Origin of the sequence: Paraphotobacterium marinum (assembly GCF_002216855.1) — a bacterium.
Classification (GTDB): Bacteria; Pseudomonadota; Gammaproteobacteria; order Enterobacterales; family Vibrionaceae; genus Paraphotobacterium; species Paraphotobacterium marinum.
The window spans coordinates 1-57,671 of record NZ_CP022355.1 but is presented as its reverse complement, the minus strand read 5'-3'; the positions used below and the strand labels follow the sequence as shown (position 1 = coordinate 57,671).

Here is a 57,671-nt window from a genome sequence, read left to right as displayed (position 1 = left end):
GGTCACGAGTTCGAACCTCGTGTGTCGCTCCATTAACTTATTAATTGGTGTTTTCCAAAATGTGCCTTGGTGGTGGAATTGGTAGACACAAGGGATTTAAAATCCCTCGGCGTTCGCGCTGTGCCGGTTCAAGTCCGGCCCGAGGCACCAATCTTTATAACAAATTAATATAATGGTGTCATCCATATTATGTGCCTTGGTGGTGGAATTGGTAGACACAAGGGATTTAAAATCCCTCGGCGTTCGCGCTGTGCCGGTTCAAGTCCGGCCCGAGGCACCATTAAATATATATTAATTTTATTTCTAGTAGCATAGAAAAATAAAAATCACTTCATTATAAAAAAATCATTGAAAATTCTTGTAGTTACCTATTTAAATATTTAAATTAAAAATCTTTAATAATTTTTAAAAAATTATTGATTTCCACTTCAAAAATGTGTAAATTTCACGCCATAAATAAAAAAGTAATAGACCTTATAATTTTACTTTTTTTCATATCATTTTTTAACATAGAATAAATTAAAGATTCTTAATCTTTATTTTGAAGAAAGGACACCTCACTATGGTTAAATTTCTATTATTTAAAATTAAGCGTTTTATTCTTTCTCAAAAGAGTTTACATACAATTCCATGAACTTTGCTGTTTAGCTAAAGTTATTCTTTTTTTATTTATCAAAATTTTTGTTATTTTTGGCAATTTCTTTTTTGCCTGAGAGAGTTATTTATGAATTATGTAACTGAAAAAACTAAAAAAAATCAAGAAGTCCCAATAGTAGATTCACTGTATGATCTTTATGAAGATGAATATTTAAATCAACAAACTAAGTATGAATCTGAAGTTCGTTCCTACCCGAGAAGGTTGCCTTTAGCCATAAAAAAAGCATCAGGTCTTTTGGTAGAAGATACAAAAGGGCAAGTTTATCTAGATTGCCTTGCTGGAGCAGGAACATTGGCGCTAGGACATAATCACGCTGAAATCAAAGATGAGCTTAAGAGGTATTTAGATTTAGATTTACCCTCACAAACATTGGATTTGACAACTGGTGTAAAGAACGTATTTATGCAAGAAGTTCTGGATACCCTACCTACTGGATTTAAAAACTGCGCAAAAGTGCAGTTTTGTGGCCCGTCTGGTGCAGACGCTGTTGAAGCGGCGATCAAGTTAGCCAAAAGAGTAACTAATAGGAATAATATTATTGCATTTAGTGGTGCTTATCATGGTATGACTAACGGATCAATGTCTTTAATGGGGAATAATCAAACTAAAGCAAGAAGCTCTGGATTAATGGCAGATGTTCATTTTATGCCTTTCCCATATTCATTAAGGTGTCCTTTTGGTTTGGGAGGTGATGATGGAGCAAAAATGTCACTTCGTTATTTAGAAAGAACATTAAATGATGATGAAAGTGGTATATTAAAGCCTGCGGCTATTATTGTTGAGCCCGTTCAAGGTGAAGGAGGCGTATTGCCGGCGCCTTTATTCTGGTTAAAAGAATTAAGACGAATCACTGAAGAACATGGCATATTGCTAATTTTTGATGAAATTCAATGTGGAATAGGTAAAACGGGAAGTTGGTTTGCATTCGAAAACTCAAATATTTTTCCTGATATTTTGTGCTTATCAAAAGCAGTAGGAGGAGGTTTACCTTTATCTTTATTAATTTTAAATGAGAAATATGATGATTGGAGACCGGGAGAGCACACTGGCACATTTAGAGGCAACCAACTGGCAATGGTTGCTGGTTTAAAAACATTTGAAATAATAAGAAGAGATAATTTAGTTGAACATGCTAAGGTAGCAGGTAATTACTTTAAAAATGGGTTAAATCAACTTGCCTCAAAGTTCTCATGTATTGCTGAGGTAAGAGGGAGAGGTTTAATGTTGGGAATTGAAATTGTATCAAAGAAAGGGTCTTTGAATAAATTTAGTGAACCAATGGCTGATGAAGAATTAACTCGTAAAATTCAAAGAGGTTGCCTGCAAAGAGGCCTAATTATTGAAAAAGGTGGTCGAAATGGCTCCGTTTTAAGATTTTTACCGCCTCTAAATATTACATATAAACAAATTGATTTTGTTTTAGATGTTTTAGAAAACGTGCTTTTAAATGAAGTTGGGATTAATACTTCAAACAGACTTCCAAAGCATGAAAGTTTGGATAAATTTTTCATCCATACCGGAAAAGGTGGTGCGGATCTTTTTCAAGAATCAGTTTCAATCGCAACAGAAAATTTGATTAAAGTATTCAATGATGTAAGAGGGCCTTATTCAGGGATGATGCCTTCTGTTCTAAAATCAGTCATTGATTCTTTTGATATATCAAAGGAAGGAAGGACCATCAATGATGTCATGAGATCCTCTGCCTCTTTTGTTGCAAAAAATTCGATTATTGTCCAACATCCAAACTGTATTGCTCATTTGCATACACCACCTCTAATCACTGGTGTTGTGTCTGAACTATTCATAGCAGCCCTTAACCAATCTATGGACTCTTGGGATCAAGCAAGTGCCGCAACTTTTGTTGAGCAAAAAGTAATTCAATTAGTAAACGAACATGTAGGATATAACTCTTTAGCTGACGGTATCTTTACTTCAGGGGGTACTCAAAGTAATTTAATGGGTATCTTATTAGCCAGAGATAAATTTATTGATAAGTTAAGTGGTCATAATGTTAAGCAGCATGGACTACCTAACTATCATCAAAGATTAAAAATTATTTGTTCTGAAACAGCTCATTTTACTGTTCAAAAATCTGCTGCTTTATTAGGTCTTGGATTTGATTCTGTTGAGACTATTTCCGTAGATGTCAATGGGAAAATGGATATTTATGAGCTTAATAATAAAATCCTTCATTTAAAAAATAATGACTTTTTACCATTTATGATTGTAGGGACTGCTGGAACTACAGATGAAGGTGCAATTGATCCTTTACTTGAGCAGTCTAAAATAGCAGAAAAACATGATTTATGGTTTCATGTCGATGCAGCTTATGGTGGCAGCTTAATATTCAGCTCTAGGAGAAAGATGCTTGAAGGAATCTACAAAGCCGACTCTATTACATTAGACTTTCATAAATTGTTTTATCAACCTATCAGTTGCGGAGCGTTTTTAATAAGAAATAGAGAGAATTTCAATTATTTACTTCATCATGCTGACTATTTAAATCGTGAAAATGATAAGTTGCCAAATTTAGTAGATAAGTCAATCGCTACAACCAGAAGATTCGATGCGTTAAAAGTACTTTTATCACTTCAGCATGTTGGTTTAAATAACTTTGGTAGGATGTATGATAACGTCTTTGATTTAACTAATCAGTTAGCTAACTTTTTGGAGGGTGAAAAACATATTCAGGTTTTGAGGAGCCCACAACTTTCAACAATATTATTTCGATTCATTGACTCTGAAATAAAAGATTTAAATAAATTAAATTGTACAATAAGAGAAATGGCTTTAGAAGACGGAGTGGCTATATTAGGTGAAACAAAAGTTGATGGAAATGTGAGTTTAAAAGTTACTATATTAAATCCATGTATTAAGTTACAAGACCTTACTGAAATGTTTAAACAATTAAACATTTTATTTAATAAAATTAAAAGGGAGTTATAAAAAATGACTATTCTTCAAATTGGTGCTGGAGGCGTTGGATGGGTTATTGCTCATAAAGCAGCACAAAATAATGATATTTTAGGGGATATACATATCGCATCGCGTAATATAAATAAATGCGAAAGTATTATTCAATCTATACATAAAAAAGATAATCTTCATGATCAAACTAAAAAAATTATTGCTCATGAAGTAAATGCAGATTCATTAGAAGCGCTGATTACACTAATCGAAAGTGTTAAGCCTAAATTGGTCATTAATGCAGGTCCTCCATGGATTAACGTTAATATTATGGAGGCTTGTTACCAAACAAAAACCTCATATCTAGATACTTCTGTTGCAACAGATCTTTGTAGCCCAGGTCAACAAGTCCCAGAAGCATATGATCCTCAATGGAATTTCAGGAATAAGTTTAAAGAAGCTGGTATAACTGGTATTTTGGGTGCTGGCTTTGATCCTGGTGTTGTCAGTGTCTTTGCTGCTTATGCATCTAAATCACTTTTTGATGAAATAGATTCGATTGACGTTATGGATGTAAATGCAGGTGATCATGGTAAGAAATTTGCCACAAACTTTGATCCAGAAACAAACATGCTTGAAATTCAGGGTGATTCATTTTATTGGGAAAATGAATCTTGGCATCAAGTTCCATGTCATACCAGGATGATGGAGTTCGATTTCCCAATGATCGGCAAGCACAAAGTATACTCAATGGCTCATGATGAAGTAAGATCACTGAAAGAATTTATTCCTGCAAAAAGAATTGAATTTTGGATGGGCTTTGGAGATAAGTATCTAAATTACTTTAATGTTATGAGAGACATTGGGTTATTAAGCTCCGAAGCTATCACGATGCCTAATGGCCAAGAAATTGAACCCTTGAAATTTTTGAAAGCATTGTTACCTGAACCAACTTCATTAGCTCCAAATTATAAAGGGCAAACATGTATAGGTACATGGGTTAGAGGAAAAAAAGATAATAAGTCCAAAAGTATATTTATTTTCAACAATGCTGATCACGAAGTGGCTTATGAAGATGTTGAGCATCAGGCAATAGCATATACGACTGGTGTTCCTGCTATTACGAGTGCTTTGTTGTACTTTAAAGGTCTTTGGGCAGAAAAAGGATTGTTTAATATGGAACAATTGCCTCCTGAGCACTTTCTTGAATTAATGCCTAACATTGGGCTTTCATGGGATGTCCAGGATTTAGGGGATCTGAAACCAGAAATTAAGGATTTATCTAAATAAATATTATCCATGTTGACTAATGTTTATTCAACATGGATTTTTAAACATAGGATTTTTAGAATATGTTAAATCAAATTGATAAGATCAAAACCCCATTTTTTTTGATAGACGAAAAAAAATTAATCGCAAATTTAGAAAAAGCTAAGTTGTTAAAAAGTCTTTCTGGAGTAAAGTTAGTTCTTGCACTGAAGTGTTTTTCTACTTGGGGAGTTTTTAAGATTATTGAACCCTATCTTGATGGAACAACAAGTAGTGGCCCAAATGAGGTTCGACTTGGATATGAGAAATTTGGTAAAGAAACACATTCATATAGTGTTGGTTATAGTGAAGAGGATATTCTTGAAGTTAGAAAGTATGCCGATAAAATAATTTTTAATTCAGAATCACAATTTTTAAAATTTTACAAACACGTTGAAAATAAATCCATTGGTATTAGGCTCAATCCTGGAATAAGTTACGCCAATCAGGATCTTGCAAATCCAGCAAGACCTTTTTCTAGATTAGGTGTTCCTTTTGAAAAAATGACTCAAAGCTTATATGATAATGTTGATGGGTGTATGTTCCATATCAATTGTGAAAATAAAAATGCTGATAATTTTATAAAATCACTCGATTATATTAGTGAAAAGTATGCTTATTATTTTGATAAATTTAAATGGGTTAGTTTTGGGGGTGGTGTTTTTTTTACATGGGAAAATTACGATATCAAAAAACTTGCACTGGCTCTGAAAGACTTTTCTAAACGATTTAATATTGCAGTTTATCTAGAGCCAGGTGAAGCTATTGTAACAAAAACGACCGATTTAGTTGTTACTGTTTTAGATATTGTAGAAAATCAAAAAAATACTGTTATCGTAGATAGTGCTACTGAAGCTCATCGTTTGGATACCTTGATATATAATGAACCAGCACAAATTAGAGAATCATCTTCAAATGGTGCATATAATTACGTAGTGGGTAGTTGTTCTTGTCTAGCTGGAGATCAATTCTGTGAAGCTAACTTTGATAAACCTCTTGAAATAGGGCAAAGATTACATATTGAAGATAGTGCAGGTTATACTATGGTTAAATTAAATTGGTTTAACGGATTAAAGATGCCGAGTATCGTTTGCAAAAGATTAGATAATACGATTGATTTGCTGAAAAGTTATGACTATACAGATTTTGAAAGATTTTTATCAGACGAAACTATAAGATAAAGGGAAAACGTTCCCTTTAATCAATAAGTCCTAAATCTTTAGCTTCTTCTAAAGTTAGGCCGCTATCTTTAAGATCCTTCAATAATTCAATTCTTCTTCGCGCACAAGCTTTTTTTTCAGACTCTTCTTTGACTGCTTTAGAATCTTTTGAATTTTCGATATTTTGCAAATCATCTTTGTCGATAGAGTTAATAGACACTTTACCTCCTGAAACGCATGCCAAATCAACCTTCACTTATTAATTATTATCTTAGAAGTTTCTTAATGCAATAAAAATTATGTTAATTTTAAAAAAAATATATATTTGATTAAAATACAGCCTTTTAATCACTAGATGTCTTTACAAGGGATAAGAAAAATTATATTATCTTGAACAACAAAATGGAGAGATGGCTGAGTGGTTGAAAGCACCGGTCTTGAAAACCGGCATACGTTTGTAGCGTATCTAGGGTTCAAATCCCTATCTCTCCGCCATTTTTCATATCAATGATTATCCCACATTTGACATACTCAATTTCCAATATTCAGATTAATTTTATGTTATATCCATGCTATATTGATTTTAGTTTTTAATCTAATTGGAAAATATTTTATGAGTTCAATAATATCTGATTTACAAAATAGATACACTGTAAAACAATACGATGCTTCAAAAAAAATCTCAAAAGATGATATGAAAGTTATAGAAGAAGCCTTGAGGTTATCTGTCAGTTCCATTAATTCTCAGCCCTGGAAATTTATTATTATTGAATCTGATGAAGCAAAACAAAGATTTTCAGATACATTTGCAAATAAATTCCAATTCAATCAGAAACATGCCAAAGATGCATCTGCTATCATTTTGTTTTGTCACAATCCATATTACACTAAAAATGATTATCAAAAAGTAATAGATGCAGATTTCGCTGTGGGTAGAATTAATCCTGATATATCCCCAGAACGCAATAGAGATGAAAAATTAGGAGCATATGTGTTTGCTGAATTAAATACTGACAACTTTGGATTCAATGGGAATTGGACCAAAGCTCAAACATATATCGCTTTTGGGAATATTATTCATACACTAGCTAGAATGAATATTGGTAGTACTTCAATGGAAGGAATTGATATAGATTTGGTGAAACAAAGCTTTTCTGATGAATTAGGAGGCTTCGAGTGTCATGTAGCATTAGCCATTGGGTATTCTAAAAAAGAAGAGGATTATAATGCCAAATTACCTAAATCTCGCTTACCAGAAAAAGAAGTGATTATAAATTTATAAATGCTAGCCCTTCAATACTAAGTTGGATTTGTAATTCAAATAGTGTCGTAGTGTTGAGTTAGTGGTGGATTAGTTAAAGAGTTTTTCTAAAAAAAAAATTAAAATGCACATACTATTTTGGTATGTGCATTTTTTTTTAAAATGATTATGCCGAACAAAATTAGATATTAATCACCATTCATATACCTTTGTTCTTCAATATCTTGAGCCTCGAATTCATTTTGAATATGTTCATATGATTGGTCTGAATTAAAAAATATTGTATTTGGTTTAGAGTAATTGGGGACATTATCATAAAAAAATACCGCATAATATTTTGGGATATTGGGATTACCAAAATTATCATAGGTAAAGCTATCCTGCCCAGCATATATTTTAACACCGTCCATAGGGTTTGAAGGCGGGTTAAAATTATTTCTTACTACGTAAGAGCCGACAAAATCAGGATGTTGAGAGCGTTCCCAGCTTAATTTGACTACATTATTTTCGATGTTAGCAGATAAAGATTTTGGCTCATCAATAGGATTAAGTCTTTTTGATATATACTTAATATGCAAACTAGCGCTAGACCAGTTTCCTGTAATGTTTTTTTCAAAGTTGGGTGTGTTTGGGCGGATGATGAAATTAATGAATGGCTCTTTTCTAGAAATTAATTGTTCTAAGGTGTGCTTGGATGAACTATCAAACTGAAATATTTGAGGTTCTTTTTTATACATATCCTTAATATTAATTTCATAACCTAATATTTCGCTGTGCAAAGTCACATCTTTAATTGTTGAGTAATTCAAATGATTATCTTTTGTCATTTCAATAGCGTAACGAACATTGCTATTGTTATTAGATGCTCCGTTTGACTTTAGCTCTAGATAAGCATCGGTAATTACAAGATTTTCAACTGAATCTAAAGAGCTACAATTAAAACTTAATGTGGAAAATATAGGGAGTCCCTCGGAATCATATCCTGATTTAATTTCATTAGAGATATTTTGCGAGGCATTAAGCGACTGAGTTATAAAAGAATTAATTTCAAAAGATTTGGGTCGAAGAGAATATTGAATCTCTAGACTAGGTCTGTAGTGAATACCGCCCCCAAACTTACCATAACCAATATCAAATTGCATGACTTGTGAGTCATTATTGATTGGGAGTTTTTTAGGCCCCTGCATTCTCAGTAAAAGATGACCTTCTTCAATTTGTTTGCGGAGTAATTTTAATTCATTACCATTGAAGTTCCAACATAACCATATCCCTTGTGTCATTTTATCTGATTCAATCTGATACCCTAAATTAGCAATGACTTCAGCATTTTCTATTTGCTGAAAGTTAGTAATATCATCAATTGAATTACGATCTATTATTGAAAATGACCATGAACCATAATTTTCTATTTTTGCTGCAACTCGATTCATTGGATATAAATACAATTTCGCACTTTTTAATATAGACTCACTTGGCAGTTTCATTAGATCAAAATTGATAACACCAAAACATACTCCTTTGATTTTATTTACTCCAACAAATAGAGAGTTATTGCCAAAGTGTTCGTGATTACTTTTTTGTGTTTTTTGACCAACATACCCAATTTCTTTTTTGTTTGGGAAAAAAGTATGAGCTAATTCATTTTTTTCTAGTAAGGTCTGTATTTTTAGAATAGGGGCGAATGGAGAGGCAATCTTTAGTTCATAATTTAGCTTTCTAAGTGCGTAAAAATATCTTTGATAGCTCTTTACATTTGTGTCTATAAAATAATTGTTGGTTGTAATTGCAATTTTATTTGATTCATTACAGGGCTTTTTAGGATCAGTACTTCTGTATAACTCATATACTTCATTGTCCTTAAGATCATTGTCCCACTTAAGCGTCACATTTTGAAATTTTAATTCATCAATCTTGAGGCAAGAAGGTCTTGAAGGAGCATGTGTTGAATAGTTTTGAGCACAGCTTAGCGCATATAAAACAGCCGGAATGTTTTCATGAATACTTTCAGTCATATTCAATAGGTAGTCAGGTATATTTCTTGTGCCAACTTCAACCACGGTTGACAAGATACCTTTGTGATAATAATATTCACGTCCACTACCATGGATAAGGTTTGTTGGCGGTTTCCCTCTATGAATGCCATATTTTCTGCCAGATACTTTATATATTTCATTAGCCATGTTGGCACATAAAATATTTAAATCAGATCCTTCAATTTCCGCCTCGTGATTAAATTTATGAGCCGGAAAAAAAACATTTCCCTGAGAGTGATAATCAAGTGCAATGGTTATATTGCTATGCTCTTCAACAAAATCACGAATCGCTTGTGTTTCAGGTTCTGAAAAAGGGTATGGCCCCCCATAAACATTGGAAGATGTATTGTTTGATGATTTGAAATTTACAGAAAAGTTTCTATTCAGATCAACGCCATAGCTTCCATCGCTATTTTTTCTACGATTTTTTCTCCAAAATGAAAAATGTTTTTGAGAGTACTCAAATCCATCTGGATTTAAACAGGGCACGATATATAGCGTATTTTTCGTTAAAGTATTATCTAGTTCTGGATTGCTAGATATATTTGTTAATATATGTTCAATTAAAGAAATCCCTAACTCAATCCCAATCCATTCTCTTGCATGGATAGTCCCTGTAAATAAAAGAGCAGGCTTAATATGTGCTACAGATAAATCTTTTGCAAGTATAGCAAGCTTTATGGGCCTTTCTTCATGTGTATATCCAATGGTTTCAAGTTTGATTAACTCTGGATACTTTGACTGGAACTCTTCCAATTTATCTATTGCATCTAAATATGATAAATATCTCTTTTTCATTAAAAATCTCTTTATTTGAAAGTTGTAACAAAATTAAACGACAAGGTCCTTCTCTTTATTTTTGTTAAGATGAAATTCCATATGTTTTTTATACCAGTTTAACATCGATATCTCTGGTAAATTTTGATTGTTATCAAACTCAACACTTGCCATTAACTCTCCAGTTTCAGAATAAAAAGGGACATGTTTTGAGAAACTTATGTCTCGCATCGTCCTTAAAAGTGATGAATTAATTTTACCAATTTCCTCCCAATTACGATGGGGTATGTTTGGCATATTAAATTCATTTGGAGCTAGGATGGCCATTAGATATTGACCAATCCAGTCACGTATGTAGGGAAAGGCCGCAAATGCAGTCGCGCATTCTAAGATTTTTATATTATTTTTATTATCAATTGCAATATCACAAGCCCAGTATTCTGCTTTGGCTGCCTTTGAAGCTTTGATAGCTAAATTTAAAACCTCTTCCGGTACATTAGCATAATCCATTGAGCCACCCTGACTTGTATTTGTAAGCCATTGTCCTTTAGCGGGTCTTCTCCAAAAGGCACACACAGGCTTATGCCCAATTAACATGACACGAATGTCAGCTGTTAAAGGTACATAATCTTGTATATACGCAGGGTGATATTTTTTTTCAGCAAATAGCTTTTGCATTTCTGATTTTGTATCCACTTTATGGACAAAATAACCCCCGTAGTTAGATGGTCCATATGAACGTTTGACAATTTTAGGATAGTGGGTTTTTTCTATAAAATTGTCCCTTTCTTCTTTGTTGTAAAAAATATTTGTATTAGGTGCTGATAATTTATGTGCTTCACAGAAAAGTGTCACATTTTCTTTTGAACGATTACAAAACTGACTTTCAATTGAGGGAATAAATTTTATATGAGGAATTTTTTTCGAAATTTTAACAAATGTTTCATAGGCAGTGGCCGGGATATTGCCTATCAAGACATCAACTTTTTTTCTTTTTACTTCATCTATAAAAGCATCTATCTGATTATCCCAGTGATACGTAACAGTTTCAATTTTTTCAGGCCACCCTTTAAAATTACTCTTATTAAAAAATTGCAAAACATAATCAAAATATAAAAACCCTAATTTAGGTCTAGTATTCATTTTCAGTTTCTCTCCTAATCACATTGTTATAATAATTTTGACGATGTTCATGAACTTTTTCGTCAATAAGTTGTACGATTGCATCAATTTTTTTTGTGTTAAAATTCAGTCCGCTTTTTTCCTGTTGTGGGGTCGCAAATGCTGGAATCCCATTCACTTCTAGAACAACGTATTGTTGCCTTTCTATGTCAAAAAGAATATCAACTCCCGCAATTTCAAGCTGACATGCTTTTGCTGCTTGAAGGGCAATGTTAACGATCTCATCATTTGCTTCTCTTGGGATAACCTTCCCACCAGCTGTTACGTTTGTTTTCCAGCTACCTTTGGCAGCTTTTCTTCCATAACAGGCTATGAATTCATTATTGACGATATCTATACGATAGTCAGTGAAATCATTTTTTATGACTCGCTCGAAATAATGAGTTGGATTTTCCTTAAAAAAATTACTCTGTAAAATATTTTGGAGTTCTTTTCTATTGTTTATTTTAATAAGATCTTTTCCGCCCCATCCATGCAAAGACTTTAAAATAGCTTGATTACCCCAAGCCTGAAATTGATCGTAGATTTTTAGAATATTCTCAGAGCCACATAAAAGATAATCTGAACAGGTAATTGAATGTTGGTTGAGTAAATGACTGGTTCTAAATTTATCTTCCGTTAAGTCAAAGGCTTCGAAATTATTTATCATGGGTATAGATTTGTTGAGCTCTTTGTAAATGTAGGTTTGATGATGGGTTTGATTCCCAGCATTATAACTAAAAAACAAATCCAATTGGTTTAAGTTAATGTCATGACAATATAAACTGCCATTATGGGCAACAGCATTTTTTAGATCAATATTTTTAATGACATTTATATTCCTATCTTGAAGTTGGTAAGATAGTTTGTTTTCTATTTCAGTACCACCACCATTTTGGTACATCCACATTCCTATTTGTGGCTTTTGCATCATTCTCTCCTTGTATTATACCTCGATGCGTAATATATTCATTATGTTGCATATGATATGTAATATCAAGTGTATTTTTGAAATAGTTAACTAACTGTATGTAATGTTTTTTTTTTCATTGTTTTTAAAAATAGAGGTAATAAATGGATTTTTCGGTTCTAAAGCAATTAGTTGAAATTAACTCATGGACAAAAAATAAAGTTGGAGTTGATTTAAATGGTGAAATAATGAAGTCACTTTACCGTGATATCGGTTATCAGATATCAGAATATAAAAGGGAAGATATTGGTAATCATTTATATTTTAAAACTAAATTTAACTCTAAAAACACAAGATTGCTTCTTTTGGGGCATTTAGATACTGTTTTTCCACCAGAGACATTTACTCAGTTTAAAGAAGATGCTGAATGGGTTTATGGTCCAGGTGTTTGCGATATGAAAGGCGGCAATTTTATTGCTTATTGTGCTTTAAAAAATATTTTTCAAAAATATGGTCATGTTTACAATATTGACGTTTTATTAGTGAGTGATGAAGAAACAGGTAGTGATGATAGTAAAAAATTATCACAAGAAATTGCATTAAACTATGATGAATGTATCGACTTTGAAGCAGCTGGACAAAATATGGAAGTTGTTGTTGCTCGAAAAGGAATAGCGACTTTTAAATTAAACTTTGAGGGTAAAGCAGCTCATGCTGGGAATCATTATACAGAAGGGAAAAATGCCAACTTAGCTGCAGCTAAAGCACTTATTGCATTGACAGACTTAACGTGTATCGAAAAAGGCACAACAGTAAATGCAGGCGTTATAAAAGGAGGAATTGGTGCAAATACTATTGCTCCTACTTCAGAAATTTTGGTAGAAGCGAGATTTGAGTCACTTGAAGAAAAAAATCGAGTTTTAAGAGACATAGATTTAGTCGTGAAAGAACAGTGGGTCAGAGGTGTGTCCTGTAAACTTTCAGGGGGCGTTCAGAGAGATGTTATGGTAGAGACGAATGCACAAAAAGCTTTTATCAAAAAAATTGAAAAAAAACTTGGTTATGTATTAAAAAAAGAAAAAAGGGGCGGTGTTAGTGATGCCAATGTATTTGCTGAAAAAGGTGTTGCCACCTTGGATGGTTTCGGTCCTTTTGGTGATGGAGATCATACTGTGCATGAAAGAGCTAATAAAAAAAGTTTCGCACAAAGAATAAATGAATCTTATCAAATCTTCGAACTATATCAAATTTAGTACTTCATGAGTGACATAGGATCATAGTTTTGATTATTTAAAATATCTGAGAGTATTTCATGATAGTGTGCAGATAGTTTGCCATTTTGTAGATTTAACTTTTTGGATATTTTATTTAATTGACAGATAGCTGACCATAAAGTTTCTATTTTTTCTTGTAGGGATTGAGGGTAGAATTTAAATAAACATTTGATACCATCATTTGAATTTTCAAGTTTCAATGAAGTTAAAAGTTTAGCTCTATTTTCTCTTAATTTGCTTAAATCGTTAAGAACTTTAATTTGAGTTTTAGCATTTTCTTGAAGTTCTTGAGATTTGAATTCGACAAAAAACTTTTGTTGACTTAACAAAAGTTTTTGTAACTTTTGATACAGTGCATGTGTAACTTGTAAATTTTTTAGGATATGAGCTAACTGCTTTGTATTAGGGTTTTTCATGATTTTGGCCTGTATTGTAATGATGAAATTGTATAATAGATTGAACAAGATTGTTTTTGTTTAATTTTATTTTCCCATCGGCAAGAGCTGCTTTAATTTCAATAACTTTTGATTCATCAATAATGGGTTGATTACTTAAAATATTTGTCATTTTTTGCAATGTACTTTCATCAATGCTGATATCAACTTTTTGTGTGGGTGTATTCAATTTGCTGGCAGGGCTGTTTTTTTTGTTTTGAGTGCTTTGAATTATAGATTGTTGTATTTTATTAATTTTCATTGCAGGGCCTTATTTTCTCTTCTAAATAAACTAAACGACAGAAATAAAAATTAATTAAAAAATTGTATTAACTTTTGATTTATTTTTTACTGAAGCGCTAATTATTTTACCTGACTCTAAATTTTTTACTTTTATTTGTTCTCCAATGTGTCCATTTTGTAAAGCTTGGCCTTTAGCCGTAACTTTCAATTTTTTTGTTGCCGCTTCAATCAAAATCACATCACCTTTTTTGATTGCCCAGTTCGGGTAGAGTGTTCTTGAAGTAATTTTTTTCCCTTTTGAAATAGAACGACTTAATTTCCTATTTAGTAATTCGTCTTTATTGGTAAAAAAATCATTATCTTTAAGTATAAGTATATTTTTAAAAATTAGATCGTCTGCTTTGATGACATGGTTTTTATTGAGATAATTTTTAGCAGCAATTACATTCATCCAAATTTTTACTTTTATTTTAATATTCATTTTAAATTGAGGGTTTGAATCCTTACAGGATATTACTCGAACCAAAGTGCCCGTATAACTTTCATTTTTCTGCTGTGTATTTTGTAAATCAATGTTATTACAACCTTTAAAAAAATTAAGGGACTTTGGAATGACAGGTATGATTTCAATTTTATGAAATTTAAAATGATTAACTTTTTCTATTGCGATTAACTCTTTATGTATTTTATTTTGTATCTGCTTTTTTAAGCTTATTGAAGGAACACCTTCAATCGCGAATGCTTGGGTCGAGATGAACAAAAATAATAAAGTAGGATGTAAAAACTTCCGTTTTACTGCCATGTAACGGAAATAAATTTTCCTTAACATAACCTGCACTCCTTGTTTCTTAAGGGCTTAGAAGTTGGCACAAATTTTGATTATTAAATTAGTATGTCAACTTTAAGGAATAAATATGGCAATCAGTTTCGATAAAGCTATGGGAATACATCCGGAAGCTTTAAATTTTAGAGTTCAGCGTTCTAAAATAATTGCAAGTAATTTAGCAAATGTCAATACGCCCAATTATTTAGCAAAAGATTTATCCTTTGAAACGATAATGAGCAAAGCACCAGTCGGGCGAGTCGAACAGGCTCAGAAATCTATCATATCTGAAGTCTTGTATAGGATTCCATATCAAAATTCACAGGATGGAAATACAGTTGAATTAAATGTTGAGCAAGCAAAATTTGCTCAAAACTCAATGGATTTTCAGACTAGTTTATCTTTTTTAAATATGAAAATTAATGGCTTATCCAAAGCTATTAAGGGGCGTTAAAAATGGCTTTTAATGATATATATAATATTGCTGGTACAGCGATGAATGCTCAAACGGTCAGATTAAATACAATTGCAAGTAATTTAGCAAATGCAGATGCTGCATCTTCAACACCCAATGGGGCATATCAATCCCTAAAACCAGTTTTCGCAACAATTTACGGAAAAAATCAATACGATGTTCAAAAAAATTCATACCCCTCTGCAGAAGTCAGGGTTGTAGATGTTATTCAGGTCCCTGGCAGCGTGGATAAAAAGTATGAACCAAACAATCCACTTTCGAACGAAGATGGTTTCGTGTTTTATCCAGGGATTGATGTAGTTAGTGAGATGACAGATATGATGTCAGCTAGTCGAAGTTTTGAGACTAATGTTGAAGTCTTAAATAATGTTAAAAGTATGCAACAAGGTTTACTAAGATTAGGGAGAGAAGGTTAATGAATATTGCTAGTGTAAATAATTTATCTATGTCCAACCAATCTAATATGGGTGAATCTAATACAAACAATGAGCTTAATGAAAATAGTGGGGCTTCATTGAAAAATGAATTTTTAACTTTAATGATTGCACAAATTCAAAATCAAGATCCCTTGAATCCCCTTGATGGAGCAGAGTACGTGAGTCAGTTGGCACAATTTTCACAAGTGGAGAGTACTGAACAGGTTGCACAAGAAATGCGAAGCAGTACGCTATTATTAAATAATATGCAAAATCTAGCTACATCAAATTTGGTTGGAAAACAAGTTTTTGTCCCACAGAATAACATCGCTGTGAATGGTGCTGAAATAAATGGTGCTATAAAACTCGATCAACCCACACGAGGGTTGTTTGTGGTTTTTGAAAACATATTAGGTCAAAGCAAAAAAGTTCCGATTGGCGGAAGTTCAACCAATTATAAGAATTTTTCATTAAACCCAGCAGATATCGGTCTATTTGATGGCAATTATAAAATTAGTATCGAAGATACTAATGGAAAAATTTACGAAGACTTATCCATAGCTGGAAAAGTAAATAGTGTTGTCATTCCTCCTAATGGAGGGACACCCCTTTTAAATGTTGATAATATCGGTGAAATTCCATTTTATCAAGTTAATCAATTCAGTAACTAAAAATGAGGTAAACACATGAGTTTTGAAATCGCTTTAACAGGATTAGAGGCTACTAATACTCAATTAGACACAATTAGTAATAATATTGCTAACGTATCTACTACAGGTTTTAAAGAGTCTCGAACTGAATTTGCAGCAATTTATAATGGAATTCAACCAGGAGGGGTTGAAGTGGCATCTATTTCACAAAACTTTGAAAAGAATGGAAATATTGTCGGCACAGGTCGATCACTCGATTTAGCTATCAATGGTAATGGTTTCTTTCAGACTAAAGATACTCAAAATCAAACTATCTATACCCGTTCAGGAATTTTTAACACAGACAGAGATAACTTTATTGTCTCAAATACTGGCCTGAGACTTCAGGGTTTTACTGTTGATGCGACTAACAATGTACAGCAAGGAACAGTTGGGGATTTGCGAGTCAATACTGCGGCAATAGGCGCGACAGCTACTACGACATTTGATTTTAGTGCAAACTTAAATGCAAATGATACTGCCTTAGATCCTTTGAACTTTGACCCCTTGGACAGCAATACTTATAACTCTACATACACCACTCAGGTTTTTGATTCACTTGGAAATGCACGAACTTTAACGCAATATTTTATAAAAGATATAAATGCTGTTGCCACAAATGGTTGGCAAGTAAATTATGCTTTTGATCAAACCCCGTTAGCGACTGTTGAAACTTTAAACTTTGATACAAATGGTGTGCTCATTCCTCCAGCAACAAATACAGTACTTACTAGTGGACCAATTGTGGGAGCAAACCCACTCTCTATAACTGTAAATTATACAGGTATGACCCAATTTGGATCTGATTTTGGTGTTAGCCAGAATACTTCAAATGGCAATACTTCTGGTGATCTATCAGGCTTGAGAGTTGAGGATAATGGACTTGTCTTTGCTAATTATACAAATGGACAATCGATTGCACAGGGGCAAGTGATACTTGCAAATTTTGCAAATCCACAAGGGCTTTTACCTGTTAATAAAACCGGTTGGATACAGACCTTTGCATCAGGAAATCCAATTACAGGTGCTCCAGGGACAGGAATCTTAGGTGAGTTAACTCCAGGTGCTTTGGAGGGATCAAATGTTGATTTGACGGGTGAGTTGGTGAATTTGATAACCGCGCAAAGAAATTATCAGGCTAATGCTAAAACAATATCTACATCTGATCAGCTAACTCAAGCATTGTTTAATGCTGTATAAAGTGGCCGGGTTTTAATATGGATAATTTTATATATACCGCAACGAGTGGAGCTAGCAGAAGTTTGCTAGCCCAAACCGTTCATTCAAATAATTTAGCCAATGCCAATACAACAGGATTTAGGAAAGATTTTGAATATGCTCAATCAATTCAACTAAATGGTAGTGGATTTGATGGACGTCATTTATCAAAAACAAACTCTGCATCAACCAATTTTAATATTGGTGAAATTGTTGAAACAGGCAGGGATTTGGATGTGGCAATAAGCGGAAATGGTTTTTTTTCTGTGCTTCTTCCAGATGGAACAGAGTCCTACACAAGAATGGGAAACCTTAAACTTGATGCTGCAGGTAATTTAACAGCGAATGGGTTCCCTGTTGTAGGTGATGGAGGTTTAATTAATATTCCTGAATTTCAAAAATTAGATATCAGTGAAAAAGGAATTATCTCTATAACACCTGCAGGTGGTGGAGAAATTCTTGAGGTTGCACAGTTAAAACTTGTAAATCCAGATATCCAACAAATTCAGAAAAATGAGTTAGGTCTTTTCTCTGAACAAGATGGATTGGTTTTGGATTTTGCACCAGAGGTTAAATTGGTGCCCCGTCATTTAGAGCAAAGTAATGTTTCAACTATTAATGAGTTAACTCAGGTAATGTCATTAACAAGAAACTTTGAAATGCACATAAAAATGATGAAGACTGCAGAAAGTATTGCTCAGGCCGGCAATAAATTAATTAACTCAAGATAAGGATAACAAGATGCACAATTCTTTATGGGTCAGTAAAACTGGAATGGCTGCACAAGATACGAAAATGACTGCTATTTCAAATAATTTGGCGAATGTAAATACCAATGGATTTAAGAAAGATAGAGTGGTTTTTGAAGATCTTTTTTATAATATCCAAAGACAACCAGGTGCTCCTGCTGATGAACTAAATCTTTTACCATCCGGTGTCCAATTGGGTTCTGGTGTGAAAGTGGTTGGAACGCAAAAAGTATTTACGCCGGGGACAATTAAAAATACAAATCAAGAATTAGACATTGCTATTATGGGTCAGGGATTTTTTCAAATTGAAAACACCGACGGAGAAATTTTTTATACGAGAAATGGACAATTTCAGCGAAATGCAGATGGTGCAGTGGTAAATAGTCAAGGGCTCCCTTTGGCAGATGGTATAGACATTCCAGCTGATGCAACATCTGTCAACATTAGCGTGGATGGTATTGTGACCGCGACTATAGCTGGACAAGCTGCTCCAGAAGAGCTCGGACAAATTCAATTAAGTTATTTCATAAATCCTGCTGGCTTAGAAGCTTTGGGGGGGAATCTATACCGAGAAACGGATGCTAGTGGTGAGCCAATTGAAGTTGTTCCAGGCGAAGAGGGTTCTGGTAGTTTAAAGCAGGGAACGTTGGAAGGGTCGAACGTCCAAATTGTGGAAGAGCTTGTCGATATGATTGCGACACAAAGGGCGTATGAAATGAGTGCAAAGGTTGTTTCCGCTGCTGATGGAATGTTGAAGTTTGTTACGCAATCTATCTAAATTAAGGAGGACGGCGATGTTTCATAAAGTATTTATTTTATTTTCTTTTCTCATCGTGAGTGGTTGTTCTATGAGACCAGAATTTAAACCTGTTGAACCAGGGGATGAAGCATACGCACCGCCTAAAATAGATAGCAGTCAATCTCCAGCTTCAGGCGGTAGTTTATATCGAAAAGAGTATATGCTGTCTCTTTTTCAAGATAGGAGAGCTTATAGAGTCGGAGATATTTTGGAAATTACCCTTGAAGAGGAAACACAGGCTGAAAAAAATGCAGATACACAATTTGATAAAAATGCTGGCGTTAGGTTAAATACGCCTACTTTAGGTAACTTAAATACTGCAGACTGGAATGCACAGCTTGATGTTGAAAGAGACTTTAATGGAGGTGGCCAAAGTTCACAAAATAACTCTCTCACTGGAAGCATAACCGTTTCGGTCTATGAGGTTTTGCCTAACGGTGTTTTAAAAGTTCGGGGTGAGAAGTGGTTGGAGTTAAATCAGGGTGAAGAATATATTCGCTTAAGAGGATTAGTGCGTCCTGACGATATTAACAAAAACAATCAGGTTTCATCACAAAAAATTGCAGATGCAAGAATTACTTATGCTGGAAAAGGAGCAATTGCTGATAGTAATGCTGCCGGTTGGTTAGTTCAATTTTTCAATACTCCATGGATGCCATTTTAATGTTTAAACTAATTATTAAATATCTCACAATTTGCGTTACTTTATTGATTGTGCCGGTACTTCAAGCACAAAAACCCTTGTTAGATTTAGTAGATGTGAAAGGGGTTAGAACCAATCAATTAATTGGTTATGGTTTGGTCGTAGGTCTGGATGGTACGGGAGATAAAAGTCAGGTCGAGTTTACCAGTCAATCCATTATCAATATGTTAAATCAATTTGGTGTTCAGCTACCCGATAGAATAGATCCCAAATTAAAAAATGTTGCTGCAGTAACTGTCACAGCCAAGATAAATGCGATGCAACAACCTGGACAGGAAGTTGATGTTGTTGTTTCTTCATTAGGGGATGCAAAAAGTTTAAGAGGAGGAACGTTACTTTTGACACCGCTAAGAGGTGTGGATGGAGAGGTCTATGCTATTGCTCAAGGTAATGTCGTGATATCCGGTATTCAAGCTGAAGGTCGAAGCGGTACTAGGGTTGTTATAAACACGCCAACTTCAGGACGGATCCCTAATGGTGCAACCATTGAAAAAGAAGTCAGAAGTGATTTCAATGATAGCAATGTAATTACTTTAAATTTGAAAAGGCCAAGTTTTACAACCTCTAAAAATATATCCCGTGCAATTAATAATATTTTTGGCCCAGATGTATCGCGTTCTATTAATAAAAATACAATTGAAGTTAGAGCACCAAGAGATTCACAACAAAGAGTAACCTTTATGTCAATGTTGGAAGAAATACAAGTTGACGAAGGTGCCGTTCCTGCAAAAATTATATTTAACTCTAGAACAGGGACAGTGGTGATTGGAAGAAGTGTAACGGTTTCTGAAGCAGCTGTTAGTCATGGAAGCATTAAAGTTTCAATTACTGAAAATCAACAGGTAAGTCAGCCAAACGCCTTTTCTGATGGGGAAACAACTGTTGTGGATAATTCCGATGTAGATATTCAACAAGGAGATGGAAGAATGTTTTTATGGCGTTCGGGAGTTAATCTCCAAGAAATTGTAAATGCTATAAATAGTACCGGTGCAAGTCCTGATGATTTAATGGCTATTTTACAAGCGTTAAAAGAAGCGGGTGCTATCAATGCTGAAATTATTGTCATTTAATAAAAGGTGGGAGACTAAATGAAAATTGAAAATATGGAGTTATCATTCCATGATATTAAATCTTTAGATTCCATTAAAAATCAATCTAAAGATGAAGCACTAAAAATAGCCTCTCAACAATTTGAGGCATTATTTTTACAAACTGTTTTAAAGCAGATGCGTCAAACCAATGATGTTTTTAAATCTGATTTAGAGGAAAATAGTCAAGCAACAAAATCTTTTGAGGATTTATATGATGGACAGATTTCTGTTGAAGTCAGTCGACAATCAAATTTGGGTATTGCAGACATGATTTACAAACAGTTATCCGAACAAAATAAAAAATAATTGTTAATAAGATTCCAATATTCTTAACGCACTATTCATAAAATTTTTGTTTAATTAAATTTTCGTTAATAATAGTCGTTATAGAATAACATGAATATTTTATTCACGATATTCTTATACAAGGAGCAATGATGGGTATATTGAATACAGCAATTACAGGTTTAAATGCACAAAAAGTTGCTTTAGATGTGACTGCTCAAAATGTTGCAAATGTTGCAACAGAAGGTTATACGCGTCAGCGAGTTAACTTTGAATCCCTATCCCCGAATGCAAGAGGCGTTGATGTTGCTGGAAATGGAGTTAAGGTCACTGATATCCAAAGATTAGCAGATGAATTTTTGATTAAACAAACATGGAAAACAAGTTCAACGCAAAGCTATGACTTTATTGAATTCCAAAATTATTCTAAATTAGAAAAAGTGTTTGGCTCAGATGGCTTAAACTTATCAGAAGGTTTTGATAAATTCTATGCCGCACTCAATGAAGCAACTATTAAACCAGAATCGACTCCTTTAAGGCAGCAAGTCATCACGGAAGCTGAATCATTGGGTTATCAATTCAATATGTTGGTTGATACGGTTATAACTCAAAAAAAAGATTTAGATGAACAAATATCAGCCGCAGTATCTCAGTCCAATACCCTAATACAACAAATTGCTCAACTAAATAAAACAATTTCTGATAACGTATCAGAAAATGTTAATGTATCAGAACTTGAAGATCAAAGAGATCAGTTGGTGTTAGAGCTGTCCGAGCTTTTTAATATAAAATCTACCGTTTTATCAAATGGTTCTTATCAATTGACACTAGCCAATGGTCAGCCTCTTGTTATTGACGACTTACCATCTACGATCACGGTTACAGGAAGTAATCCAACTCAATTATCTTTAACGATTGTGAATCAAAATATACCTATTTTAGATAACACACCTCAGGCATCTGGAGCTCCAGCACAAAATCAAATTGGAGGAAGTGTCGGTGCTATGGCAAACTTCCAATCGCAAGTGTTAGAGCCCTATGAAACAGTTATTAATCAAATAGCAAGAGATTTTGGTACTGAGATTAATACGAGACTTCAAGCAGGTTTTGATTTAAATGGTAATGCAGGTATACCTTTATTTTCTCCTGGTTTGATGGACGCAACAAACATTAGCATTAATCCTAATATTTCTGTAGATAGCTTAGCTTTTTCATCTAACCCTGGAGCAGTCGGTGATAACGGTAATATCAATAATATTATTGCTGTAAGTAATCTTACATTTGCAAATTTACCCCAATTTCAGACGTTGAATAATCAAAGCAATGCGGATACCTTTGCATCATTACTTGGTGAGGTTGCAATCAAGACAAATCAATCCAAAATTTCTTTAGATACATCTGAAATTCAATTTAATCAGGCGATATCGGCTCGTAATAATTTTAGTGCCGTCAACAGAGATGAAGAAGCCGCAAAACTCATTGAGTTTACTAATGCCTATCAAGCTAATATGAAAGTGATTAGTACCGTAAATCAGCTATTTGATGAAATTTTAAAAATCTTTTAAAAGGGTCTTTTTATGCCAGTATTAAGAGCAAGCGATGCGCAATTGAATCAACTTATGACTCAAAGTTTGCAAAAAAATAATTTAGACATAAATTTTGTTTTTGAGCAAATGTCGACAGGAAAAAGAATTCAGTCGTTATCAGATGATCCGATTGATTCAATTAATTTATTGAATTTAGAAAGACAATTGACTGCAATAGATCAATACAAAACTAATGTAGATAATGTTAAAACAAATTTATCCATTCAAGAAGAAGCTTTACAGGGAATTGTAGATGGTTTCAAAAGAGTTCGAGATCTTTTACTTTGGGCGAAAAATGGAAATTTAACGGATGCAGATAGGCTTGGGATACTTACTGAAATAGATGCTTTGAATGAAGGAGCAACATCTCTACTCAATACTCAAGATGAAAATGGAATTTACCTATTCTCAGGAACTTTATCAGATCAAGCGAGTATTGTAGGAGATAATAACATTGGTTTTACTTTGCAAGGTAATACCGATTTAAGGCTCGTTAATGTCGCTAAGGGTATTAATGTTCAATCAAATTATACGGCTCAACAAATGTTTGATTTAGGAGCAGGACAGAACGTTTTTGAATCAATTCGTTTACTAAATCAAGGTGGAGTAATTAATATTGCAGGTATTGATGGCGCTATTAGTGATTTAGATGTAACCCTTGGAAATATTCTTGAAAATATTACAAGAATGGGTGGACAGCAGAATGCTTTGGATTTAATAAAATCCAATCACGTTGACAATGAAACATTAACGACTAAAGTATCCTCTGAAATTGAACAATTAGATTATGCGGAAGCATCTGTGCAACTTACTAATTTACAAAATGCGCTTCAGGCCACACAAGCCTCTTTTGTGACAATTACTGGAATGTCACTTTTTGATAGACTGTGAGATCGCAAGCTATGTTATCCAGTATTCAGGTAGACCAAAATTCAAGTTTATCCAAAACCCGTAATCAAAATGCGACGGTGAAGGAATCTTCCTTTGAACGCCTATCTGATGTTACACCAAGAATATCAAAGCAAGCGATACAAAATGATCGTGACGTTAAGTTATCTAGTTTTGCGGTTATGGATCGTCAAGTTTATGTCACAAATCTTCAACTTGCAGAGAAAAATTTAAAGTTAATTGGGAAAGAGCTATTTGAATTAAAGGCACTTTTGAAACAGTCTTTACAAAAATTGGATAATCAAAAATTAAACGATTTAAATGCATTAATTAAGCAAAAGCAAAACACTATTTCAAAATTGAAAAATCAGTTGGACTTAGACGGGAGTCCGATTTTAAATGCAGATATGAAACTTTCTATGAGGGAGTCATCAAAGTCATTTATAATTCCAGACTTTAATCTTAGTAAACTAGAAAATGTTTCCGAAAAAATTGCTATTGAAATTCAAAATGTGGGCAGTATTTATTTGAATTTGATGAAAGAAAATAATACCGAAAATGTTGTAAAAACTTTAAATCTCTTTCTAGCGCCCTATAACTTTACAAGTACAATAGGAAAAAATGGAGATATAATTTTTAATAGTTTTGGCTCCTATCCAAAACAAGATATAAAATTAGCAGCAATAAAAGGTGAGGGCATTTTATATCCAAATGATAAGCCGGAATTGGTAAGTTTAAAGCCTTTCCCATCTTCCATTGATAATTTTGATTTAGATGTCAGCCAAAGAGCACGCATACAAGATTTTATGTTAGGTTTGGATACTACGATTAGACAAATTCAGGCGAGCTTAATTGATATAAGACAAAAACAAAAAGAAAGCGCTGCCATGATTAATCAGGTTAATCAGAATTTACAAGTAAAGTCGATCAGCCAACAAAAACCATCTTTTGATTTTTCTTATCGCTCGATTTTAGCGCAAGCAAACCTCCATAGAAATACTGTTGTTGCTTTATTAAAAACAACCTAGATAAAAACAAGCTGAATATCTTCAGAACTCACCTTTTCTTGTAAAAGACACCAAAACTCGTTTTCTAACTCTTCTTTAAATCGAGACTGGACGTAGTAATTGATGCAAATTAACAATCCTTTGTCTTTATCATGGTCAAGCTTTGCAAAGACCTTTGGTTTTAAAGAAATTAAATGACTTAGTTCTTTATTTTTTCTTTTGAGATAGTGATTTTGAAAATGCGGACAAGTTTTATAATACTTTTCAGTGAGTTGGTTAATTAAATTAGTTGTGATTTCTAAAGCTAAGCGATTATTTGAAGACCAGTCAACCATATAACTAATTTCAGATAGAGTAATATTTGTTTCAGGATTGAATGTTTTTGTGGGTGCCGTAATGATTAAATTATTGGGTATTTTTATAGTTTTCCCAGTTGCTTGTGCTTTAGAAATGCTCGTAGTTTCGTATATTTTAAAATAGAATGGACGTATGGTAACCACATAACCTTTAAAGTTTTGTATTTGGATAAAGTCTCCTTCAGTAAAAATCCCTCTCCAGTTAATAATTAAAAAACCAACTAAATTCATTATAGTCTCTTTATTACTAACAATTAAACCTGTTGCAACAAGTGCTACCATCGTAAAAACGTCATTGAGACCTTCAATCCAAATCTGTGCCATGGCAATACTAAGGACTATCAATCCAATATAAGTGATTCGGTATTTAAACTGTCTACGTTGTTTTTTGATTTCAAATTTACGTTTAAAAAGAAAATAAATAAAAAGACTGAGAACAAAAATAATCGCAGCTGCGGCTATACTATGGAGTAGGTGAGGTGTAACAGTCGTAACTATTTTAGTTAAGGTCATATTAGTGATTAATGAGATTATTTTTTTTATTTATAATAGAAAAAAATATAAAAAGCAACCAAAGGCCAGAAAGGTAGCAAACAGTATTGGATAAATTATATAAGAATCCGAACGTCTATTTGCTCTTTTAAAGCATAGATGTGATAGAAGAATATTATAAACAACTAAAAGAGCACTCACAATGGTGCCAATGGTTAAATGCAGAGATTCAATTTGTGTTAAAAATGCAATTAAAAGTGCGTAGTCAATCAAAATTAACCACAAAAACATACGCTGTAATTTATCAACTTTTCTTTTTAAATTAGAATCAACATACGACACTAGTTATACCTATTGAGTTTCAAAATTAATTTTTTGTCTTAGAACAGGCTGGTTTTGTTCAGCTTGTTCTTTTGAGTTTTCAAGGGGAATTTTTTCCACGTTTTTTCCAAATAGAGAATTAATGATCGTTTCTGTAGGTGTTGTTAAAACGAAAATTTCAATTCTTCTATTTTCACTACTTAAGGGTTTTTCTTGATTTAAAAGAACTCTATTTGCCATACCTGCTATTTGTAGAACTCTATTTTCAGGCATCCCCCCTCCTATAAGAGTATACCTTGCTACATTAGCTCTTTTACTTGATAACTCCCAATTTGTGTTTTGACTAAATACTCTTTTAAATTGCTTGCCATCAGTGTGTCCGCTGATAATCATGGAATTAGATATTTGTTTAAATATGGGTGCGATGATTAAAAGGAGATCTTCAAAGAAGGGTGTTAACTTTGCACCACCCAGCATAAACATATTTTGTCTAAAGTCGTCCTGAAAGACCATTCTCAGGCCATGTGGGGTGATATCAATTTTAACATTATTGGTTGCATTTTGTTTTTCAATTAATTTTTTTAGCGTATGACTTAAAATTTCAAGTTGCTCCATCGTATCATATTGTCCAGGAATTAATGCATCGTCTTCTATACCGTCCCCATCCCCATCTCTAAAACTTGTAGATTGATTTTGAATATTTTGTGCAGTCAAATCTGCCGAATTAGTTGCTAAATCAATTGGTGATAAACTTTGTGAGGTATCAAATGGATTACCAGCATTATCATCAAAAACATTTGAGCTATTTAGATGCGCAACAATTGCATGACGTTCTGTTTCGTCAACGACCTGTAAAATCCACAAAACCAGAAAGAGGGCCATCAATGCTATCATAAAATCAGCAAAAGCAACTTTCCATGCACCACCATGTGTTTCATTAGTCGATTGACGCGTTCTTTTCTTGATGTAAACAAAATTAGAATCAGACATTTAAGACTCCTGTCGGTCTCTTTCTTAAACCAACTTTCCATCTGAGAAAAAGAGGGTTTAATATCAAGTTGTATTTGTTTCCTACCTGAATCAATCGAAGTCAACGGCGTTTTTCTGGATTGATGTGAAACAAGAACACTCCTGATACATTCATAGGCGGATAAATCTCTTTTAACCATTTGAGCCATGGCATTACTTGCTGGATCTAAAATGCAGTAACAACCAAATATACCTAAAAATGTTCCAACTAATGCAGCAGCAACGTGATAACCTATTAAAGCGATAGAGCCATCAATAGATTGCATAGTGATGATAATTCCCATAACAGCAGCCAAAATACCGAAACCAGGGAGGGCTTCAGCTGTTCTCTGCATTGATTTTGAAGGTAATAGCAAATCTTCCTCAATCGTCATAATTTCCTGCTCTAAAAGAGCATCAAGATCATGAGGTGACAGGTTACCTAGAGAAATTAATCTTAGATTATCCGATATAAAAGTAATTATCTCTTTATCTTTTTTCAAAGTAGGGTACTGGTTTAATAACTCACTTGCATCAGGGTGTTCGACATCACTTTCAATAGCTTTATAACCATCATTTCTAAAAATTTCGAGTAACGTTTTTAAATAAGAAAGTAATTCTTTGTAATATTGTTTTTCATCTTTTTATTTGAGACGATGCGCTTAAATTGAGATTTCATTTTTTTATTACATGTGGTGGGTTACCAATAATAATCGAACCTACAGTAGCACCTGCAATAATCAAAAGTTCAGCGGGTTGCCAAATGGCGATTAGATTTCCACCCGCCCAAATATATCCACCAAAAACACAAATTAATATTAAAATGGCACCTTTAAACTTTTGCATTATGATTCTCCTTACTCCCATTCAGACCATTAAGTTTTTGGAGCGCTTCTTTATGAATTTGACAAACACGAGGCGCAGTTAAGTTGAGTGTCAGGGCGATTTCATTTTGATTGAGTTCATATTCATAAAACAAAGTTAAAATGAGTTGTTCGCGTTTATTTAAAAGATCTAAATTTTTAGTTAGAATTTCTTGTAAACTATTTTCATCTAACCCATCATCTGTTTGACACGATGGATCTTGAAAGTATTTACCACTTTCAACTAGTTGATCTAAACTCATCATTTCAAATGCATAAGAATCTTGGGCACGCTTTACATATTCTTCTTCGCTAATTCCAAGAGCATGACACACTTCACTTGATTTAGGGGGTCTGCCCAGACTCTTTTGTAAAGAACGCTCCATATCATTTAATTCATGTGCTTGTTGTCTTGTTTGTCGAGATCTCCAATCTAATCTTCTAAGTTCATCTAAAATAGCACCACGTATTCGACAACTAATATAAGATTTGAAAGAAACATCGTCTGTATGCTGATGTTTTCTTGAACATTCTAATACAGCCATACAACCAATTTGGTACATATCCTCAAGTGAACAATAGGTATTTGCTTGATGTCTAAATTGATTAGCTATTCGATGAATGATTTTAATATTTTGTTCAATGATAGCTGCTTCATCAATGGTATTTAACTCGTTACTTCCATTTGCATACTCATGAAGAGGATCAATCTCAAGCATATAATCTTCCTTTACTGAATAACATACTTAGTTAATAAAACGTTTTTTATGTTAGAAACAAAAGATTGTTCAGATAATTCTTGAAGTAGGGTACTTTTTAACTCTTTTTGTAGCTTATCTATATCAGATTCTTCCTGTAATTGTTCATATGTTTTTTCACTGAACATTTTTAGAAGTGTATTTCGAATAACTGGCATATAATTATCTATTTCTTTCATTTTTTCAGGATCATTATTTTCTATAGCGATTTCCATCATGACGTAATGGGTTTGGCGCTTTCCTTTGACACTGATTATGACCTTGTCAAGAGAATGATAAGAGGGGGCGTTTGTATTAGATGAAGAAAACCACTGACTTTGTTTTAATTGCAGTGTTCCGTATATAGATAATACAGACACAAAAATACTCAATCCAATCATTATCAATACGATCATAAATAAATTTTTTTTAGACATCGCTGATTTTTCCTATGCTTTTGTTGAAATCCAACTTTCAGAATTTTGCTTTTCTAAAGATGTAAAAGCGTCAGATTGCGCGTCAAAATTTAATAGTTCTGTATCTTTTTTTGAATCAAACAACATTTCTTCAAAATTATTTTCTGATTGAGAAGATTCTTTTTGTCCGATATTTACTTCAACATTCATATTGCTTTGATTTATTAATTCATTTTTCAAACGCTCTGAAATTTGGGACAAAATTTCTTTTGTGGAAAGTTGGGCTGTATTGAGCTGGATATTTAATTTATCCAAATCTAGTCGAACAAGTAAATCAATTTTACCAAGCTCTGGAGGATCTAGACGAACTTTTGCTTCACTAATATTTTGATTCATTTGAAATTGAATTCGCTCTTGTAAAAGTTGCACCATTTTATTTTCTTGGAAGGATGAGATCTCAACCGACTTAGTTAATATAGGACTTGGCTGTATAGAGTTAGCTCTCAGTGACGACTCAGCTGTTATGGTTTGCGTTAGGCTATTAGTTGGCGAACTGTTAGTTAAATCTTTTTTGAGAGAGTAGTTTAGATTTTTGACGGCATCTAAGATTGAAGATGTAGTTATTTTAAATCGAGAGTCATTATTGATGTCAGATGATTGGAGACTCGACATGTTTTTCATTTCTTGTAACGAAATATTTTATTTGGAGAAGTCTGTTTTGCAAGAAGATTAAAATCATTTTTTAGACTTTGGCCCACTTGATTTTCTTCTTTACTATTAGAAGCATTTGTATTAATGAATTGATTTGCTTGGTTGATAGGCATCAAGACATTAAAAGGTTCATTTTGTATGACTTTAATAATTTGCTTGACATCTTGCTGACCAAGAACATCTTTAGAAAGAATATTTAAGATTTCTTGTTTAGCTGGATCTGAAATAAGGTTTGTTTGTTGTAATTGATCTTTAAAGGTATTAAAATTTTCAGCAATAAGAACATTGGAAATTTCACTGTCAATCATACCTTCCTTGAAGACATTAAATTGATTGATTTGACTGAAAATATCTGAAAATCCATTTTTTGTGAATGTTGATGCTTGATTCTCAAATAAGTTTAGACCTTGCTCGTTCTCTAAATTTGATGATAATACACTAGATTCGCTTTGCAGATTATTCATATTTAGCATATTGATTAAATTCATAAATCATCCCTTATTCCTGATTCATTTTGTAAGCCAAAATACCTTCTTTTTGTTCTTGGTGTTTTTGAATTTTTTGATGTAATTCTTCTTTTTTTCGACGCATACAATCTAAAATCTTGTTGTATTCAATCTCAAGATATCGAAGCATCTTCTTTTCTTCTTGAGATAGTTTTTGGGGAGAGATTTTTTCTAATATAGTTTGAAGCTTCGTGTCAACATCAATAAAATGTTGCCATTCTTGCTTTTTATATATCAGTTTTAATTGGTTGATCAGTTTTTGACAATCATTCAGTTGCTTTTTATTCATGAGATACCTTGCCATCCTTCTTTCAAGTTATTCATTAATAGTTCAATTTCATCCAAAACCTCGATAGAATTTTGACTACTCGCCTCGAGCAATTTAGACTGGATATAAGTATAAAGTTGTGCCAGATTTTGAGCTGCTTCACCACCATTTTGAAGGTCAATTGCGCTATCAAGTCCAATAACAATATTCATACATCGGTTGATAGCTTCCCCTTTTTCATAAATACGCTTATTAGCCATATGACCTTTGGCTTTGATGAGATTATCATTGAATCCATCAATTAGCATGACAATAAGTTCAGTAGGGGACGCTGAAGCTGCCTTTGCTTCTAATTGATTATTTTGATAAGAGTTAAAACCATTTTCATTCATCAACATATTACACTCCTAGTTTAAAATCCGCCTCCGGTAAAGAGACTACTGGTTTGATTCATTTGATTGATAATATTGTTCATTTGAGAAAATTGGACAACATAACGATCAAATAAACTGTTATAGGTGTCTTCAAGCCTAAATTGACGATCCTCTATTCTTTCAATCGTTAATCGAAAAAATTCTTTACGACTGGCAAAGGCAGAGTTGTTAAAACTCAATAAACTATTTAGCGTATCATCGAGAGAATCAATAAAACTATTTGGTCCGAGAAATAATTCATCTAAATCGACATTACCGTTATTTAAGGCATCATTAAATTTAGCGCTATTAAGAGATAAGCTTCCTTTTTCATCAAACTCAACCCCTACATTGAAAAGACGTTCGCCATTAAAACTTCCACGGAAAATATTATTGATTTGATTGGTTACATTTCTGACAAGTGAGTCACCAGCAAGAATACCTCTTCTTTCATTTTCATTTCCAGTGGCTGTATATTGACCGATGGTTTGAAGGACTGAGTTGTAACTGTCGACTAAATCTTGAACTTTCTGTGTTGTTGCATCTGGATCGTTTGCAATAGTCACATCAACTGGATCCGATGAAATACTTTCAACAGTGATGTCATATCCCGGAACTAAATTATTAAAAGTGTTCGTGCTACTGGTTAAAAGTTGAGCTCCAGCCCCTGGTGTCCCAATTTGAATCGATGCATCCTGAGCGGATTGAATTTCAGTACTAGGAGCATTGTTTACAGTAAAATTGTTCGCGGAGCCGGTTTCACTCTCAAGAATTAATTGATAGTTTCCATTATTACTTATAATACTGGCTGAAACATTGGTGTTTTTGTTTTGATCATTATTAAAATCAGCAAGCTGATCGAGGATATTGCTGATATCACCAGAAAGAATGAGGTTGTCTGAAGAAGTATCTTGTTGAATATTAATGGATAAAGAAGAGGCTAGCGGCGGAGTCAGTGAGACTAAATTTTGTTGAGAGGATGCTTTAGAGGTCACCACAAAACTTAAATTAGTCGCAAAGTTAGAATTAGTCGAGCCATTACGTTGGACAGTGAGCACAGAATCGTCAGAAGATGAGGCTGTTTGTTCTTGAAAGTTGGACTGAGACTTGAACTGTGAAACGGCATCTTGAAACGTTTTTAAACTTGATTCAATTTCGTTAACAGCATTTCTTTCTGTCAATATATCATTGAGATTTCTTTGGTATAAGGCTCGAAAAGGCTGAGTTTCAGCTGTAGCTAATTGATTGGCTATTGTGGTTGGGTCAATCGTACTCATATTACATCCTTATGATTATCTAATTAATAATAAGCAAAATAAATGCCATGATTAAAAACTCATAAAATCAAATACTTAATGATTAAATGGGCAAATAATTTCCGTTCATTAACATGTCGGAAGCGCATACCAAATATATTAAACGACCATTTAAGCTTTAGAATTAAAAAAACCTCCTAAAAGGAGGTTTTGTAAGCAATTGAACTCTATTATCTCAATAAAGATAATGCTAAACCTGGAAGCTGGTTCACCTGACCTAAGACCTGGGTTCCAGCCTGCATCAGTAGCTGGTTCTTAGTTAAATTCGCGGTTTCAACTGCAAAATCTGCATCAGTAATACGACCTTTGGATGCGGAAATATTTTCACCCATATTTTGTAAATTTTTAATCGTACTATCAAGACGGTTAATAGTCGCACCAAATTCAGCTCGAACCGCCCCTAAATCTCCTACCAGGTTTGCTAGAGGACCATTATTTCCTTGTCCATTGGTTCCCTGCACCAAATCCATGACATCCTGAGCAGTTGCCTGGTCTGAAATAGTAATGTTAGCTAAATCTGTTATTACTTGATCAACGTTATCTACTTCAGTCGCTGCATTAAATCGAAGGGTTTCTTCAGTGGTTGAACCAATTTGAAACACAACGTCCCCTGGCGTTGCTGTTCCAGTACCACCAGGAGGGATTGGTAAAGGTACAGGACCGTTTCCTCCAAAAATACCACCATCATTAGTGGCTACTCCTTGAGAAAACAAATTCACACCACCAAAGTTAGTGGTATCGTAAGTTTGTCTAAGCTGCTCAACAAGTTGACTTACTTCCGCGTCAATTGCAAGAAAATCATCAGGTCCATTAATTCCATTTGCTGCCTGAGTTGCTAAATCATTAATTCGATAAGCAATGTTCGTCATTTCATCAAAAGCACCCTCGGCGGTTTGAAGCAATGAAATACCATCATTTGCATTTCTTTCTGCAACTTTCATCCCTCTAGTTTGAAGCTCTAAACGATTTGAAATTTGTAAACCTGCCGCATCGTCCGCTGCAGAGTTGATTTTATAACCAGTACTTAAACGAAGCATAGCTTGTTCTACCATACTATTTGTATTGGTTAGTGTATTTTGTGCAACTAATGAAGCAAAATTCGATTGCAAAGATAGTGCGGCCATAATGTGTTCTCCTAATCATCATATTATGTTCAAGTGTATTTAACGACACCTTATTTTTGAAAATTAAATTCTTATTTCAATATTTAAATAAAATTGCACTCGATCACAAAAATAAAAGAGATGAATTATTTTAAAAAACACATATTGATTTAACTATAGAGGCGATGGAAAGGATCTAAATGGTTACAAGCAGGATAGTCTTTAATAAATCCAAAGTAGAAGGAGCTTCCTTTTAATTTAAATTCATTCAGCGTTTTAGAGGAATCGATTCGGCCGACCACAAAAGGAAGATTATGTTTTTGAAGTCTTTTTAAAAAAGTATGTTGAAGATTTTCATCAATTTCTTGATTGGGTTGTAAAATAAATTTGACCAAATCGGGTAGTTGGATATAAAGAACGTCTAAAGGACTATATTGATAGTCTAATTCATACCAAATTTCTTCAAAGTGATTTTTTAAACTATTAATATTAAATTGAAAACTAATTTCACTAAAGTTTTCTTTCGTAATTTGCACAGATGGAATAATCTGTGCAAGGTATTTGCCATGAAACATTCTAAGTTGGCTCAAAAGATATTTACAATTTGGCCAAGCCAATGTTTCAAGGCGAATAGGGACTACTCTTTTAATGTTTGGCAAATCAAACTTATACTTTTCATAAACTTGTAAATCTTTTATGGCGATATAAAGACTCAGTAAATCAAAACTGCACAAAAATGATGGGCTTAGATTTAACTTAAATGGACTTTGTACGGCTTGTTGGTCCATCCTAAGGGTCAAATGGTAGTAGCGAACTTCATGAGTGTCCATTTTTCGGATGGCTTGAGAGGCATGGCAACATTTTGAATAATTTATATTATTCAATAAGGTAACTTCATCATTATTTTTACCTTTTTGAGGCAATAATTGATAGATATAACGCTCAACTTGTTCAATTGTCTTTAATTTATCCAAGGTTTCCTACCACATTTATTTGATTGTTATCAGGTATTTCATTATATGAAAGTACAATTAAACCTTTAGCAAAAGATCTGGCATATCGTGAAATTAATGGTCGTAATTGTGGGATAACTAACAAAATTGGTGTCAAACCTTTTTGCTTTAATTCATTTTTTATAAAGGGTAAAAGTTCTTGAAATTGCTTTAAAATATTGGGTTCAACAGGAAAACTATCCAAAGAAATAGGGGTATTATTGGCTTGTGCTTGTTGAAGCGCACCTAAAAGTAAATTTTCAAGCTCTGGCGCCATGGTATAAACATCAATATTTTTTTGTTGCCATTTAAAAGATGTATGAGCGTTCTTTTTAATGCGCATCTTATATCGGATGCAATTAAAAGCGGATCTTTCGTTGTTTCAAAGCTCTCTAACATTGTCGTTGCAATTGTTCGAATATCTTTAATTGGAACTTGCTCTGTTAATAAGTAACGAATTATTTTTAATTCCATATTGATATCGATCGATGCAGAAAGTTTCTCGGCAAGTTTCGGCGCTTGTTGAGCCAATCTTTGATTCAAATGCTCCACGTCATCATGCTCAAATAGTTCGGCAAGATGATTTTTCAGCACTTTACTCAGGTGTGTAGAAATAACGGTCGTATCATCTACGACACTGTAACCAAAATTAATTGCTTTAGATTTATCATCTGGATTAATCCAAGTAGCCGGAAGTTGGTAAGCGGGATCTTTTGTTACCAGCCCATCTATAGTTCCAAATGTTTCGCCACTCGAGATAGCCATTAATTTGTTAGCTTCGATTTGTCCACTTTCAACCGTTTCACCGTGAATGGAGATGGTATATTCTGAAGGTTTAAGGTTGAGATTATCTTTTATACTGACCTCAGGCACCAAAAAACCAACGTATTCAGATAACGTTTTTCGGACACCTTTGATACGTTGAAGAAGAGGTGCTCCAGAATCATGACTTACCAAGGGGACCAGTCGAAAACCCAATTGTAACTCTACACTATGGGTATAAGGAATCTCTTCCCAAGTAAGAAGCTGATTTTTTTGAGCTTGCGCTGCTTCTTCCAATGCATCTAAGTTGGTATTGCTATTTCTAATTTGGGCTCTTTTAATTTGCCAACCCGCAAAGAACAGTGCAGCTGAAAAACTAAAAAAAGCAATGAAAGGCATGCCTGGAACAATGCCAATGACCAGCATAATCCCTGCAACTGTATAAAGAACACTAGGTGATGCCAGTAGTTGTTTTTTCATTGATTCAGACATATCGACGTCTGTGTCATTTACCCGCGTCACAATAATTGCAGCTGATGTAGCTAATAAAAGAGATGGAATTTGTGCAACCAATCCATCTCCAATGGTTAATAATGCATACGTTCTAAATGCATCTCCCATTGAAAGATTATATTCGAAAACACCAATACAAATACCGCCAATGAGGTTGATAAAAAGAATTAATAAACCGGCAATAGCATCACCTCTGACAAACTTGGATGCACCATCCATAGAGCCGTAAAAATCTGCTTCACTCGCTATATCTTTTCGTCGAGCCTTTGCTTCTTTTTGATCAATTAAACCTGCATTTAAATCGGCATCAATGGCCATTTGTTTTCCGGGTAGGGCATCTAAAGTAAATCGAGCGGAAACCTCCGATATACGTTCCCCACCTTTGGTGATCACGATAAAATTAATGATCATTAAAATAGCAAAGACAACCATACCGACAACGTAATTGCCACCAATAACTACGCTACCAAATGCCTCAATGACTTTACCTGCCGCATCAGGTCCACTATGACCATCTAAAAGGACAACTCGGGTTGAGGCAACATTTAATGTTAAGCGCATTAATGTCGCTATAAGCAAAATAGTGGGAAAAATAGAAAAATCTATGGGCCTTTTAGTTGTGGTGGCTATTAACAAGACTAAAATTGATAAAACGATATTGAACGTAAATAATGTATCTAAGAGCCATGGTGGCAAAGGCAATATGACCATGGCTAGAATTGATAAGATTAAAAAAGGGATGCCCAAATATATTTGATGTTTATTTTTTGCTTTTGTAAACCAACTGAACATAGGCCATCCTTAATATCTAAGTTTTTGATCAATATGAAAAACAGGTAAATCTAAGGGTTTGTTTCCTTTACCTTCTCGATATGATTTAAGTTGTAAAATGTATGCGAGTATGTGTGCAACTGCCGTAAATAATTGATTAGGAATTTTTTGCTCTAAATGAGTCGTATGATAAATAGAGCGAGCAAGTTGTGCTGATTGGATCACTTCAACAGCATTTGCTTTGGCAATTTTTTGAATATAAAGGGCAGTTTCATCAATTCCTTTGGCAACTACATACGGAGCATCGGTAACACTGGGATCATATTTTATAGCAACCGCATAATGGGTTGGGTTTGTGATCACAACATTTGCATCTGGGACAGTTTTATTAATTTGACGTCTGGCAAACTGTTGTTGAAGTTGTCTTATTTTTTGTTTAACTTCGGGTTTACCATCATTTTGCTTCATCTCTTCTTTTACTTCATGCTTTGTCATTTTTAATTGTTTATTATGCTCATATTTCTGGTATGGAATATCGAGGATGCCGACAATAATGAGAACAGCTCCCATCATTAAAATACCTGTTAAAAACATTTCTAACACAAAAATGATGCCTTGAATAAGAGGCATCCTTTGTGTAGCAATGAGCTCACTGATATGAGACGCTAAATATAAATATAAAATAGTTGCAATTAGAGACACTTTAATAATGGATTTAATCAACTCTGCGAGCGATTTCGAAGAAAACATTCTTTTGAGGCCCTTAAATGGATTTAACTTTTCTGTTTTAAAATGGACGTTTTTAAAATTAAAAATCCAGCCACCTATTATTAAATTACCAAGTAAAGTCGCAAAGAATATGACAATAAAGATTGGTATTAATAAATCAATTAATAACCCTAAACTTTCCCCGAAAAATTCAAAAGCACGCCAGGGACTGTTCAAATCATCCTTAGTAAACTGAAAATTTAAACCAAAAATAGCTTTTAAACCATCATAAATACGTTGTAATTGTATAAAAAAATAACCGCCAACTATGATGAAAATTAAGGCTGTTACAAACTCTTTTGCTCGGACTGTTTGGCCTTCACGTTTGCTTTTTTGCTGTTTGTGGGGCGTGGCTTTTTCTGTTTTTTCTTGTGCAGGCTGGTCACTCATTTATGGAGCCCCCTGATTATAATAGGTCAGCCAATCTAATGTCTGAACCACAAAATCATTATATTTACTCGGGATATTACTTGCCGATAGTAGCATGCTAAATAAACCAACTAACATCGTCATTGGAAAACCTAGAGCAAAAATATTAAAGCTGGGAGATACGCGGTTCATAATACCAAAAGCAACATTTGTTAAAAGCATACAAATAATGGTTGGAAGAGCCAGTCCCAGAGCAGCGGAAATTGTCCAGCCAAAAATTTTTAAAATTAAAGTAAGGCTATTATCAGTAATTCCAGATCCAATAGGCCAAATTTGGAAACTGTTGACTAAAATTTGAATGACAAGAAGGTGTGCATCCATGGATAAAAATAAAAGAGTACAAAAAATAAGAAAAAGACGACTGATAATGGGCACACTCATCCCATTGACCGGATCATTCATGACCGCCATTGCAAGACCCATTTGAAGTGAAATCATTTGTCCGAGCATGGTTAAAGTGGTAAAAAGAAGATGCAGGATCAACCCAAAGAAAAAGCCCCATAAGATTTGTTCTAAAGTGAGATAAAGTGCTTGTAACGAGAGGGGCTCTATTACAGGCATGGTTGGCACAAAAGGATAAACTAAAAAAGCCAAACAGAGAGTTAAACCGATCCGAATACGTACTGAGATGAGCGCATCACCAAAAAAAGGCATCGATAAAAGAACAGCCCCAATTCTAACAAAGGGCCACCAAAAGGCTCCCCATAAACTTGTTATTTCAGCACTTGTTATAACAATATTCATCCAATCATTCCAGGAATTGTCATGAATAGCTGATTAAAAAAAGACATTAACTTTTCAAAAAACCAATGACCACAAAAAATTATCATTAAAAAAGTTACGATAAGACGGGGCAGAAAACTTAAGGTTTGTTCATTAATTTGTGTTGCTGCTTGAATGATAGCAATAATCAAGCCTACTATAAGACTGGGTACAATAATAACAGAGACGATAATTATAATGAGCCACATGGCTTGGGAGATTAAATCTACTACATTCTCTGGAGTCATAATCGGTCCTATCCAAAGCTTGCAGTCAAGGAGCCAACCGTCATTGACCAACCATCGACTAAAACAAATAAAATAATTTTAAAGGGAAGAGAAATGATAAGAGGTGACAACATCATCATACCCATGGCCATCAAAATTGAAGCAACAATTAAATCAATTATTAGAAATGGAATAAATAACATAAACCCTATTTGAAAAGCAGTTTTGAGCTCACTTATGACAAAAGCAGGTAACAGAACTGAAAAGGATATATCTTCTGCTTTTTGATTTAATGGCTCTTTTGCTATTTTGAGCATTTGCTCTAAGGAAGATTTATGCGTTTGTTTGAGCATAAAATCTCGTATGGGCTTTTCTGCAACACCAAAAGCTTGAACTAATGTAATATTACCTTGATCGTATGGAGTGAAGGCCTCGTTATATATTTTTGTCCATACTGGACGCATGATTAAAATAGTCAGAGCTAGAGCAATTCCAACTAGAATTCGATTCGGCGGACTTTGTTGAAGTCCCAAAGCTTGCCTTAAAATAGCCAGTACCACAATAATTCGAGTAAATGAGGTTGTCATGAGAATAAAGGCAGGAATGAAACTCAGTGCTGTCATCAAAAGTAAGATTTGAAGTTTAACACTATATTCCTGTTGAGTGTCACCATCTGTAACGGTTAAAATATTTAGCCCGGAAGTGCTAGTTTCGGCATACAGCGAGCTAGAAAAGAACCATATTCCTATAGTTATAATGATCTTCCATGATGTGAGCATATTTAACTTTCCAAGTCATCTAAAGAATTGTCGTTGATTTGTGTTATACGAAGTCCATACTTATCATTAATAATGACGACTTCGGCATGCCCTAATAAAGTGCCATTAACCTTTACATCTAACGGTTCCCCATTAATTTTATCTAACTCAATCACACTACCTTCTGCAGCATTCATCAAATCTCCAAGAGGGATTGTTGCACTGGATACTTCTAAAGTAACCGTAACGGGAATGTTTTTAAAAAAATTGATATTTTTTTTGGAGATATTTAAGTTAGGAGATTCAGAGTTTTGTTCGATTTGTAAATCATCAAAATTTAATTCTGCATCGTCAAAATTTAAGGCATCATCATCAAGGTTTAATTTTTCTTCATCATTAGGGTTCATAATCAGCTCCTTTCTTGTTGTATTACGATAATTAATTGTTTATCTTTTTCTACGATTTTTCCTTCAAATAGTTGCGAAGAACCTACATGTATGGGAATTGAACTAAATAAGTCAGTTTCGATGATGTCATTTTCTTTTAATTTTAAAACATCACTAAGCTTCATAGATTTTTGTGTTAAGGTCGCAGAGACCTTAATAGGTATGGTTTCTAAATTTTTATGAAGGCATTGTATGATTTTTTCACGTGGCATTAAAATATCTGTTTCTTTCTCTAAAACACTTATTATTTTAGAATCTAAAAATACAACCATTTGATCCTGTAATTGTTCACATTCAATATTAAAGGTTATTTTGAGTCCTAAACCAGTGTCAGCTTTGGGCTTAGATACCTCCCACATATCTTTGGGAGCTATGTATGAAAGTAAAACTTTAGTAATTTTCTCTTGGAATCTCAAATCACTGTTTGTGATAGGTGCATTGCTAATACGAAAAACATCGGACTGATAAAAATGATCTGAAAAAAACAAGAGTACTTTTTTAGACATGTAACCTGAAGCAAAACCTTGAAGCTGATGTTTAAGGTAAGATGGTGAGTGGGTTAAAAAATTGAGTATATCGGACTGATGTTCAATTGTGATTTCATCCACGGATACGTTAATGGTTTGATTTAAACTTTGTTTTATATCTTTTTTGATACTCGGTCTTTCTGTATTAAATATGGTTATTAATTTGTTTTTTATAATATGTATTGAATGTCCGAGATATTCATTTTGAAGTTTAGGTAGTTTTTTTTCTTTATCATCCAAGATTATTTTGCCCATTTTAGCACATCCAATTTTAAGTAAAGTTAATGTGTTGTTTACATTTTACAAAAATAAAACTTAATTGTTTTGTTATAAAAAAATATTTGTGAGTGATTTCTATATCGTTTATTTTTTTTAATTGAATTTGTGATTCTCTCTGAAAGAATTTACTAAACAATTACAAAACATAATAAAATATAGTTTATTTTCAAAAATGTGCTTAATGGTATTTTTTAAAATGTGTACGGGTAAAAAATGTCAAAATATTGACAGATTTGCATCAAGTTTAAATTTAAAAAAATATATAAATGTCAATAACTTGACACATTAATTTGCTAAAAAAATTAGGTATATATTAAATTATCTACTAGAGTTAAATTTACGCATTTTGTGAATGGTTTTTCATAAAACAGGAGTTGAATTTTAATATGTTCAATTTTAGAAGGAATCTTTTTTTATTAGTTTTTTTTATGATTCCAAAATTAGCGCAGGGCGTGACTTATCAAACACCACTCGACTTGGTTAAGTGGGAATTTAAAGGCTCAAAGTTTTACTGTGAGCTTTATACAAATGTCGAACGATTTGGACAAATCAGCTTTAACTTGGAACCCAACAAACCACTCGCACTTGAAATGAAAACCTATAATCCTTTAAAAAATGCATCCTATATCATACTTTATTTAATGCGGCCATCATGGAATGAAAGTTTAACGCTTGAAGAAATTAAACGTGAGACTCTTCGAAAAAGTAGAATTATATATGAATCGCGAAATGAAATAACAAGGCTAATAGATCAAATGGGCAAAGGAAATTGGATGAGTTTGATTTTTTTTGATACCAAAGCGAAGGAGCTTTTCAGAGTAAATATATCAAATATTCATTTAATTAACTCGTTAAATCAGTTTAATAACTGTCGCAGAAATCTACCTAAACTGGGATATAAAGATGTTCGCGATTTAGTATTAAACTATTCTTCTGGCCAAAAAAAACTCAGCAGTAATCAAAAAAACACCTTAAATAATTTAATTGATTATCTTGAAGCGGATAATCAAATTGAAAAAATATTAATTGATAGTCATACAGACAATATTGGTAATGCTATAGCAAACTTGCAATTGTCTAAAGAGCGTGCTGATGATGTTGCAACCTATTTAATTGATTATGGGGTTAGTAAGGACTTATTAGAAATTAGAGCTCATGGAGATCGTTATCCAATCGCTAAAAATAATACTAAAAAAGGTCTATCTATTAACAGAAGAGTAACCATTCGTGTTTTGAAAGATTGGTCAAAATCAGATGAGAAGTTGAGGTAATATATGGATATAGGTGTTTATATTTCTGAATTATCTAAATCTAGTCAGAATATAATAAAAATTATCTCTGAAAATGGAGTAGATATTTATCCAATAAATGAATTAGGTTTATTAAAATATCCTCCTCAAAAGTCAATTGTCTTTATTGATTTGACCATTAATGCAAATGAACATCTCAAATGGATGTCACTGAATAAAGTAAAAGAAAATTCATATAATGTTATAGTTATTACACCAAGAAATTCGGAGCTTGTTGCTCAAGCGATGCATCAAGGTGCAATTGACTATTTACATCCTCCTTTTTCAATACAGCAAATAAAAAACATCTTAAATAGGACTTTCGAGCATTTATCGCCAGGGAAAATGATGATCGCTTCATCATGGAAAAGCAAACAGGTATTACAGCTAGCTCAGAGAGCAGCAAATACTGATGCTACTATATTGCTAACAGGTGAATCTGGAACCGGTAAGGAAGTGCTTGCAAAATATATCCATCAATACTCATCAAGAAGAGATGAACCTTTTATTTCAGTTAATTGTGCTGCGATTCCTGAAACAATGTTAGAGGCTATTTTGTTTGGACATCTTAAAGGTGCTTTTACTGGAGCTATTCAAAACCAAAAAGGTAAATTTGAAGAAGCACAAAATGGTACATTATTACTAGATGAAATAGCTGAAATGAGTTTAACGTTGCAAGCTAAGTTATTAAGAGTACTTCAAGAAAAAGAGGTAGATAAAATTGGCTCAGGCAAGCCTATTAAATTAAATGTAAGAGTCATTGCATCCACGAACAAAGATCTGAGGCAGGCCGTTAAAGACAATAAATTTAGGGAGGATTTATATTACAGACTAGATGTTCTTCCCATTCAGTGGCTCCCATTAAGAGAGAGAAAAGAAGACATTATTCCATTGGCATATTATTTTATAGAAAAGTATGTTGAAGAAAATGAAGTTTGTGAATTATCAAGAGAATCAGAATCTTTACTCACTGAGTATCATTGGCCTGGGAATATTCGTGAATTAGAAAACACCATCCAAAGAGCAATTATTTTAAGACATAGTGCAGAAATTTATCCAGAAGATTTAAATCTTCCCATTGCCTCTATTTCCATGAATTCGAATCCAGTGGAAACCGATTGCATACAATCACAAGTTGTCAATTCAAAAAAATTAGTAGAGTTTAGATATATCCTAGATGAGCTGAAAAAATCAAAAGGTAATAGAACAATTACTGCAAAGTCACTTGGGATATCCACAAGAGCTTTAAGGTATAAACTTGCAGATATGAAATCCAAAGGTATAGATATTAACTTTAAGAATCAAGTTCTTTCTTAGATGGAGGTTATAATGGAAAAAATTAATCCTGCTTTTTTGAATCATTTATCTCAAATGAACCAAATAAAGAGTCAAATCTCAGAGAATAATTTGGCTTTAATAGGATCTACCCAAAACAACCAAATTCAATTTAAAGATATTATGTCTCAGGTATTAAATAATGTGAATGACCATCAAAAATTCGCATCATCTAAAGTCACTGCCATTGAAACTGGAAAAAGTGATGATTTAGTTGGCGCTATGATTGCAACACAGAAGGCAAGTTTATCTTTTTCGGGGTTAATGGAAGTCCGAAATAAACTTGTGACTGCTTTTGAAGAAATTTATAAAATGCCGGTTTGATTATGAGCGAAAATATTGTTAGAGATGCAAATCACCTACCAAAGGGTAAAGCTGAATTGAATGTTTCTAGAAGATTTCAATCAATGAAAGTTAAGTTGAAAGAAATTTGGAACAGCCAACAAAGAAATTTATTCATTTCCGCAATTATTGCAGCAATAGTGGCTGCTATTATTGTCATGTCGCTTTGGAGTGCAAGTGATACATTTAGACCTTTATATGGAAGCAGCGAGCGTTATGAAAATAGTGAAATCATCAATATTCTTGATGGAGAAGGTATAAAATATCGTTTAGATAATAATACTGGACAAGTTTTAGTGAATGAAAATGATATTTCACAAATTAGGATGCTTTTAGCAGCAAAAGGGATTAAAGCCCAACTTCCTTCTGGATTAGAAACTTTAGATAATAGCTCTTCATTGGGCACAAGTCAGTTCATAGAAAATGCAAAATATCGACATGGACTCGAAGGAGAATTAGCTAAAACAATAATGTCTTTATCCATGGTTACAAATGCTAGAGTTCATTTAGCTATACCCAAGGAAACATTATTTGTCAGACAAAGTACCGAAACACCTACCGCATCAGTCATGGTGCAATTAAAAGCTGGACAAGAATTAAAGCCTGAGCAAGTTGAATCTATTATTAACTTAGTATCTGGAAGTGTAAACCGTTTGAGTCCGAATAATGTTTCAGTAGTTGATCAATATGGAAGACTTTTAAGCTCTGATATCACAAGTGAATCATTCTCCAAGTTAAGCTCTAAATATATTAACTACCAAAAACAAGTAGAAAAAGAAGTTATTAAAAGAGCTTCTGATATGTTAACTCCCATTTTAGGAATGAGTAACTTTAGGGTCCAAACTACAGCCGATATTGATTTTAATAAAACAGAAGAAACCCGTGAACAAATAGATCCTGATCCAGTCGTACAATCCGAACAAAGTGTGAATGATAACTCTATTGATAAAATAGCAATTGGAATACCAGGATCGCTCAGTAATCAGCCTCCTGTTACTCCCAATACTGAACAGGAAAACAACGATAATAAAAACACATCAGAGAGGAGTGAGTTAAATCGTCAGTACGCACTGGGTAAAAAAGTTACTTTTACTCAATACCAACAAGGACAAATTAATTACTTAAACGTTGCTGTGCTTTTGAATTCAAATAGCGCACCAAACGGAGAAGCATGGACCCAACCCCAATTAACAGAAATTAAAAATATGGTTGCTGAGGCAGTTGGAATATCTAATGCTAGAGGTGACAATATAAGTATCCAAACTTTTCCTTTTACCGCTATGAGCATACCACAAGAACCTATCATACCCTGGTGGCAGGATGCATCATTACATAAACCTATGCGATATTTAATTGGAGGTATTTTAGGACTTGCAATGATTTTCTTTGTCTTAAAACCATTGATTAAGCATTTCACGCGTCTTGATAATTCTGCGAGAGAGTTGGACGTTGCAGAGGAATACGATTCTAATTTGCAAACTAAAGAAGAAATTGAACGTCAAAAAGAATTAGATAGAAGATTAAAAGAACAAGGTATTAATAGAGATAATACAACAAAGTTTTTACCACCGGTTGGTTCCCCATTGGAAGTTCAGCTCCAACATTTGGCTTTAATTTCTAAGGAAGAACCTGAAAAAGTAGCAGAAGTTTTAAAGCAATGGGTAAAGAGAAATGACTAAACAAAGCAATTTTAGTAATGTAGAAAAAACAGCTTTAGTATTGTTGGGAATGGGAAATGAAGCTGCTTCTGAAGTTTTAAAAAAATTTAGCCAAGATGAAATAAAGAGCATCACCCATAAAATGTCCCGTCTTCAAGGCATTAAAATGGAAGATGCAAAAGTGGTTATTGAAAGTTTTTTTAATGATTTTAGTGAACATAGTGGAATATCAGGAGCTTCAAAGGATTATTTGACTCAAACTTTAAACAATGCATTTGGAAAAAATGCTGCAAAAGGTCTTCTTGCTGATATTTACGGAGATGAGATTAAGGAACAAATGGAACCATTAAAGTGGGTCGATCCTAAATCAATTGCCCACTTCATTTTAAATGAGCATCCTCAAATCCAAGCGATTTTTCTTGCGCATATGCCATCAGAAAGATCTTCATTAATATTAAAGTACATGCCAAATGAATTGCAAGATGAAGTTATTATTAGGATAGCTAAGCTAAAAGATATTGAACATGAAGTGATTACAGATTTAATAGAGTTGGTTGAAAGAGCAGTTGTTAACTTTTCCAAAACAACCTCAAAAAATATTAAAGGCGTTAAATATGCTGCTGATATTTTGAATCATTTTGATGGTGATAGAAATAAAATAATGGAGACACTTAAATCTCATGATGAAAGAATTGTTCATGAAATAGAAGAAAATATGTTCGCATTTGTAATTTTAGAACGTCAAAGTGATAAAGTTCTAAATCGTTTAATTCAAGAAATAGACTTAAGTCTATGGTCTGTTGCCTTCAAAGGATGTGATAGTAGTTTGGTTTCTAGAATTAAAGAAGTGATGCCTGAGAGGACGGTTGAAACTTTAGAAGATGAAATGGAAAGAAAAGGTGCTGTGCCTCTTAGTAAGGTTAATAAAGCACGCGAAGATATAATGAATAAAGTACGTGAACTTTCCGACAATGGAGAAATTGATTTATCCTTATATCAAGAGGAAACGGTAGAATGAGTGAAATTTCAAAGAATGTTAAATCTTATCTTTTTCCCAAAAGTCAAACTTCACATAATAATGATGGTTTTGAAGAAGTATCAGAACAATTCATTCATGATTCTGAACTCATAACTCTTAAAGAAGAGGCGCATAAAGAAGGTTTCAGCAAGGGATATGAGAGCGGTAATTTAAAAGGTTTTGAGCAGGGTACAATTCAAGGAAATAAAGAAGGTTATCAAAAAGGTTATGCGAACGGAGAACAAGAAGCTCATGCAAATCTGAATGATATCATTCAAGTTGTTACTGAAATTAAAGAAAAATTATCAGAGCTACACATAAAAAAAATAAAAGGCAGCAACAAGAGCTTTGTGATTTAGTATTAAGTATTGCACAAAAAGTCATTCAAGCTGAGCTGACACTTCAGCCACAACAAATATTAAAATTAGTTGAAGAAACGATTGATACAATGCCTGATGATCATTTGCCCATTCAAATTTTATTAAATCCTAATGTACTTAAGCGCATTTCGCAAATACAGCCTAATATTCCAGAGAAATGGAAGTTATTGCCAGATGAATCTTTAGATGAATGTTCATGTAAATTGGTCAGTGAAAGTAACGAAGCCAACATTAATTATAAGGAACGTCTAAAAAGCTGTATTGATTCCATAAACGAAAATATAAAATCTAGTTAAAGATATTTGGAGTCAAAGTTGATAGATATTCTTAAATACCAACAAGCAATTGATGAAGTTCGAAAAATCCCTGTAGCTAAAATTATTGGAAAAGTAATTAAGGTCCAAGGATTAATCTATCATGCGAAAGGTTGTAAGTTTAAATTAAACGAAGTTTATTTTGTTGAAAATTCAGAAAATATCAGAATACAAGCTCAAGTTGTCGGGTTTGATCATGACACAGCTTTTTTAATGCCTCTTGATTTGTTAGATGGTATTTATTCAGGTGCTAAAATTTATCGCTCAAAAATTAATTTAGAAAATCGTCTATGTACCAATTGGTGTGGAAAAGTAATTAATGGTTATGGTGAAGTGATTTCAGAAGCTGCTCATAAAAATATTTATGTTGACTTTAAGCCTCAAAAGATTAATCCATTATTGAAAAAAACTGTATCAAATATTCTGGATGTAGGTATCAAAAGTATTAATGGGTTATTAACAATTGGTACTGGACAAAGAATTGCTCTAATTGCCGAAAGTGGGGTCGGTAAAAGCACGCTAATTGGCATGTTAGCAAAACAAAGTAATGTCGACATAGTGATAATTGCTCTAATAGGAGAGCGAGAAAGGGAGGTGAAGGATTTTGTTGAATCCACACTAGGAAAGGATGGATTGCAAAGATCCATTGTTATTGCTGCTCCAGCAAGTGAATCGCCATTATTACGAATGAAAGCAGCTGAACTCGCTCATAATATAGCTGTTTACTACAGAGATTTAGGGATGAATGTTTTACTTTTAATGGATTCTTTAACTCGATATGCTCAATCTAAAAGAGAAGTTGCCTTGAGTCTTGGAGAAATGCCTGTTTCTCAGGGTTACCCAGCATCAGTCTTTGCATCCATTTCTTATTTATTAGAAAAATCTGGTAATGGTAGTGAAAGCTCGGGTTCCCTGACGGCCATATATTCGTTGTTAAGAGAGACAGGAGATGTATCCGATCCAGTTGTTGATGCGTCTATCAGTATTTTAGATGGACATATTTTTTTAGATAAAGAATTAGCAATGAATGGACAATATCCCGCAATAAATATTATTGAGTCAATAAGCAGATGTATGCCATCTATTGTAAAAGATGAACATATGGAAATGAGTAATTTATTTAAAAGGCTCATGGCTAAATATTATAAAAATAGAGATTTAATTACTTTAGGTGCATATAAAGCAGGAGAGGATGAGGAGTTAGATAAAATATTAAAATTTCAAAGTTATTTTGATGCTTTTTTTAATCAAAAATCATGTGATTTTTTTTCTTATGAGCAAACTTTTCAGCTAATGGTGGAACTATTAGCTAAGTTTCATTTTAAACGAAAGAACTCTATGACGGATACATTATGAATTATAACGAGAAAATACTACAAATTCAGTTGTATCAAAAAATTAATGGCATGGATTTTTCAAAATTAAATCATTTAGTTAAAATAATTAATTACAAAATAAACAAAGAACATCAAAATCTTGAGTTTTTAAGAAATTATGGAGTTAATCTTCATTTAAACTTGAATGAAAGAGAACATCACTTTAATGCTTTGAATAATGGCTTCTATAAATATCAGGTTTTGCATAATATAAATGAGTGCTACAGTAAGATTGGACAATTAGAGATTGAACAAAATATTATCAAAAATAAAATGAATAAGATGATAAAAAAGCAGAAAGTTTTAAATGCAAAAATGAAGAGTTTGAGTTTACAAAATAAAAAAAGACTTAAAAGTGCGGAAAGCAATAATCAAGTCAATTTTTTTATATGTAATTATTTTTTTGAATGATTTTCAAAAACCAGAACTTTGTGTTCAATGTATCTAAAGATCATGGAAAATATTCCATTAACGGTTAAGTAGAGAGCCCCAGCAATGCCAAAAACAACAAGGGTATCATAAGTCTGAGCATTTATTCTTTGAGTGTAACCCATTAAATCCATTATCGTAATAGTACTAACTAAAGAAGTGCCTTTAAATACAAGTATTACCTCATTTGAATAGGCTGGTATTGAACGTTTTATTGCAAAAGGTAATAACAATTTTATTGATTGATACTTTGTCATACCCAAGGCACTACAAGAGTCCCATTGACCTTTTGAAATAGCATTAAAGGCGCCTTTAAATAGTTGCGAAGTATATGCGCTAGTATTTAATGAAAGTGCTAGTATGGCACAATACCACGGCTGACTTAGCCATGGCCAAATAAAACTTGACTTGATCCAATCAAATTGAGCTGGTCCATAATAAATCAAGAAAATTTGTACCAGAAGAGGTGTACCCGTAAATACAATAATAAAGCCATTAAGTAAACTTTCAAGTATGGGTGTTTTTTTTATAATAACAATTGTAATGATTATTGCTAAAACAAACCCCACAAAGATAGAAATGAAAGTTAATTCAATACTAGTGATTAGTCCTGAAAGCATCTGAAAAAAAAGTTGATAGGTCATACATAAAACTCCATATCTAAGATCCTTGAAGACTATATTTTTTTTCTATTTTATTTATTAAACATTTAGATATAAAGCTAATAAATAAATAGATAACAGCAACAATTGCATACCAATTGAAGCTTTGTTGCGTAGCCGTAGCAATAAGTTGAGATTGTTTTAATAATTCAGTTACACCAATTAATGATACAAGTGCAGTGTCTTTTAATAGCACAAGCCATTGATTTGTTAGACCTGGAATAGCATGTCGAATGGCTTGTGGTAAAATAAAATAAAAGAAGATTGAGGTTTTTTTAAACCCCAATGATAAAGCTGCATTTTTTTGGCCTATTGAAACTGCTTTTAATGCACCTCTGATAGATTGAGATGCATAAGATGCGAAGATTAAAGATAAAGCAATTGTCCCAGACCAAAAAGGACTTAATTCAATATATACTCCAGTTAATAAATAGATAAGTTCAGTTAACCCAAAAAAAATAAATAAAATAATTAACATTTCTGGGAGACCTCTTATCATTGTGACAAAAAGGAAAGTTGGCCATTTAATGATTTTATAGGGACTGAACTCAAGTCCCGTAAAAATCAACGATAGAATTAGTCCAATCAAAAGACTAGATAATGCAATCTGGATAGTAATCCAGGTTGCATTTAATATGATGGGTGCATAATCAAAAAGTATCATTGTTTAAAATACTTATCATAAATTTTTTGATATGTGCCATTAGACTTGATGGTCGCAAGCGCTTTGTTTAGTTGATTTAATAATTTTGTGTTTGATTTGTTGACGGCAATACCCAATCCATTACCAAAATAATTTTTATCAGTTACCTTATCTCCCACAATATGAAGTTTATTATCTTTCTTAAGCCATTCGTTTAATACGGCAGTATCTCCAAAAACAGCCTCGATTCTTCCATTTTTTAAATCAATCAATGCATTTTGATAACTGTCATAGGGCACAGTTATAATATCTTTTAAATTTTCATTAATGTATTTTTGATGCGTGGTACCATTTTGCACACCAACACGTTTCCCTTTAAGGTCATTTATAGATTTATCTTTTGGGTTTATCGCAATGAATTCTGCTGCATTGTCGTAATAGGGATCACTAAAACTTACTTGTTTGCTTCTTTCAGCGGTGATATCCATAGCTGATATTGCTGCGTCATAGCGATTAAATTTGATAGCAGGAATTAAACTATCAAAAGATTGATTTGTAAATGTACATTTGGCTTTAATTTGTGAACATAATGCTTTAGCAATATCAATGTCAAAGCCAATAATTTCACCTTTTTGGTTTGTATACTCAAATGGAGGATAGCTTGCTTCTGTAGCAAATTTTATGGTTTGCGAAGCAAATGCCGTTGAAGATAAAAATAAACTTAGGATTAAAAATATTTTTTTCATAAAGCTTCCTTTTTTAGTTTGTAATTACATATTAAGATAATGCTTGAATTTTTCAGTCTGAGGGTTATTAAATATAGACTGATCTCCATATTCGATAACTTTGCCATCCTCAAGGTATAGCACATGAGTTGCTATTTTTTTCGCAAATTCAACTTCATGTGTCACAATAATTTGTGTGATTTCTGTATGCTTTAAATCATTGACTATTTTCACGACTTGATTGGTGATTTTTGGATCTAACGCAGCTGTAGGCTCATCAAATAAAAGAACATCTGGCTCCATCATTAAAGCACGCGCAATTGCAACTCGTTGTTGTTGACCGCCAGATAAGAGTAGAGGCCAACTGTCTAATTTATCCTGAATTTCTAGTTGTGTTAGGAGCTCTTTTGCTTTAATTCTTGCATCTTTTTTATTTTGCTTGAGTACTTTTATGGGTGCAGCAGTTAAATTATCTAGGACTTTCAAGTGTGGCCATAAGTTATATTGCTGAAAAACCATCCCTACTTTTTTTCTGAGAGAAATTTTTTGTTCTTCATTGATCTTCTGTTGGAAATTGAATGACTGGCCAGATATTTCAAGTTCTCCATCTTGTGCCAATTCAAGAAGATTCAATGTTTTCAATAAGGTACTTTTACCTGAACCACTGGGTCCCAAAATGACAAGTACATCTTTAGGAAAACATTTAAAATTGATGTTTTTTAAAACCTCAAAAGAGCCGTAACTTTTACTTAAGTTTTTAACTTCTAATTCCATCTTGTAATTTATTATGATTAAATATTACAAGTATGGTATACAAATTACATTTTTATGCAATATTTTTTCATAAAAAAAATATACTGTTTTTGGTAGAAGAAGTTTTTGGAATAGCGTAAAATTAAAAAAGTGTTAGTTTTATTTATATATCACTTGTTTAGATACAATTTATTCTAAAGAAATAACTGATTTTCTTTCTATTAATTTCGGATATATATGAATTGTTCCAGCTTCGCTAGTTTCCTTCTCTTGAACTTTGTTTATTAATAGTTCTATGGCTTTAACGCCAAGTTCAGATTTTGGTTGAGCAATAGTCGTTAAGGGTGGATTGTAATATTTAGCATAAACGATATCATCATAGCCTATTATTGAAAATTCTTTTGGAATAACAAATTCTAAATCAGTAAGTTTACTTATCAGTGCCATTGCCATAGCATCGTTGAAACAAAAAATAGCGGTAGGCTTTTGAGGCATTTCATTAATTATTTGTGCAGTTGAAATACCCGAATCAAATTCAAAATTTCCATGAAAAATCCATTCATCTTTGATTTCTAAGCCTGATTCAAGCATCGCTTTTTTAAAGCCTAAAAATCTTTGATTTGAGATATGTTTATCTATGCCACCAGTTAAACAACCAATTTTCTTATGTCCTTTGTTAATTAAATATTGTGTGGCTAAAAAGCCACCTTCATCAGAGTTATCTTGTATTTTATTGAAATTTATCATGCTATTAGCCCAATCCATGATAACTAGCGGAATGGAGAACTTTTTAAGATAATTAATAAGTTCATTGTCTACTTCAGAACACATAACTAATATGCCATCAACTCTTTTTTCAGATAACATTTGAATATGATTTTTATATTTCTCTTTTGAATCGCCTGTATTGCACAGAGTAATTGTATAACCTAAATTGTAACTGTAAGACTCTATGCTATGAATAACCTCTGAGAAAAATGCATTTGAAGAATCAGTTACAAGTATTCCTAATGAACGTGTAACATTAGATTTTAAACTTCGGGCAACAGCACTGGGAGCATAATTAAGTTCTTCAATAGATTCCCATACTTTCTTAGTGGTTGCTTCTGCAACAAATCTAGTTTTATTAATAACATGAGAAACAGTTGTTGTAGAAACACCCGCTAATCTCGCAACATCTTTAATAGTGGCCATTGGTTGTTCTTTTATAAGGTAATCGTTTGCGTAATATATTATATCTGAAGAAATACGTTTCTCAAGTTATTAAAATATTTTATTTTTTTTGAAAGCCAATTGAGTTCAGCAAACAAGAATTTTGCACTCGAACTAAAAAACACATTAATTTTATCGACTTATCAAGATATTAGTTTAGACAATTGCTCCAAATTTTTTAGCGATTCTCCACAACATAAAAGAGATTATTTTTCAGGAATTAAATTAAGTAAAGTGTTAAGAAAAATAATTTATGAAGGTCCTTTAGGAAGAAACTTTGCTAAGCAATACCTTCATTTTCGCTATGTTTATTTAAAGAAATTATACTCTCAATTATACTCGCACTCTTTTTCAGTAAACTTTACAAGTGTATCAAATAGGTTTTGGCCTATTTTTTCTTGTTCATGTAAAATCTTTTTTAAATGTTTTTCCTGCGTCAATGGATTTGCTAGTACTACTCTAAAAACATCCATTGTATAACCATACTGGTAGTTAAATAATTTTGTTCTAGAAACAAATGAATTACCATTTTGTTTCTGTTTTTCTTGGATTTTAACATTTAAATCATTAATTTTTGTATGAATATAATCATTATTATCTCTATTAATTAATTTTTGTATTTTATTAGGGAGATACCTATACGTTAAAATACATAATTCAGGATGTGTTATTAATTGGAAATTTTTGCTTTCTTTGATCATTCTACTAAATTGTTTGGCTTTTTCTATACTTTCATTAATTAAAAGTTCATAACCATTGAGCCCAAAAACTTTGAAAGAAACGTAGAGCATTAAAGACATACCACTTCTTGAACCCTCAATGGAAAACCGACCCAAATCATTAGAATTTTTCCTTAAAATGTAATTTGCATGATGTGTAATATTTTTAGACAATTGTGGCTTTTTAAATAGAATCATGCCAAGTCCCATAGGGATATAAAATTGTTTATGAGCATCTACCGTTACAGAATCAGCTTGCTCAATACCTTTCAAAATATGTTTGTAGCGCGCTGAAGTCATAGTAGCACCACCCCACGCGGCATCAACATGAAAGTGGCATTGATATTTTTTTGCGATAATTGACATCGTCAGTAAATCATCTACATGTCCTGTTTCTGTAGATCCAGCAATTCCAACAATAGTGAGGACTTTGATTTGTTGACTTTCTAATTCATTCATTTTTTGCTCTAAAAGGTCAGTACGTATTTTATGATCCTTATCTGTTGGTATCGTATGAATGATATTAATACCAAGCCCAAGTATATCTACTGATTTTTTGATGGAATAATGTGCTCTTTCAGAAACAATTACTGCAAGATTTTTATAACCATAATACCTTAAAGCAGCTACAACTCCCTCAGATTGAACACCTTGGAAGTTTTTGCTTGGACCAAGAAGATTATTGCGAGCTGCCCACAATGCGGTAAGGTTAGCAATCGTGCCACCAGAACAAAAACTTCCAAGTGAAAACTGTGAGTTCAAATTAACTTCTGAATAAAAATAGTCATGATTTTGATAAATTAAATTGTGTAGCATATAAAGACAATCTAATTCCATTTTTGTAAAAGATTTTGATGTTTCAACTTTGACTAAATTTTGATTTTTTTCAGTAATCAGTTTTGCTAATTCTAGTAAAAAATTTGGTAAAGATGAAGTCATGTGTCCAATAAAATATGGAGAGGATGTAGGGGAGCAATTATCTAAAATTAATTTAAAATCCCTAATAAAATGAGAGGAGTGTACTTGACTTTCCTTTGGAATTTGATGTTTTGTATTACTATTTTTATAAAATCTTCTTCTAAACTATTTTCAATTTTATAGTTTTTATTGATGATATTTTCATGGAGATATTCTAAAGGATTTGATACTTGTTTTTTAAAAAAAATGTTTTTTAATTTTGTAAATTAATATTAATCATAATGTTTATCTATTGTATTTGCTCACATTATCAAAATTTTTTTTTGTAAAATTTATTATTTTAATTCTAAGATTAAGACAATGCTTAATTATGAACTTTCCATTATGAGAAAAAATTTTTTAATGCTTTGTTAATTATAATTTTTATTTCAGGGACAACCCATATCTTTTATATCTACTTTAATTATTTAAAGGTCTCAGCAGAAGTTGATGCATTAAAATCAAGACAGTTAGCTATAACTCAAAATAAAAACTCAAAACTAGACACTTTAAATAAGAATATGATCCACCTTCAAAGTAAAGTTGAAGAGTTAACTCGAGAATTAGATAAGTTACAGTCAGCTAAATCTTTAGCACTAAACAAACCCTCAAATAAAATTTAAACAATCATATTACATGACCTCGCTATACTTATAGAGTGAGATATGTTGCTGGCATTTAATTTTTGAATAGCTTTTTTTCTATAAGTTTGAACGGTGTGCTTAGTTAAACCCAGAATAAAACTTGTTTCTTCAGAAGTTTTACCATTTGAGGCCCAATATAAAATACTCTTTTCATTATTAGTAAGATTATCAATAATATGTTGATTATGATTTTCATTCAAAATTGTTTGTTGTCTAAATGTTTTGTCTGTACCAAATCTAGAAAATTTTAATTCATTTAATTTAGATAAAATAGTCGGAATAGAATTTTCGACTAAATCATAACAATGCTTTTTGAAAGAACCGATAGTTTTATCATAAATTTCTTGTGGTCGGTTATTTATCTTTTCTGAAGAAAAAGCCATTAAAACAATTGAGCAGTCATGATTTGTATGATAAGAAGTATATTGATGATAAAAACAATTTTTTCTAGCTTTTCTGATATTGTTGTTTGAAATATATTTTTTTGTAGAGAACAATCATTTCTAAGAATAAATTCTTTATTGTTTCTTATAGTAATATCATGGATTGTATCTGCTCTATGAAAGGCTTGATCACAATATAAGTTTTTCAGTTCTTTTGAGTTGCTAATTGCTGTAAACTGCCCATTTGGTAATAATATATATAAGTACTTTATTTATAGGACAGGGATATTTGTTCCATATACTAATGTGTTTGAATCATTTTCGCTATTTTTCATAAATGGGTACCTGCAGTGCCAGTCAAGTCCGTGGAAAAATAATAAACTTGTTATATATAGATGTCAAAAAAAATTAAAGTATGAGTTAAATCATGAAATAATTAATTGGTATTGCACAAATATATGATTTATTAATTTTTATTATTAATTAATATTTATAACTATGTAATGATTAATTATCATATAAGTGGATATTGCTAATTAAACTTAAATAATAATGGATTTTAATCGATAAGGAAAAAATCAATGAAATTTTAAACATCTTTTCAAAGTTAATTTTTTTTGGGGTATTACTTACTTCTCTATTTAGTTGCTCTCCTGAAAAAACATATGACACAAATAGAAAAACCAGATTTTACTTCAATTAATGAAATTTCGAAAAGAAAAGAAGCATTTATCCAATATTTTCTTCCTATTATCAATGAAATTAATAACAGCATTTTAAAAGATAAGAAGTTATTAAATCATATTGCGGTTTCTAATAACAACAACACATTATCTGAGAAACAAAAACAGGATTTGGGTAAATTAGAAAAAAAATATAACTTAAACGAAGGGACTTCGGATAATTCACAAAAAATTAAAGAATTAACATTAAGAATTAATACAATTCCAGTCAGTATGATAGCTCAGGCTGCTCTGGAATCTGGTTGGGGCACGTCTCGTTTTTCTATTGAAGGAAATAATTTTTTGGACAACACTGTTTTACAGCAGGTTGTGGTATCCCGGCTAAGAATGCTTCTCCAGGAACAATTAATGAAGTGACAAAATTTAGTTCCTAAACAAAGTGTAATGTCATACTTTATGATATTAAATACAGGAAGTAAGTTTAAAGAGTTTAGAATGCTACGTAATAAACTAGACGACAAGGAGTGTCTATTAATGGCAAACACTTATATCAACATTAGGTAGTTACTCAGAATTACAAAAGGAGAATATGACCAAAGGCTAAAAGTAACTATGGATGCAAATAATTTATATCAATATGATAGAAAGTAAAGCTTGATTTACACTAAAAAACAGTGTATTTTATTTTAACTTTCTAAATTACAGTGATATTAATGATTTCTAGATTTGTTATATTTGGTGATAGCCTACTTGATAAAAATAATTTTTCGTCGAATCTCAAAATTTAATTCTAAAGTATGTCCAGATGGCTTTTTTCTAATGGGCCTACAGCTCCATATTACCTAAGAGATATTTTAGAGACAAAATATGAAAAGAAATATCGATAGAAAATTATGCTATTGGTGGTGCCTTAATATCAGATAATAACCCTGCTAGACAATTTACGAAATACTCTTTTCCTATCTCTAGACAGATTAAAGATTATGCTAAAAAGCAATCATTTTCAAATAATGACTTGGTGATTATCAATGGTGGCTGCAATAACCTGTTTACTACTTTAGTAGGGGATTTCCCATATTTGCATCCTATGCTACCTTTTAAAATAACTAAAGATTATTTTTCACAAATAGAAAAATTGATTGAATTGGGTGCTAAAAACATTTTGTACTCTACTTTACCTGATATAACACTAGCGCCTTTTTTTAACTTAAAAAATATCAAAAGATAAATTGATTGTAAAATTGTAAAGAAATTTTTTCAACATAGAGTAATTCAAAATTAATAAATCAATACGAGGTAATCACATTAAATTAAAAAGTAAATTCGATGATTGTAATCTTTCGTTATTTGATTCATTTGATTTTATGAGATTATTATTTGAAACGCAGATGAGTATGGTTTTACGAACATTAATTCTGCATGTATTCATTCCCTGGGTGGATTTGATATTAAGGGACAAAAACAACTAGATGAAAGTTTGTCTATAGAGCATGATCCTGAAAGTAGCTTCTTTTGGGATTTGGTACATCCAACTACTAAAGTTTATAAAT

General features: G+C 32.7%; 60 protein-coding genes, 4 tRNA genes and 2 pseudogenes (1 of these 66 running past the window's edge). 32 read left to right on the top strand and 34 right to left on the bottom strand.

The features are described 5' to 3' along the window. From CF386_RS00330 to nspC, 6 genes are all read left to right on the top strand, one after another. Nucleotides 1–32 (top strand) — tRNA-Gly (locus tag CF386_RS00330) (it extends 44 nt beyond the left edge of the window). Between the two features lie 31 nt (nucleotides 33–63). Next, nucleotides 64–150: transfer RNA gene (locus CF386_RS00325), tRNA-Leu, on the top strand. 43 nt (nucleotides 151–193) lie between these two features. After that, nucleotides 194–280: transfer RNA gene (locus tag CF386_RS00320), tRNA-Leu, on the top strand. A gap of 444 nt (nucleotides 281–724) precedes the next feature. Further along, a complete protein-coding gene (locus CF386_RS00315) occupies nucleotides 725–3,604 on the top strand; it encodes a pyridoxal phosphate-dependent class III aminotransferase (RefSeq protein WP_089072553.1) in 2,880 nt (959 codons plus the stop codon). A 3-nt stretch (nucleotides 3,605–3,607) separates the two neighbouring features. Further along, nucleotides 3,608–4,855, top strand: a complete 1,248-nt coding sequence (locus CF386_RS00310) for a carboxynorspermidine synthase (protein ID WP_089072552.1) — start codon at nucleotides 3,608–3,610, stop codon at nucleotides 4,853–4,855. 62 nt (nucleotides 4,856–4,917) lie between these two features. Further along, nucleotides 4,918–6,054, top strand: coding sequence for a carboxynorspermidine decarboxylase (gene nspC / locus CF386_RS00305; protein WP_089072551.1), 1,137 nt, complete (start codon nucleotides 4,918–4,920; stop codon nucleotides 6,052–6,054). A 16-nt stretch (nucleotides 6,055–6,070) separates the two neighbouring features. Here the strand turns inward: nspC and CF386_RS00300 are convergent, their stop codons facing one another. After that, the gene (locus tag CF386_RS00300; RefSeq protein ID WP_089072550.1) at nucleotides 6,071–6,253 is read right to left on the bottom strand and encodes a hypothetical protein; all 183 of its coding nucleotides are present in this window, start codon (nucleotides 6,251–6,253) and stop codon (nucleotides 6,071–6,073) included. 184 nt (nucleotides 6,254–6,437) lie between these two features. Here CF386_RS00300 and CF386_RS00295 point away from each other — a divergent pair. Together CF386_RS00295 and CF386_RS00290 are read left to right on the top strand one after the other, a co-directional pair. Then, nucleotides 6,438–6,528: transfer RNA gene (locus CF386_RS00295), tRNA-Ser, on the top strand. A 118-nt stretch (nucleotides 6,529–6,646) separates the two neighbouring features. Then, complete coding sequence (locus tag CF386_RS00290) at nucleotides 6,647–7,315, top strand: NAD(P)H-dependent oxidoreductase (protein ID WP_089072549.1); 669 nt, start codon at nucleotides 6,647–6,649, stop codon at nucleotides 7,313–7,315. A gap of 167 nt (nucleotides 7,316–7,482) precedes the next feature. Here CF386_RS00290 and CF386_RS00285 read toward each other — a convergent pair whose 3' ends face one another. Genes CF386_RS00285 through CF386_RS00275 form a run of 3 tightly spaced genes read right to left on the bottom strand, consistent with a single transcriptional unit; the run spans nucleotide 7,483 to nucleotide 12,196 of the window. Further along, a complete protein-coding gene (locus CF386_RS00285; RefSeq protein ID WP_089072548.1) occupies nucleotides 7,483–10,125 on the bottom strand; it encodes a M14 family zinc carboxypeptidase in 2,643 nt (880 codons plus the stop codon). A 33-nt stretch (nucleotides 10,126–10,158) separates the two neighbouring features. Then, on the bottom strand, nucleotides 10,159–11,247 hold the full coding sequence (locus CF386_RS00280) for an ATP-grasp domain-containing protein (RefSeq protein WP_089072547.1): 1,089 nt from the start codon (nucleotides 11,245–11,247) through the stop codon (nucleotides 10,159–10,161). Further along, entirely contained in the window at nucleotides 11,237–12,196 is a 960-nt protein-coding gene (locus CF386_RS00275) for an ATP-grasp domain-containing protein (RefSeq protein ID WP_089072546.1), read from the bottom strand. The genes CF386_RS00280 and CF386_RS00275 overlap by 11 nt, the downstream gene beginning before the upstream one ends. Before the next feature lie 143 nt (nucleotides 12,197–12,339). Here CF386_RS00275 and CF386_RS00270 point away from each other — a divergent pair, with 143 nt between their 5' ends. Continuing rightward, complete coding sequence (locus tag CF386_RS00270; RefSeq protein WP_089072545.1) at nucleotides 12,340–13,428, top strand: M20 family metallopeptidase; 1,089 nt, start codon at nucleotides 12,340–12,342, stop codon at nucleotides 13,426–13,428. Here the strand turns inward: CF386_RS00270 and flgN are convergent. Genes flgN through flgA form a run of 3 tightly spaced genes read right to left on the bottom strand, consistent with a single transcriptional unit; the run spans nucleotide 13,425 to nucleotide 14,955 of the window. Next, a complete protein-coding gene (gene flgN / locus CF386_RS00265) occupies nucleotides 13,425–13,865 on the bottom strand; it encodes a flagellar export chaperone FlgN (RefSeq protein ID WP_089072544.1) in 441 nt (146 codons plus the stop codon). The two genes, CF386_RS00270 and flgN, sit on opposite strands and share 4 nt — an antisense overlap. Further along, nucleotides 13,852–14,145 carry a flagellar biosynthesis anti-sigma factor FlgM gene (gene flgM / locus CF386_RS00260; RefSeq protein ID WP_089072543.1) on the bottom strand — a complete coding sequence of 98 codons (294 nt, stop codon included), beginning with the start codon at nucleotides 14,143–14,145 and terminating at the stop codon, nucleotides 13,852–13,854. Before flgM ends, flgN begins: the two co-directional genes overlap by 14 nt. 54 nt (nucleotides 14,146–14,199) lie before the next feature. Continuing rightward, nucleotides 14,200–14,955 (bottom strand): flagellar basal body P-ring formation chaperone FlgA, encoded by a 756-nt coding sequence (gene flgA / locus CF386_RS00255; RefSeq protein WP_089072542.1) that lies wholly within the window; start codon nucleotides 14,953–14,955, stop codon nucleotides 14,200–14,202. Between the two features lie 85 nt (nucleotides 14,956–15,040). Here flgA and flgB point away from each other — a divergent pair, with 85 nt between their 5' ends. The 12 genes from flgB to CF386_RS00195 all read left to right on the top strand — a co-directional run bounded on the left by flgB (nucleotide 15,041) and on the right by CF386_RS00195 (nucleotide 24,876). Further along, complete coding sequence (flgB, locus tag CF386_RS00250) at nucleotides 15,041–15,403, top strand: flagellar basal body rod protein FlgB (RefSeq protein WP_089072541.1); 363 nt, start codon at nucleotides 15,041–15,043, stop codon at nucleotides 15,401–15,403. Between the two features lie 2 nt (nucleotides 15,404–15,405). Continuing rightward, entirely contained in the window at nucleotides 15,406–15,840 is a 435-nt protein-coding gene (gene flgC / locus CF386_RS00245; RefSeq protein ID WP_089072540.1) for a flagellar basal body rod protein FlgC, read from the top strand. Continuing rightward, nucleotides 15,840–16,511, top strand: coding sequence for a flagellar hook capping FlgD N-terminal domain-containing protein (locus CF386_RS00240; RefSeq protein ID WP_089072539.1), 672 nt, complete (start codon nucleotides 15,840–15,842; stop codon nucleotides 16,509–16,511). The genes flgC and CF386_RS00240 overlap by 1 nt, the downstream gene beginning before the upstream one ends. Nucleotides 16,512–16,526: 15 nt before the next feature. After that, complete coding sequence (gene flgE / locus CF386_RS00235; protein ID WP_089072538.1) at nucleotides 16,527–17,729, top strand: flagellar hook protein FlgE; 1,203 nt, start codon at nucleotides 16,527–16,529, stop codon at nucleotides 17,727–17,729. 17 nt (nucleotides 17,730–17,746) lie between these two features. Continuing rightward, the gene (locus CF386_RS00230) at nucleotides 17,747–18,478 is read left to right on the top strand and encodes a flagellar basal body rod protein FlgF (protein ID WP_089072537.1); all 732 of its coding nucleotides are present in this window, start codon (nucleotides 17,747–17,749) and stop codon (nucleotides 18,476–18,478) included. A 10-nt stretch (nucleotides 18,479–18,488) separates the two neighbouring features. Further along, entirely contained in the window at nucleotides 18,489–19,274 is a 786-nt protein-coding gene (flgG, locus tag CF386_RS00225) for a flagellar basal-body rod protein FlgG (RefSeq protein ID WP_089072536.1), read from the top strand. A gap of 16 nt (nucleotides 19,275–19,290) precedes the next feature. Further along, a complete protein-coding gene (flgH, locus tag CF386_RS00220) occupies nucleotides 19,291–19,959 on the top strand; it encodes a flagellar basal body L-ring protein FlgH (protein ID WP_089072535.1) in 669 nt (222 codons plus the stop codon). Then, complete coding sequence (locus CF386_RS00215; RefSeq protein ID WP_089072534.1) at nucleotides 19,959–21,068, top strand: flagellar basal body P-ring protein FlgI; 1,110 nt, start codon at nucleotides 19,959–19,961, stop codon at nucleotides 21,066–21,068. The genes flgH and CF386_RS00215 overlap by 1 nt, the downstream gene beginning before the upstream one ends. An 18-nt stretch (nucleotides 21,069–21,086) precedes the next feature. Then, on the top strand, nucleotides 21,087–21,395 hold the full coding sequence (locus tag CF386_RS00210; RefSeq protein ID WP_089072533.1) for a rod-binding protein: 309 nt from the start codon (nucleotides 21,087–21,089) through the stop codon (nucleotides 21,393–21,395). A gap of 131 nt (nucleotides 21,396–21,526) precedes the next feature. Then, complete coding sequence (gene flgK / locus CF386_RS00205) at nucleotides 21,527–22,939, top strand: flagellar hook-associated protein FlgK (RefSeq protein ID WP_158522258.1); 1,413 nt, start codon at nucleotides 21,527–21,529, stop codon at nucleotides 22,937–22,939. Nucleotides 22,940–22,951: 12 nt separating this feature from the next. Beyond that, complete coding sequence (gene flgL / locus CF386_RS00200) at nucleotides 22,952–23,851, top strand: flagellar hook-associated protein FlgL (RefSeq protein ID WP_089072531.1); 900 nt, start codon at nucleotides 22,952–22,954, stop codon at nucleotides 23,849–23,851. 11 nt (nucleotides 23,852–23,862) lie between these two features. After that, the gene (locus CF386_RS00195; RefSeq protein WP_089072530.1) at nucleotides 23,863–24,876 is read left to right on the top strand and encodes a hypothetical protein; all 1,014 of its coding nucleotides are present in this window, start codon (nucleotides 23,863–23,865) and stop codon (nucleotides 24,874–24,876) included. Here the strand turns inward: CF386_RS00195 and CF386_RS00190 are convergent. The 20 genes and pseudogenes from CF386_RS00190 to CF386_RS00095 all read right to left on the bottom strand — a co-directional run bounded on the left by CF386_RS00190 (nucleotide 24,873) and on the right by CF386_RS00095 (nucleotide 40,575). After that, nucleotides 24,873–25,724 carry a mechanosensitive ion channel domain-containing protein gene (locus tag CF386_RS00190; RefSeq protein ID WP_089072529.1) on the bottom strand — a complete coding sequence of 284 codons (852 nt, stop codon included), beginning with the start codon at nucleotides 25,722–25,724 and terminating at the stop codon, nucleotides 24,873–24,875. The genes CF386_RS00195 and CF386_RS00190 overlap by 4 nt on opposite strands. 30 nt (nucleotides 25,725–25,754) lie before the next feature. Next, nucleotides 25,755–25,994: a hypothetical protein gene (locus CF386_RS00185; protein WP_089073730.1), complete on the bottom strand. Its 240-nt coding sequence runs from the start codon at nucleotides 25,992–25,994 to the stop codon at nucleotides 25,755–25,757. Nucleotides 25,995–26,054: 60 nt separating this feature from the next. After that, on the bottom strand, nucleotides 26,055–27,014 hold the full coding sequence (locus CF386_RS00180) for a flagellar motor protein MotB (RefSeq protein WP_089072528.1): 960 nt from the start codon (nucleotides 27,012–27,014) through the stop codon (nucleotides 26,055–26,057). Nucleotides 27,015–27,031: 17 nt separating this feature from the next. Next, nucleotides 27,032–27,878, bottom strand: a pseudogene (motA, locus tag CF386_RS00175) (flagellar motor stator protein MotA); the annotation flags it as partial. Beyond that, on the bottom strand, nucleotides 27,865–28,614 hold the full coding sequence (locus tag CF386_RS00170; RefSeq protein ID WP_089072527.1) for a FliA/WhiG family RNA polymerase sigma factor: 750 nt from the start codon (nucleotides 28,612–28,614) through the stop codon (nucleotides 27,865–27,867). The gene CF386_RS00170 and the pseudogene motA, both read right to left, overlap by 14 nt. A gap of 11 nt (nucleotides 28,615–28,625) precedes the next feature. Further along, nucleotides 28,626–29,069: a flagellar basal body-associated FliL family protein gene (locus tag CF386_RS00165; protein ID WP_089072526.1), complete on the bottom strand. Its 444-nt coding sequence runs from the start codon at nucleotides 29,067–29,069 to the stop codon at nucleotides 28,626–28,628. A 12-nt stretch (nucleotides 29,070–29,081) separates the two neighbouring features. Then, entirely contained in the window at nucleotides 29,082–29,720 is a 639-nt protein-coding gene (locus CF386_RS00160) for a flagellar hook-length control protein FliK (RefSeq protein ID WP_158522257.1), read from the bottom strand. A gap of 5 nt (nucleotides 29,721–29,725) precedes the next feature. Continuing rightward, on the bottom strand, nucleotides 29,726–30,247 hold the full coding sequence (locus tag CF386_RS00155) for a hypothetical protein (protein ID WP_089072524.1): 522 nt from the start codon (nucleotides 30,245–30,247) through the stop codon (nucleotides 29,726–29,728). A 10-nt stretch (nucleotides 30,248–30,257) separates the two neighbouring features. Next, complete coding sequence (locus CF386_RS00150) at nucleotides 30,258–30,554, bottom strand: hypothetical protein (protein WP_089072523.1); 297 nt, start codon at nucleotides 30,552–30,554, stop codon at nucleotides 30,258–30,260. Beyond that, the gene (gene fliS, locus CF386_RS00145) at nucleotides 30,551–30,931 is read right to left on the bottom strand and encodes a flagellar export chaperone FliS (RefSeq protein WP_089072522.1); all 381 of its coding nucleotides are present in this window, start codon (nucleotides 30,929–30,931) and stop codon (nucleotides 30,551–30,553) included. The genes CF386_RS00150 and fliS overlap by 4 nt, the downstream gene beginning before the upstream one ends. A gap of 14 nt (nucleotides 30,932–30,945) precedes the next feature. After that, nucleotides 30,946–32,223 carry a flagellar filament capping protein FliD gene (fliD, locus tag CF386_RS00140; protein ID WP_089072521.1) on the bottom strand — a complete coding sequence of 426 codons (1,278 nt, stop codon included), beginning with the start codon at nucleotides 32,221–32,223 and terminating at the stop codon, nucleotides 30,946–30,948. Nucleotides 32,224–32,432: 209 nt separating this feature from the next. After that, on the bottom strand, nucleotides 32,433–33,386 hold the full coding sequence (locus tag CF386_RS00135; RefSeq protein WP_089072520.1) for a flagellin N-terminal helical domain-containing protein: 954 nt from the start codon (nucleotides 33,384–33,386) through the stop codon (nucleotides 32,433–32,435). A 149-nt stretch (nucleotides 33,387–33,535) separates the two neighbouring features. Beyond that, nucleotides 33,536–34,339: a hypothetical protein gene (locus CF386_RS00130; protein WP_089072519.1), complete on the bottom strand. Its 804-nt coding sequence runs from the start codon at nucleotides 34,337–34,339 to the stop codon at nucleotides 33,536–33,538. After that, nucleotides 34,332–36,343 (bottom strand): annotated as a pseudogene (locus CF386_RS00125) (flagellar biosynthesis protein FlhA). The gene CF386_RS00130 and the pseudogene CF386_RS00125 overlap by 8 nt, the downstream one beginning before the upstream one ends. 90 nt (nucleotides 36,344–36,433) lie before the next feature. Further along, on the bottom strand, nucleotides 36,434–37,561 hold the full coding sequence (gene flhB / locus CF386_RS00120; protein WP_089072518.1) for a flagellar biosynthesis protein FlhB: 1,128 nt from the start codon (nucleotides 37,559–37,561) through the stop codon (nucleotides 36,434–36,436). Further along, nucleotides 37,562–38,338, bottom strand: coding sequence for a flagellar biosynthetic protein FliR (gene fliR, locus CF386_RS00115; protein WP_089073729.1), 777 nt, complete (start codon nucleotides 38,336–38,338; stop codon nucleotides 37,562–37,564). It lies immediately after the preceding gene. 2 nt (nucleotides 38,339–38,340) lie between these two features. Further along, nucleotides 38,341–38,610, bottom strand: a complete 270-nt coding sequence (gene fliQ / locus CF386_RS00110; RefSeq protein WP_089072517.1) for a flagellar biosynthesis protein FliQ — start codon at nucleotides 38,608–38,610, stop codon at nucleotides 38,341–38,343. 8 nt (nucleotides 38,611–38,618) lie between these two features. Further along, nucleotides 38,619–39,368 (bottom strand): flagellar type III secretion system pore protein FliP, encoded by a 750-nt coding sequence (gene fliP / locus CF386_RS00105; RefSeq protein ID WP_089072516.1) that lies wholly within the window; start codon nucleotides 39,366–39,368, stop codon nucleotides 38,619–38,621. 2 nt (nucleotides 39,369–39,370) lie between these two features. Continuing rightward, complete coding sequence (fliN, locus tag CF386_RS00100) at nucleotides 39,371–39,754, bottom strand: flagellar motor switch protein FliN (RefSeq protein ID WP_089072515.1); 384 nt, start codon at nucleotides 39,752–39,754, stop codon at nucleotides 39,371–39,373. A gap of 2 nt (nucleotides 39,755–39,756) precedes the next feature. Beyond that, nucleotides 39,757–40,575 carry a FliM/FliN family flagellar motor switch protein gene (locus tag CF386_RS00095; RefSeq protein WP_089072514.1) on the bottom strand — a complete coding sequence of 273 codons (819 nt, stop codon included), beginning with the start codon at nucleotides 40,573–40,575 and terminating at the stop codon, nucleotides 39,757–39,759. 410 nt (nucleotides 40,576–40,985) lie between these two features. On the opposite strand from CF386_RS00095, the gene CF386_RS00090 reads away from it, so the two are divergent. From CF386_RS00090 to CF386_RS00050, 9 genes are read left to right on the top strand one after another with little or no spacing between them, the layout of a single operon-like run. Then, nucleotides 40,986–41,870 carry a MotY family protein gene (locus tag CF386_RS00090; RefSeq protein ID WP_089072513.1) on the top strand — a complete coding sequence of 295 codons (885 nt, stop codon included), beginning with the start codon at nucleotides 40,986–40,988 and terminating at the stop codon, nucleotides 41,868–41,870. 3 nt (nucleotides 41,871–41,873) lie between these two features. Then, on the top strand, nucleotides 41,874–43,205 hold the full coding sequence (locus CF386_RS00085) for a sigma-54 dependent transcriptional regulator (RefSeq protein ID WP_089072512.1): 1,332 nt from the start codon (nucleotides 41,874–41,876) through the stop codon (nucleotides 43,203–43,205). A 12-nt stretch (nucleotides 43,206–43,217) separates the two neighbouring features. Then, nucleotides 43,218–43,547, top strand: a complete 330-nt coding sequence (fliE, locus tag CF386_RS00080; protein ID WP_089072511.1) for a flagellar hook-basal body complex protein FliE — start codon at nucleotides 43,218–43,220, stop codon at nucleotides 43,545–43,547. Nucleotides 43,548–43,549: 2 nt separating this feature from the next. After that, nucleotides 43,550–45,244, top strand: a complete 1,695-nt coding sequence (fliF, locus tag CF386_RS00075) for a flagellar basal-body MS-ring/collar protein FliF (RefSeq protein WP_089072510.1) — start codon at nucleotides 43,550–43,552, stop codon at nucleotides 45,242–45,244. Beyond that, entirely contained in the window at nucleotides 45,237–46,241 is a 1,005-nt protein-coding gene (locus tag CF386_RS00070; RefSeq protein WP_089072509.1) for a FliG C-terminal domain-containing protein, read from the top strand. Before fliF ends, CF386_RS00070 begins: the two co-directional genes overlap by 8 nt. Beyond that, nucleotides 46,238–46,600, top strand: coding sequence for a FliH/SctL family protein (locus tag CF386_RS00065; RefSeq protein ID WP_089072508.1), 363 nt, complete (start codon nucleotides 46,238–46,240; stop codon nucleotides 46,598–46,600). The genes CF386_RS00070 and CF386_RS00065 overlap by 4 nt, the downstream gene beginning before the upstream one ends. Then, the gene (locus tag CF386_RS00060) at nucleotides 46,543–46,917 is read left to right on the top strand and encodes a FliH/SctL family protein (protein ID WP_089072507.1); all 375 of its coding nucleotides are present in this window, start codon (nucleotides 46,543–46,545) and stop codon (nucleotides 46,915–46,917) included. Before CF386_RS00065 ends, CF386_RS00060 begins: the two co-directional genes overlap by 58 nt. 18 nt (nucleotides 46,918–46,935) lie before the next feature. Continuing rightward, a complete protein-coding gene (locus CF386_RS00055; RefSeq protein WP_158522256.1) occupies nucleotides 46,936–48,291 on the top strand; it encodes a FliI/YscN family ATPase in 1,356 nt (451 codons plus the stop codon). After that, entirely contained in the window at nucleotides 48,288–48,722 is a 435-nt protein-coding gene (locus CF386_RS00050; protein WP_089072505.1) for a hypothetical protein, read from the top strand. Before CF386_RS00055 ends, CF386_RS00050 begins: the two co-directional genes overlap by 4 nt. Here the strand turns inward: CF386_RS00050 and artM are convergent. From artM to panP, 6 genes are all read right to left on the bottom strand, one after another. Beyond that, nucleotides 48,707–49,384 (bottom strand): arginine ABC transporter permease ArtM, encoded by a 678-nt coding sequence (artM, locus tag CF386_RS00045; RefSeq protein ID WP_089072504.1) that lies wholly within the window; start codon nucleotides 49,382–49,384, stop codon nucleotides 48,707–48,709. The two genes, CF386_RS00050 and artM, sit on opposite strands and share 16 nt — an antisense overlap. A 16-nt stretch (nucleotides 49,385–49,400) precedes the next feature. Next, complete coding sequence (locus CF386_RS00040; protein WP_089072503.1) at nucleotides 49,401–50,066, bottom strand: ABC transporter permease subunit; 666 nt, start codon at nucleotides 50,064–50,066, stop codon at nucleotides 49,401–49,403. Beyond that, entirely contained in the window at nucleotides 50,063–50,791 is a 729-nt protein-coding gene (locus CF386_RS00035; RefSeq protein WP_089072502.1) for an arginine ABC transporter substrate-binding protein, read from the bottom strand. Before CF386_RS00035 ends, CF386_RS00040 begins: the two co-directional genes overlap by 4 nt. 24 nt (nucleotides 50,792–50,815) lie before the next feature. Further along, nucleotides 50,816–51,544 carry an ATP-binding cassette domain-containing protein gene (locus tag CF386_RS00030; protein WP_089072501.1) on the bottom strand — a complete coding sequence of 243 codons (729 nt, stop codon included), beginning with the start codon at nucleotides 51,542–51,544 and terminating at the stop codon, nucleotides 50,816–50,818. A 168-nt stretch (nucleotides 51,545–51,712) separates the two neighbouring features. Further along, nucleotides 51,713–52,717: a substrate-binding domain-containing protein gene (locus CF386_RS00025; protein WP_089072500.1), complete on the bottom strand. Its 1,005-nt coding sequence runs from the start codon at nucleotides 52,715–52,717 to the stop codon at nucleotides 51,713–51,715. A 347-nt stretch (nucleotides 52,718–53,064) separates the two neighbouring features. Continuing rightward, nucleotides 53,065–54,495: a pyridoxal-dependent aspartate 1-decarboxylase PanP gene (gene panP / locus CF386_RS00020; RefSeq protein ID WP_089072499.1), complete on the bottom strand. Its 1,431-nt coding sequence runs from the start codon at nucleotides 54,493–54,495 to the stop codon at nucleotides 53,065–53,067. A 284-nt stretch (nucleotides 54,496–54,779) separates the two neighbouring features. Between panP and CF386_RS00015 the strand changes: the two genes are divergently transcribed. Then, a complete protein-coding gene (locus tag CF386_RS00015) occupies nucleotides 54,780–55,034 on the top strand; it encodes a hypothetical protein (protein ID WP_089072498.1) in 255 nt (84 codons plus the stop codon). On the opposite strand, the gene CF386_RS00010 is transcribed toward CF386_RS00015, so the two are convergent. Further along, nucleotides 55,031–55,552, bottom strand: a complete 522-nt coding sequence (locus CF386_RS00010; RefSeq protein WP_089072497.1) for a helix-turn-helix transcriptional regulator — start codon at nucleotides 55,550–55,552, stop codon at nucleotides 55,031–55,033. The two genes, CF386_RS00015 and CF386_RS00010, sit on opposite strands and share 4 nt — an antisense overlap. Before the next feature lie 551 nt (nucleotides 55,553–56,103). On the opposite strand from CF386_RS00010, the gene CF386_RS00005 reads away from it, so the two are divergent. Beyond that, nucleotides 56,104–56,538, top strand: coding sequence for a glucosaminidase domain-containing protein (locus CF386_RS00005; protein WP_089072496.1), 435 nt, complete (start codon nucleotides 56,104–56,106; stop codon nucleotides 56,536–56,538). Nucleotides 56,539–57,671: the final 1,133 nt, after the last annotated feature.

Coding starts and splice junctions, on each gene's coding strand:
- CF386_RS00275 (WP_089072546.1), bottom strand. CDS start 12,196: ATGCAAAAGCCACAAATAGGAATGTGGATGTACCAAAATGGTGGTGGT.
- CF386_RS00025 (WP_089072500.1), bottom strand. CDS start 52,717: ATGGCCACTATTAAAGATGTTGCGAGATTAGCGGGTGTTTCTACAACA.
- CF386_RS00155 (WP_089072524.1), bottom strand. CDS start 30,247: ATGAATTTAATCAATATGCTAAATATGAATAATCTGCAAAGCGAATCT.
- CF386_RS00170 (WP_089072527.1), bottom strand. CDS start 28,614: ATGCTTGAGATTGATCCTCTTCATGAGTATGCAAATGGAAGTAACGAG.
- flgM (WP_089072543.1), bottom strand. CDS start 14,145: ATGAAAATTAATAAAATACAACAATCTATAATTCAAAGCACTCAAAAC.
- CF386_RS00240 (WP_089072539.1), top strand. CDS start 15,840: ATGAATATTGCTAGTGTAAATAATTTATCTATGTCCAACCAATCTAAT.
- flhB (WP_089072518.1), bottom strand. CDS start 37,561: ATGAGTGACCAGCCTGCACAAGAAAAAACAGAAAAAGCCACGCCCCAC.
- flgH (WP_089072535.1), top strand. CDS start 19,291: ATGTTTCATAAAGTATTTATTTTATTTTCTTTTCTCATCGTGAGTGGT.
- fliE (WP_089072511.1), top strand. CDS start 43,218: ATGGAAAAAATTAATCCTGCTTTTTTGAATCATTTATCTCAAATGAAC.
- fliF (WP_089072510.1), top strand. CDS start 43,550: ATGAGCGAAAATATTGTTAGAGATGCAAATCACCTACCAAAGGGTAAA.
- CF386_RS00065 (WP_089072508.1), top strand. CDS start 46,238: ATGAGTGAAATTTCAAAGAATGTTAAATCTTATCTTTTTCCCAAAAGT.
- CF386_RS00040 (WP_089072503.1), bottom strand. CDS start 50,066: ATGATACTTTTTGATTATGCACCCATCATATTAAATGCAACCTGGATT.
- fliQ (WP_089072517.1), bottom strand. CDS start 38,610: ATGACTCCAGAGAATGTAGTAGATTTAATCTCCCAAGCCATGTGGCTC.
- CF386_RS00280 (WP_089072547.1), bottom strand. CDS start 11,247: ATGAATACTAGACCTAAATTAGGGTTTTTATATTTTGATTATGTTTTG.
- CF386_RS00090 (WP_089072513.1), top strand. CDS start 40,986: ATGTTCAATTTTAGAAGGAATCTTTTTTTATTAGTTTTTTTTATGATT.
- fliN (WP_089072515.1), bottom strand. CDS start 39,754: ATGAACCCTAATGATGAAGAAAAATTAAACCTTGATGATGATGCCTTA.
- CF386_RS00095 (WP_089072514.1), bottom strand. CDS start 40,575: ATGGGCAAAATAATCTTGGATGATAAAGAAAAAAAACTACCTAAACTT.
- CF386_RS00150 (WP_089072523.1), bottom strand. CDS start 30,554: ATGAATAAAAAGCAACTGAATGATTGTCAAAAACTGATCAACCAATTA.
- CF386_RS00030 (WP_089072501.1), bottom strand. CDS start 51,544: ATGGAATTAGAAGTTAAAAACTTAAGTAAAAGTTACGGCTCTTTTGAG.
- flgN (WP_089072544.1), bottom strand. CDS start 13,865: ATGAAAAACCCTAATACAAAGCAGTTAGCTCATATCCTAAAAAATTTA.
- flgA (WP_089072542.1), bottom strand. CDS start 14,955: ATGTTAAGGAAAATTTATTTCCGTTACATGGCAGTAAAACGGAAGTTT.
- fliD (WP_089072521.1), bottom strand. CDS start 32,223: ATGAGTACGATTGACCCAACCACAATAGCCAATCAATTAGCTACAGCT.
- CF386_RS00050 (WP_089072505.1), top strand. CDS start 48,288: ATGAATTATAACGAGAAAATACTACAAATTCAGTTGTATCAAAAAATT.
- CF386_RS00215 (WP_089072534.1), top strand. CDS start 19,959: ATGTTTAAACTAATTATTAAATATCTCACAATTTGCGTTACTTTATTG.
- CF386_RS00005 (WP_089072496.1), top strand. CDS start 56,104: ATGACACAAATAGAAAAACCAGATTTTACTTCAATTAATGAAATTTCG.
- CF386_RS00310 (WP_089072552.1), top strand. CDS start 3,608: ATGACTATTCTTCAAATTGGTGCTGGAGGCGTTGGATGGGTTATTGCT.
- flgG (WP_089072536.1), top strand. CDS start 18,489: ATGCACAATTCTTTATGGGTCAGTAAAACTGGAATGGCTGCACAAGAT.
- CF386_RS00185 (WP_089073730.1), bottom strand. CDS start 25,994: ATGTTTTTGTGGTTAATTTTGATTGACTACGCACTTTTAATTGCATTT.
- CF386_RS00035 (WP_089072502.1), bottom strand. CDS start 50,791: ATGAAAAAAATATTTTTAATCCTAAGTTTATTTTTATCTTCAACGGCA.
- CF386_RS00285 (WP_089072548.1), bottom strand. CDS start 10,125: ATGAAAAAGAGATATTTATCATATTTAGATGCAATAGATAAATTGGAA.
- fliS (WP_089072522.1), bottom strand. CDS start 30,931: ATGTTGATGAATGAAAATGGTTTTAACTCTTATCAAAATAATCAATTA.
- flgL (WP_089072531.1), top strand. CDS start 22,952: ATGCCAGTATTAAGAGCAAGCGATGCGCAATTGAATCAACTTATGACT.
- flgC (WP_089072540.1), top strand. CDS start 15,406: ATGGCTTTTAATGATATATATAATATTGCTGGTACAGCGATGAATGCT.
- CF386_RS00165 (WP_089072526.1), bottom strand. CDS start 29,069: ATGTCTAAAAAAAATTTATTTATGATCGTATTGATAATGATTGGATTG.
- CF386_RS00180 (WP_089072528.1), bottom strand. CDS start 27,014: ATGTCTGATTCTAATTTTGTTTACATCAAGAAAAGAACGCGTCAATCG.
- CF386_RS00210 (WP_089072533.1), top strand. CDS start 21,087: ATGAAAATTGAAAATATGGAGTTATCATTCCATGATATTAAATCTTTA.
- CF386_RS00160 (WP_158522257.1), bottom strand. CDS start 29,720: ATGTCGAGTCTCCAATCATCTGACATCAATAATGACTCTCGATTTAAA.
- flgK (WP_158522258.1), top strand. CDS start 21,527: ATGGGTATATTGAATACAGCAATTACAGGTTTAAATGCACAAAAAGTT.
- CF386_RS00135 (WP_089072520.1), bottom strand. CDS start 33,386: ATGGCCGCACTATCTTTGCAATCGAATTTTGCTTCATTAGTTGCACAA.
- fliP (WP_089072516.1), bottom strand. CDS start 39,368: ATGCTCACATCATGGAAGATCATTATAACTATAGGAATATGGTTCTTT.
- CF386_RS00190 (WP_089072529.1), bottom strand. CDS start 25,724: ATGACCTTAACTAAAATAGTTACGACTGTTACACCTCACCTACTCCAT.
- artM (WP_089072504.1), bottom strand. CDS start 49,384: ATGACCTATCAACTTTTTTTTCAGATGCTTTCAGGACTAATCACTAGT.
- flgE (WP_089072538.1), top strand. CDS start 16,527: ATGAGTTTTGAAATCGCTTTAACAGGATTAGAGGCTACTAATACTCAA.
- CF386_RS00085 (WP_089072512.1), top strand. CDS start 41,874: ATGGATATAGGTGTTTATATTTCTGAATTATCTAAATCTAGTCAGAAT.
- CF386_RS00290 (WP_089072549.1), top strand. CDS start 6,647: ATGAGTTCAATAATATCTGATTTACAAAATAGATACACTGTAAAACAA.
- CF386_RS00315 (WP_089072553.1), top strand. CDS start 725: ATGAATTATGTAACTGAAAAAACTAAAAAAAATCAAGAAGTCCCAATA.
- CF386_RS00070 (WP_089072509.1), top strand. CDS start 45,237: ATGACTAAACAAAGCAATTTTAGTAATGTAGAAAAAACAGCTTTAGTA.
- nspC (WP_089072551.1), top strand. CDS start 4,918: ATGTTAAATCAAATTGATAAGATCAAAACCCCATTTTTTTTGATAGAC.
- CF386_RS00195 (WP_089072530.1), top strand. CDS start 23,863: ATGTTATCCAGTATTCAGGTAGACCAAAATTCAAGTTTATCCAAAACC.
- CF386_RS00270 (WP_089072545.1), top strand. CDS start 12,340: ATGGATTTTTCGGTTCTAAAGCAATTAGTTGAAATTAACTCATGGACA.
- flgB (WP_089072541.1), top strand. CDS start 15,041: ATGGCAATCAGTTTCGATAAAGCTATGGGAATACATCCGGAAGCTTTA.
- CF386_RS00230 (WP_089072537.1), top strand. CDS start 17,747: ATGGATAATTTTATATATACCGCAACGAGTGGAGCTAGCAGAAGTTTG.